Origin of the sequence: Burkholderia sp. MSMB0856 (assembly GCF_001524645.2) — a bacterium.
Classification (GTDB): domain Bacteria; phylum Pseudomonadota; class Gammaproteobacteria; order Burkholderiales; family Burkholderiaceae; genus Burkholderia; species Burkholderia diffusa.
In genome coordinates this window covers 571,558-628,305 of the sequence record NZ_CP013428.1, presented here as the reverse complement: position 1 = coordinate 628,305, position 56,748 = coordinate 571,558, and the positions used below count along the sequence as shown (strand labels likewise).

Here is a 56,748-nt window from a genome sequence, read left to right as displayed (position 1 = left end):
TGTACTGCTCGGCCAGCGCCTTGTTCGGCGAGCCCTTCGGAATCGCCCAGTAGTCGAGGTCGTAGATGCTGCCGTTCCACACGACCTTCAGGTTCTTGCCTTCCTTCTGCGCGGCATCGATACGGCCGTTGTACGCGGTCGACATCACGACGTCGCCGGCCACCAGGAACTGCGGCGGCTGCGCGCCCGCTTCCCACCACTGGATGTACGGCTTCAGCTCGTCGAGCTTCTTGAACGCGCGGTCCTGGCCGGCCTTCGTGCCGAGCACCTTGTACACGTCCTTCGTCGCGACGCCGTCGGCCATCAGCGCGAACTCGAGGTTGTAGCGCGCGCCCTTGCGCATGCCGCGCTTGCCGGGGAATTTCTTCACGTTCCAGAAATCGGCCCAGCCGGTCGGCGCGGTCTTCAGCTTGTCCGCGTTGTACGACAGCGCGGTCGACCACACGAAGAAGCCGACGCCGCACACCTGCGGCGATTCGGGAATCAGATCGGACTTCTTCGCGATCTTCGACCAGTCGAGCTTTTCGTACAGCCCTTCGTCGCAGCCGCGGTTCAGGTCGCCCGATTCGACTTCGACCACGTCCCAGTTGACGTGCTTCGCCTCGACCATCGCCTTCACTTTCGCCTGCTCGCCGTTGTACTCGACGGCCGTGACCTTGTTGCCGGTCGCCTTCTCGAACGGCTGGTTGAATGCGGCCTTTTGCGCGTCGCCATTCGCGCCGCCGAAGTTGACGACCGTGAGTTCGGTCGCCGAGGCCGATGCGCCGACGACGGCGAGCGCCAGTGCGAGCGCGGTGCGACGCGCGGTAGAGCTTGCTCCGTTCATGATGGTTCCTCTCCTCTCGTGGTGGAAGTGGGCAGTTGTTGTTGACGACGTGCTGCGATAAAAGCGGGAAAACCCTGCGTCAGGCGAATACGCGCAGATGCTCGGGCGCGAATGCGAGCGATACCGGCGCGCCGGGCGAGAACGCGTCGAGCGCGCCCGTGCCGAGCGGCACCTTCACGAAGCATTCGTCCTGGCCCGGCAGCGCGCAGCGCATGCGCACGTGATCGCCGAAATAGATGAGACTGCGCGCCTCGCCGTTCACGCGGTTGGCGGTGCCGTTCGCGTGGCCGTTCGCGAGGCTCATGCGTTCGGGCCGGATGCATGCGACGGCCGGCGCGCCTTCGGCCGCGTCGCCGATGCGGCGACCGACGAGCTGCGTGCCGTCGTCGAGGCGGAATTCGCAGAATTCGCCGTCGACGCGCGCGATGGTGCCGCGCAGCCGGTTGCTGTCGCCGATGAAGTTCGCGACGAATTCGTTGCACGGCGATTCGTACAGGCGGTCGACGGTATCGAGCTGCTGCACGATGCCCTTGTCGAACACCGCGACGCGATCGGACATCGTCAGCGCCTCGCCCTGGTCGTGCGTCACGTAGACGAAGGTCACGCCGAGCTTCTCGTGCAGCGCCTTCAATTCGTACTGCATGTGTTCGCGCAACTGCTTGTCGAGCGCGCCGAGCGGCTCGTCCATCAGCACGAGCTTGGGCTCGAACACGAGCGCCCGCGCGAGCGCGATGCGCTGCTGCTGGCCGCCCGACAACTGCGCCGGATAGCGTTTCGCGAAACGCTCCATCTGCACCATCTTCAACGCATGCGCGACGCGCTCCGCGCGCTCGGCCGGCGGCAGCTTGCGCACCGACAGCGGATACGCGACGTTCTGCTCGACCGTCAGGTGCGGAAACAGCGCGTAGTTCTGGAACACCATGCCGATGTTGCGCTTGTGCGGCGGCACGGTGTTCAGCAGTTCGCCGTCGAGGCGGATCTCGCCGCCCGTCGGAAACTCGAAGCCCGCCAGCATCATCAGGCAGGTGGTCTTGCCCGAGCCGGACGGCCCGAGCAGCGTCAGGAATTCCCCTCGGTGGATGTCGAGGTCGAGCGATTTGACGACCAGCGTCTCGCCGTCATAGGTCTTCCGCACGCCGCGAAAGCTGACGATCACATCATCGGACTTCATCGTGGCTGTCCCCTTGCTGCGCGACAAACGTTTTTGAGATGGGCCCACTATACGGTGCGTACGGTTCTACAATAGGGAACCATTTCAATATTCCTAGTAGGACCACTTTGGATACCGTGATCCTGGCCGACTGGCTCTCCGCCCGTCTCGACCGCAGCTCGTCCGAGCCGATGTATCGGCAGTTGCTGCAACTGATGCAGCAAGCCATTCTTACCGGGGAATTAGGGCCAGGGACGAAGCTACCCAGTTCGCGCACCCTCGCGGCAGATCTGTCGATCGCGCGCAATACCGTGCTGCACGTGTACGACCAGTTGACGGCCGAAGGCTATGTGCTGACGACGACCGGCAGCGGCACCTATGTGGCTGACACGCGCCCGGACGCGGCCGCGATCCGCGTGCCGGGCGCCGCGCCGCCGCCGTCCGACGCCGGTGCGGCGGCGCAGCAGGACGCACAAGGCGACCTGTCGATGCGTGGCCGGCAGTTGATCGAGCACGCGGGCGTGTCGCGGCGCCAGTGGGGCGCGTTCATGCCGGGCGTGCCGGATGTGTCGGAATTCCCGAGCCGGACATGGAGCCGCCTGCAGGCGCGCCTCTGGAAAGAGGCGAATCCCGAGTTGCTGACCTATTCGCCGGGTGGTGGCTACCGGCCGCTGCGCCGTGCGCTCGCCGACTATCTGCGCGTCGCGCGCTCGGTCAAATGCTCGCCGGACCAGGTGATAATCACGACCGGCATCCACCAGTCGATCGACCTCGCGGTGCGGCTGCTGTCCGACATCGGCGATCGCGCGTGGGTCGAGGAGCCGTGCTACTGGGGCGTGCGCAGCGTGCTGCAGGCAACCGGCCTCGCGCTCACACCGGTGCCGGTCGATCAGGAAGGCATCGATCCGAGCGCGAACGACATGCAGCATCCGCCGCGACTCGTGCTCGTCACGCCGTCGCACCAATATCCGCTCGGAATGGTGATGAGCCTTGCACGGCGCCGGATGCTGCTCGAGTACGCGCGCCAGCACCGCTGCTGGATCATCGAGGACGACTACGACAGCGAATTCCGCTACGGCAGCCGCCCGCTTGCGTCGCTGCAGGGGCTCGACGACGGCGGCCGCGTGATCTACGTCGGCAGCCTCGGCAAGATGCTGTTCCCGGGCCTGCGGATGGGCTACATGGTCGTGCCGGAGCATCTTGTCGACACGTTCCGCACCGGGTTGTCGGAACTGTATCGCGAGGGCCAGCTGATGCAGCAGGCCGTGCTCGCCGAATTCATCATGGACGGGCACCTGACTTCACACGTCAGGCGAATGCGCACGCTGTACGGCGAGCGCCGGCAATTGCTGATCGATGCGATCCATGCGCGCTTCGGCGACGCGCTGCCCGTGATGGGCGACGAGGCCGGCCTGCATCTGGTGCTCGGCCTGCCCGACACGTGCGACGATCGCGCGGTCACGCAAAGCGCATTCGACGCGGGGGTGATCGTGCGTCCGCTGACCAGCTACTACAGCAACCTCGACACCGCGCGGCGCGGGCTGCTGCTCGGCTATGCGTGCGTCGCGCACGAAGGCATCGGCCCCGCGTTCGACACGCTCGCGGCCACCATCGAACAGCATCTGCCGCGGCACGTCACGCGCGCGGCATGACCGTGTGCGTCACTGCGCGGCAGCCGTGCCGCGGTCGAGCGACGCCGCGCGCATCGCTTCGCCGGGCCTCGTGAACATCCGCTGCCGCAGCGCAGCGATCTGCGCGTCGCGATCCTGCGGCGACAATCCGGCCGCGCCGATCTGCGCACGCTGCGCCGCATAGTCGGCGTAGCGGCTCTGCCACGATGCGTCGTCCTGCTGCATCTGCGCGACGCGCGCGGCGGCTTCCGGGCCAAGTGTCTGCGTCAATTGCGCGCGCATGGCGTCCGACGTCGCCCCGCTCTTCTGCAACTGTGCGATCAGGTCGATCGCGGCCTGCTGCCGGTCGGCCTTCTGCCGTGCCGCGCGTTCGTCGGCGGGCATCTGCTGCGCGAGCGCTGCGAGCCGCTCCGCCTTCTGTGCATCCGTCAGCGTGCGGTCCTGCGCAATCTTCAGCCGCGCGAGATCGTAGCGCTGCCGCCACTGCTCCGAGCCGAAGAACGGCTGGCTCCAGTCGCCGAGCGTGCGCGACGCGATCGACGCGCGCCGATCGAGCGCGAGCTGCAGCGCACCGAGATCGGACTTGTCGACCGCGCCCGCCTCAGGCAGCTTCGCCAGCGCGTCGAGATACGCGCGATATCGATGCCAGACGTCGAGCGCCTCGGGTTGCGCGACCGTGCCGTCGAGCTGTGCGGCGATCTCGCGTACGACGAGTGCGTCGAGCGCGGCCGCGTTCAGGTCGCTGCGCGCGGTCAGGCAGTAGTCGAAGAAATCGCGCACCGCGCGCGACTTCGCGAGATGGCCGCCGGCATCGAGCGGCAGCCTCGGCGCACTGGAACCGGCGAGCGGCGGCGGCAGGTCCGCGCTCGCGGGCAATGCGGCCTGCGGCGGGGCGGCGCTCGCCCCGCCGAGCATTGCCGCGTCGGCCGACGCATGCGTCGCGTCCGCGCCGCGATGCGATGCCGTGCCGCTCCAGATCGCGACGCCGGCAATCGCCGCCAGCCCCACCGCGCCATAGACCGCTACGCGCCGCGCCAGCGGCGCGCGTCCTTCACGTGCCGTCATCGATCACGCGCCCGCGAGCTTCAGCCGGTTCGCATGCGTGCGGATCACCGCGACCGGATCTTCCGCATTCGCGCCGCGCACGCCGAGCAACTGGTTGATCTCGTCGAGATGGTTCCACTTGTAGCTCGTGCTCAGCACCTTCCCGTACAGCGCACTGCACTTCGACACAAGCCCGTCGTTCTGGCCCGAGGCGCGATTGATCATCACCGTGCCCGTGCCGAACAACGCAAGCGTCGACAGGTCCAGCGCGTTTGCCGGGTCGATCAACGGAATCGTGCTGGTGTCCGTCGCGCCCGTCACGCCGAACGCGGAGACGGTCGGCTGGATCGCCGTGCCGGCCCACGAATACAGCAGGTGCGTATTGCCACCGACGGTTTCCGTCGGCGCACCCGTCTGGCAGCTGCCCGGCGCGCCGAGGCCCGCGCTCGGGTAATTCTGGTTGTACGTGGCGGCCTGGGAAGTCGTCAGCGTCTTCAGTGCGGCGAGCGCGTCCTGGTTGGTGTTGTTGCTGCTGCTCGTCAGGATACCGAACACATTGGCGAACGCCGCGATCACCGACGACGACAATCCGGTCGGATCGTAGGCAAGCACGCTCTGCACGAAGTCGGCGAACTCCGAGCCGCGATGCGGCGTGCCGATCGTCGTCACCGACGCGACAAGATCGGGCGCGACGGCCGCGACATAGCGCGACGTGAGGCCGCCCTGGCTGTGACCAACCAGGTTCACCTTGGTCGCACCGGTCGCTGCGAGCACCGTCTTTACGTAAGCGAGCAGTTGTTCGCCGCGCCCGTTCGGCCCGTCGTCGCTCTGGAACCCCGACAGGTTCGCGACGTAGACGGTCGCGCCATGCTGCTGCAGGTCCTCCTGGATGCCGTACCAGTACTCGAGCACGCCCGCGTACTTGTCGGTGCCGGTGAGCCCGTGCACGAGGATGATCGGATAACGCGTCGCCGCGTAGTCGTCCGCCGGCGCGGTTGCCGCCATCGCCGCGTGCGTCGTTGCGAGCGTCATCAGCGCGGTCGTCCCCGCGAACGGCGCGACGCTCATCGCGCAAGCCACTGGCCCTGCCACCACCCTGGAACGCATCGATCTGGCCATGTATGTTCTCCTGATTATTGTGCTGCCGGTGCGAATGAGATCGGATCGACGCGCACGGCGGGTCGCGAACGGGACGGTCGCGGGCAACGTGTGCGTCGAGTACAGGAGTGAATCACGAGTCGCGAACGTTTGCGCCCTGACTAGATACGGTTCTCTAATCGGTTGACGCGCCCCGCCCATTCGGGCGGGGCTGCGTTCACGCGTACGCATGCTGCATCGCACACGCGCGCCGCGCGTTACAGCTTCGCACTCACACGCACCCATGCCGTGCGCCCCGGCTCCATCACCGGCGCGTTCGCCGGATAGCCGAAGCCCGCATTGCCGGCGAGGTTCAGATGCTCGGTGTAGGCCTTGTTCAGTACGTTGTCGATGCCGACCGAGATCTGCACCTTCTTGCTGACGTTGTACTGCGCATGCAACGACAGCACGCCGAATCCAGCGCTCGGACCGAAGTCCTTGCCGACCACGTTGCCTTCGTTCAGGGCATAGCGATGCTGCGGTGCAACGACCCGCCACAGGCCGCCGGCCGACCATGCGCCGTGCGTGTATTCGAGCCCGAAGCGCGCCTCGAGCGGCGGCATCTGCGGCAGCGGATCGCCGCTCGTCGCGTTGCGCCCCCACGCATACGCGAGCGACGTCTCGACGCGCAGCGGTGCGACCGGCCGCCACGACACGCCGGCTTCGCCGCCCATGATCTGCGCGTTGACGTTGGTCGCCTGCGTGGTCGGACCCATCATCCCGGCCGCGTAGTTGAACAGGATGTAGTCCTGCACAGATCCCGCGTAGGCCGACACCCACGCATCGAACCGGTCGCTCTTGTACTGCGCGCCGATGTCGAGCTGCGTGGTCTTCTCCGGCTGCATCGCCGAGAACGCGTTGATCGAGCCGGCCGGCCCGCGCTTCGCGGAGAACAGCTCCCAGTAGTCCGGATAGCGTTCCGCGTGACCGATCCCCGCGTACCATGTGACCGGCAGCGCGGCGAGATCGCGCTCGTACCGCACGAAGCCGCTCGGCAGCACGCGCGCGCGATCGTCGTCGAAGGTCGGGTTCGGCTTGCTCGACATCATCCCGCGCGTCGTCGCACGCTTGTCGCGCGCGCTCGCGTAGTCGACCCGCGCGCCGCCGATCACGCGCGACGCATCGCTCGCATACCACGTCAGCTCGCCGAACGCGCCGGCGTTCCACATCGTCGCCTGCGCATCCCACGGCTGGTCGCCGTAGTTCTGTCGCCCCATCGCCGAGCGGGCATCGAGCCGGTTCGACTGCGCATCGACGCCGGTCACGAGCTTGAAATCGTCGCCGAATCGGAACGTCGCGGCCGCCCGCGCACCAAGCGTGCGGCGCCGCACCTCGGATGCCATTCGCATCGGCATGCTGCTGGTCGGGTCGGGTTGCCGCAGCGTGTAGTTGTCCATCACGTGGTCGGCTTCGTTGTAGTACACGCGCGCTTCGATCCGGTCGAGCACGTCGCCGAGATGCCGCTTGTCGAACGACAGGCCGAACGTCTCGCGGCGGAAATGCGCGCCGTCCATCCCGCGCCCCGCGTAGCGCGCATAACCGTCACCGGTGCCCGCCGTCAGTTCGACGCGCGTGTGATCGTCGGGCGTCCAGCCCAGCGCCGCGTCAGCGTTCCACTTGTCCCATTGCGACGGCACGGTGTTGCCGTTGCCGTCCTCGTAGTCCTGCGCATGCGCATGGTTCGCGGTCACGCGGCCGTAGACGTCCGGCGTACCGGCCGTCACGTCGACGTTCTGATCGTTGCGGCCGAACGATCCGCCGACCACGCTGCCGTCGAAGCGCATGCCGGGCCGCTCGAAGCGCGGCGTCACGCGTTCGAACAGCACGGTGCCGGCCGACGCGCCGGGGCCGTACAGCACCGTCTGCGGGCCCTTCACGACGGTAACCTTGTCGTAGCTTTCCGGCGCGATGTACGAAGTCGGCGCATCCATCCGGTTCGGGCACGCGCCGAGCGTCGGCATCCCGTTCGCGAGGATGTTCAGCCGCGACCCGAACATCCCGCGCAGCACGGGGTCGCCGTTGGTCCCGCCGCTGCGGATCGACGTGAAGCCGGGAATCGTCTTCAGGTAGTCGGCACCGTCGCTCGCCGGCAGCGGCTGGCGCGGCGTCTTCGGATCCGTGACGACGACGAGCGGCGTCGTCAGCGGCGACGCTACGACTTCGACGGGCGGCAGCAGCACGGCCGCGTCGTCCGTCGGCGCACCGGCGGCCTGCGCGGATTCGGTCGCGGCCGCGGCGGCGGCCATCGCGCCGACGGCCAGCGCGGGAACGGTGAGTTTCAACATGCGCGGCACGCGCCGCGCACGGGAATGGCGCGCCGCCCTCGGCGCGCGCAAGGAAAGAATGGTCATGATCGACAGCCCGAGTGACGCCCTCCACGCGGCCTCGACGGACCGCACGGATATCGGCGATGAATGGAACGGAAGACAGCGCGTCAGGCGCGCTCGGGCGGTGCGCGTGGGTACGCGCGCGGATAGCGGTCGGCGCGTGCCGCGACCGCATGCGGCGCGGCGGCGGAAACGGCATCAGGGGGGACGAAGACGAACGATGCGGCGGCCGCGCCGCCGATCGCGGGACTGTGCGCGAAGAAGCCGCAATAGCCGCACGCATCGAGATGCAGTGCATGGTCGTGCGCGCGGCCCGCATCGGGCGCGCGGTGTGCGCCATGCTCTGCACTACAGACGATTGAGTCGGGGGTGGCCGCCTGCGCGATGCGCCACTGCGACACCAGCGGCGCCGCGATCGCGAGCCAGATCGCGAACACGCCGAGCCAGGCGGTCAGGTGACGATGTCGGTGCAGCATGCGCGGCGATGCGTAAGCGGAATGTAAAAGCAGCCGAGATGTTACAGAATGTTCGCCGAGATGGCCAGTCGCGCATCGCGGTAAACGAACCGGGGCGCATGGTTGTCGATACAACCATGCGCCCCCGGCTACTGCGCGGCTTCAGCGCGCTGCCATCACGGTGCCATGCGTCGCAGCACGTCGTCGCGCCGGATGAAGTGATGGTAAAGCGCGGCCAGCGCATGCAGGCCAATCACGAAGTAGAACGCGTTACCGATCAGTTCGTGCGCTTCCTTGATCGTCGGCCGCAGCGCCTTGTCCGGGCCGAACAGCGTGAACGAAACGCCGATCCAGTCGAGCGACACGGGCTTGCCGCCCATGTTGACGAGCATGATCCCAAGCAGCGGCTGCGCGATGATGAATACATACAGCGCGAAATGCGCGAGCTTCGACAGCCACTTGAGCAGCGTCGTCTGCGGAATGGCGTCCGGCACGCGGCTGATCATGCGCCACAGCACGCGCAGCACCGACAGCACGAGCACGAAGGTACCTGCCAGCAAGTGCACGTTCATCCAGAACACGCGACTGTCGCTGCCTTTCGGGCCGCGAATCTCGATGGCCAGGTAGGCCAGCGCCACCAGCAGGAAGATGGCCCAGTGGAAGAAGATCGCGGGTGAGCTGTAACGCGTCTGTTTCGCGAGGATGTTTTTCATGCTGCGTCTCGTAATTTCTCGTGTGGTATGCGGGGCCGCCACATGCCGCGGCTGACGGCGCCCCGGCGGTTGCCCCGATTGTAGCCTCACGCGCGGCCGGCGTTGTCCGGCCGGATCAAATATCCGAGGAATCCGTGCGGCCCGTCCACTGGTCCGCCATATGGAAAGTCCGAATCGCGCGTGCCCGCCGCTGTGGCAGGATGAAGCTTTGGTGCGACGTTGCGCGGGCATCATGAGCAAAGCGTTCTTCGTTGCGGCCTACCGGCTGATCGCCGCGTTGCTCGCGGTGTCGACCACGCTGCACAGCGTCGCCGGCTACTGGGGCATGCCTGCCTTCCATCTCGGCAACTACTTCAGCTACTTCACGCAACTGAGCAGCCTCTATGCCGCGGCCATGCTGGTCGTGGGGCTGTCGCGTGTCACGCGTCCCGGCTCGGCGCGCTACGAATCGATGCGCGGCGCCGCCGTGCTCTACGTGCTGATCACCGCGATCGTCTACGAACTGCTGCTCGCGCGGCTCGATGCGTTGCGCCACGTCACGCCGGCCCTCAACAACTGGGTCCTGCACCGGATCGTGCCGCTCGTGGTGCTGTGCGACTGGCTATACGTGGAACCGCGCTCGCCGATCGCGTGGCGCAGCGCGCTCGCGTGGCTCGGCTTTCCGGTCGTCTATCTTGGCTATACGCTCGTGCGCGGCGCGCTGGAGAACTGGTATCCCTATCCGTTCGTCGATCCGCGGCCGCACGGGTACGTGCCGGTCGCGATCCAGTGTTCGCTCATCGCGCTCGGCGCGGCGGGACTCGCGCTGGGCATTCGCTGGCTCGGCAATCATGCGAGGCAGTCCGGCACCGCGGAGCTCAAGGAAGGGTGAAGACGGGAACGTGTGCGCCGCGCGGCGCACACGCCGTGACGCAGCGCGTCAGCCGCCGTTGCGCGGCAGGAAGTTCATCGGATCGACGACCTTGCCGTTCTGCCGGACTTCGAAGTCGAACGTCGCGCGACCGCTCGCGTCGGTGCCCATTTCGGCGACCGGCTGGCCCGCGCGCACCGCATCGCCTTCGTTGACGAGCAGCTTGCCGTTGTGCCCGTAGGCCGTGATGAGCCCGTTGTCGTGCTTCAGGATCACCAGCGGGCCGTATGCCTTGACGCCGGACCCGGCGTAGACCACTCGCCCGTTTGCCGCGGCCCGCACCGAACGGTCGGGCCCGGTCGCGGCGATCACGATGCCGCGCGTCTTGCCGGCCAGGAATGGCGCGGCGACCATGCCCGTGGCCGGCCAGGCCAGCGAGCCCGGTTGCGCGGCCGCGGCGGGCGCCTGCCCGAGCGAGGTCGCGGCAGGCGGCGGCGCGACGCGCAGCACCTGGCCGGGCGACACGGCGTCATTCGGCGACATGTGGTTCCAGCTGGCCACGTCCTGCACGCGCTGCCCGTAGGCGGCGGCGACGCCGGCAAGCGTGTCGCCCGGATTCACGCGGTAATAGCCGGCGATCACGCCCGGCGTGGCGACCGACGCCGGCGTCGACGGTCGTGCCGGCTGCCAGCTGTCGGTCCACGGCGTCATCGTACAGCCCGTCAGCGCGGCGGCCGCGACGACGAGCGCCGCCTGAGGCAACCAGCGCGCAAGCGCATCGTGGATCGGAATCGTTTTTCTCAAGGGTCCTCCCGGATTTGCGTCGTTGCGCCGCCCACCGCCCTCCGGCGTGCGACGCACGATGTCCGGCCAGAGGCCGGACCAACCAGTATCCGACCGCTCTCGCGGCCGTCAGTTTCCACAGCGGGACGTCGGCGCGAACGGGCTCACCGGCCCCTTTTTCGCGCCATTTTCGCGTCGTCCCGGCCGTCAAAGATACCATCTGTCGTGGTCAGGACCGCGACAGGCGCCCGATCCGGCAACAATCTTGCGGTCTCGCAGATGCGTGTCGGCGGGCCGCGAGCCGCATCGCGCGGGGCGTCCGGAGCGGCGTCAGGCCGCCGTTCCGCAGTCGCCAGCCGTGTCGGACCGACAACCTCCACCGCGCCTCCGGCTGCCTCCTATACTCGGAGGTGCACCGCACGACCCAGCGATAACGAGGAGAAAAACCATGAACAATGCGACGTTTCTGTCCGTGCAGCTCAACGCCGAGGATTTTGCAGGTTCCAGCGGCCTCGTCGAATTGCTCAACCGGCACCTGCTGTTCGCGACGGACGTCGCCGAAGCGGCGGACGCACTCGTCCAGCTGGCGAGCGTCGCACACCTGAGCGGCGCCACGCGGCACAGCGTCGAGCTGCCGGTACTCGCGATCGAGCGGCTGCGCGACGCGCTCGACACGCTGAGCGGCTACGACGAGGCCTGGCTCCAGGCGCTGGAACCGGCCGACGCGCTGTTCCGGGACATCGGCCGCGGGCCGCGGCCGCTGCATTGACGCGGCGGCCGCCGCCAATGAAAACAGCCCGTCGTTCCGTGATGCGGAACGACGGGCTGCGGGTACTGCGTGGGGTCACATCAGGCCGCACGTGCGGCCCGGTCATCGATGCCGATTAACGACCCTTGTAGACCGGTGCGCCATCCGACACGCGCTTGACCTGCCAGCCGGTCTTGGCGGCCGCCGGAGCGCCCGATTCCTGCTGGGCGACCGGTTGCGCACCGTAGCCGCTCGTATCGGCAGCGGCCACGTTTTGTTGCGGGTTCACGCGGGCTTCGGCTGCCTGGATGCCTGCCGGGTAGTCGGTACGGTCGCTGCCCAGTTTGTAGCCGGCCTGTTGCAGCTGGGCCAGTTCGGCCTTCACCTGCGCGCGGGTGACGGGGGCGTTCTGTTGGGCGAACGAGACGGCGGGAACGGCGAGGACAGCAGCAGCAGCGAACGTTGCGATCAGCGATTTCATGATTACCTCCGGGATTTTTTTGCTCCGCCGCACACACCATGTCTGCAGCGATGGAACAAAGTTTAGTCCCGAGATCACCTAGGGAAAACCATGAAAGAACGAAAACACTGTTTCCTCGAAGCCAACAATTCCGGCATCCGGGAACGAAAAACCCTACTCAAAGAATAGAATTTCGCAACAATGCCATCCTCGCCCGCCGGTTACGACCAGTTCGCGTGGAAGCTGCCCGGCTTGTCGGTACGCTCGAACGTATGCGCGCCGAAGAAGTCGCGCTGCGCCTGCACAAGGTTCGCCGGCAGCCGCTCGGAACGGTAGCTGTCGAAGTACGCGACCGCCGACGCGAACGCCGGCACCGGCACGCCTGCCTTCACCGCGGCCACCACGACGTCGCGCAGCGCCGTCTGGTAATTCGCGGCGATGTCCTTGAAGTACGGGTCGAGCAGCAGGTTCGCGAGCGCGGGATCCTTCGCGTACGCGTCCGTGATCTTCTGCAGGAAGCGCGCGCGGATGATGCAGCCCGCGCGGAAGATCTTCGCGATCGTTCCGAGATCGAGGTTCCAGCCATACTCTTCGGACGCCGTGCGCAGTTGCGCGAAGCCCTGCGCGTACGAGATCACCTTGCTCAGGTACAGCGCGCGGCGCACCGCTTCGACGAACGCGGCGCGATCGCCGTCGAACGGCGCGGCGGCCGGGCCCGACAGGATCTTGCTGGCCGCGACGCGCTCGGTCTTCAGCGACGACAGCACGCGTGCGAACACCGACTCGGTGATCAGCGGCAGCGGCACACCCAGATCCAGCGCGTTCTGGCTCGTCCACTTGCCGGTGCCCTTCTGCGCGGCGCGATCGAGGATCACGTCGACGAGGTGCTTGCCGGTTTCTTCGTCTTTCTTGCCGAAGATCTTCGACGTGATCTCGATCAGGTAGCTGTCGAGCTCGCCCTGGTTCCACTCGGTGTACACCGCACCGAGTTCGTCGTTGGTCAGGCCCGCGACGTCCTTCAGCACGGCGTAGCTTTCGGCGATCAGCTGCATGTCGCCGTATTCGATGCCGTTGTGGACCATCTTCACGTAATGGCCCGCACCGTCCGGCCCCATGTATGCGACACACGGCTCGCCGTCCGACGGCGCCTTCGCGGCGATCTGCTTGAGGATCGGCTCGACCAGGTCGTACGCGTCGCGCTGGCCGCCGGGCATGATCGACGGGCCGCGCAGCGCGCCCTCTTCGCCGCCCGACACGCCGGTGCCGATGAAATGCAGGCCCGATTGCGCGAGTTCCTGGTTGCGGCGGATCGTGTCCGTGAAATGCGTATTCCCGCCGTCGATCAGCACGTCGCCCTTCTCGAGCAGCGGCTTGAGCGATGCGATCGTCGCATCGGTCGCTTCGCCGGCCTTCACCATCATCAGGATCCGGCGCGGCGTTTCGAGCGACGCGACGAACTCTTCGAGCGTATAGGTCGGTACCAGATTACGGCCGGGGAATTCGGCGATCAGTTCGTCGGTTTTCTCGCGGCTGCGGTTGTACACCGACACCGCGTAACCGCGGCTCTCGATATTGAGTGCGAGATTGCGGCCCATCACCGCGAGCCCGATCACACCGATTGCTTGTTTGCCCATTAGTCAATTCTCCGGAAAAAACAGGGCGCGACCCGAACCGGGCCGCGCGCACAGGCGAAAGGATAGTGGAAACCCGGCTGCGATGCGCAGTTGCGTGTCATTGCTCCGCGTGCGGCAGGCGCCGGAACACGACGCTCAGGTTGTTCGCCGGCATCTCGACGACCTCGATGCAGTCGAGCCCGCGGTCGAGGCCGAGCGCGACGACCGCCTCGAGATCGCGCACGCCCCACGACGAGTCGCGGCTGCGCAACTGCTGGTCGAACGCTTCGTTGGACGGCGCGGTGTGCCGGCCTTCGCGACGATACGGGCCGTACAGAAACAGCACGCCGCCCGGACGCAGCACGCGCGACGCGCCGGCGAACAGTGCGTCGGTGCAGGCCCACGGCGAGATGTGGACCATGTTGATGCAGACGATCGCGTCGAATGCCGCGGCCGGCCACGACGCGTCGCGCACGTCGAACGCCAGCGGCTCGGCCAGGTTCGCGAGGCCGGCATGCGCGACCCACGCGGCGATCGAGCGGCGCGCGTGCGCGTCGGGATCGCTCGGCTGCCAGCGCAGCGCCGGCAGCGCCCGCGCGAAATGGACCGCATGCTGCCCGGTGCCGCTCGCGATCTCGAGCACGTCGCCGCTGGCCGGCAGCACGCGACGCAGCACCTCGAGGATCGGCTCGCGATTACGCTCGGCCGCCGGCGCCGACAGCCGCGCGGACGGATCGGGCGAGGACGTCGGCCCGGTCACGATGCGTGCTCCGGCGCGTCGCCGGCGACGCCCAGCCGCGCGTTCAGCGCGTCGAGCGCGGGCGCGCAACGCGCCTCGACCTTCAGCGTCAGCATCGGATCGGCGCGCGTATGGCCGAGGTTCAGCGCGGCAACGGGCTTGTTCTGCGCCTGGGCCCACACGCAGAACCGGTAGCCGGAATACACCATCAGCGACGAGCCGACGACGAGCAGCGCATCGGCCGCATCGAGCGCCTGCGACGCCAGCGCGACGCGTTCGCGCGGCACGTTCTCGCCAAAGAACACCACCGCCGGCTTCAGCAACCCGCCGCAGGCCGGGCAGGCCGGAATACGGAACGTGTCGAGCGCGGCCCATTCGAGGTGCGCGTCACCGTCGGCGGCGGGTTCCGCCTGCGCACCGAGCAGCTCGGGGTTGTCCGTTTCGAGCAAGGTCTGGATCGTCGCGCGCGCGTGATGCGCGCCGCAATCGAGGCATGTGACGCCGTTGATGCCGCCGTGCAGTTCGATCACGTCGCCGCTGCCGGCACGCTGGTGCAGCCCGTCGACGTTCTGCGTGACGAGGCGCTCGATCCGGCCGCTGCCGCCGAGCCGCGCGAGCGCGACGTGCGAGCGGTTCGGCTGCGCACGGCCCACCACGGGCCAGCCGATCATGCTGCGCGCCCAGTAGCGGCGGCGCGCGGTGTCGGAACCGAGGAATTCGTGGAGCTGGATCGGCGGCGAGCGCATCCATTGACCGTTGCGGTCGCGATAGCCGGGAATGCCGGAATCCGTGCTGATGCCCGCACCGGTCAGCACGAGCAGCCGCGGATGGCGCTCGACGAACGCGTGCAGCGCATCGAGCGCGGCCGGATCGATGCTGGCGGATGAGGGGGTGGGCAAGGCGATGTCGTTCATGTTGGCGGCGCGTGATCGGGCGCGGTGGCAAACCGTGCTGCCAGCGCGCCAGCACATGATACAGAACGCCGCGCGATCGGGCCGGCGATCCGCACGACACCGGCGCGGCAAAAAAAGACGCCCATCGACCACATGGCGATGGGCGCTCCAACAATTGATCCATCGGGGTAGTGGATCAACTGACAGCACAATGTCGTCAGATCCACCGCGGCGCTGCCGGCGGACCTTTCCCCTGGACTACACCTTCGATTTCCTGATGTCGGGCGGATCGCCACGCGGCACCGCGTGCGGCAGGCACACGCATGCGTCGCGCTCGGCACGCGTGCATTTCGCGCGCCGGCATGACGATCCGGAACTCATGATTGCCCATCTGCGTGCACGGGCGGTTCATCCCCGACGGCCGACCGGCACCGGTCGGCCTCGTGCGTCATGCATGCACGTCGTCGTTCGGAACGAACCCGAATTGTTCGGATGGAACGAAAGGCCGCACGCTCATGTCACCGCGATTAGCGGCGAAGCGAATTCACGGGCAGGTCGGCGATTCAAGTTTGCAACACGACACGTTGCGATTCGGTCTGTTCTCATTCTCTTGTCCCCGTCTTCGATGCGTCCGACCCACTGAAGCGATGGCCGGCCCTCTACCGCGCCGGCGATCGCGCTCACGGCGCACACAGACATGCAAGGAGCGCACCATGCTTCGCGGCGCAAGGCCGCGCGGCCGGTGAAGTGACCCCGATGCAGATCGTGCGGCGACAGAAATACGTGAACGTTTCGAAAGTGAAACGACGGGAAGCGGCGTGCGCGACCGGCGGATGGACACGACGCCGATGTTGCAGGAATGTGACGTGTGCGCCGGCGAGGCGTTTGCACGTGAACGACGCCGACGATCTGCTTACAATCGCCTGCTCCCGACCACGCATGCGGGATCGAACGCGCAGATCGAACATGCGTGCGTTCCGGCTGCCGACGCGCCCCGGGCGTCGTCCGCAGTGCGTTCGTGCAGATTGACTGCCCGATGACCGAAGGCGCCGATCATGCCGGAACCGCCGATGCCGCCGTGCATCGCTCGCGGCGCGTCGCAAGCGTCGCGCAAACACGTTAGCATGCGAACACCGTACGGTGCGCCCGCTTCGCCCCGTCTTCAAGGAATGGACATGCCCCTGCCCGCCTCCGGCCGCGCCGACGTCGCGCAACGCGTCTTCTCGCCCGAGCGGCTGTCGATCGGCCTGACGCTGCCGCTGCTGCGTGGCGGCCGGACCGTCGCCGATTTCAACGAGCAGCTCGAACTCGCGGCGCTGGCCGATTCGCTCGGCTTTCGCGCACTGTGGATTCGCGACGTACCGCTGAACAGCGCCGACTATCCCGACCCGGTCGGGCACCTCGATCCGTGGGTGCTGCTCGGCGCGCTCGCGTCGCGCACGCGCCGGATCGTGCTCGCCAGCGGCGCGATCGTGCTGCCGCTGCGTCATCCGCTGCATATCGCGAAGGGCGCGCTGTCGGTCGCGACGCTGTCCGGCGGACGCTTCGTCCTCGGCCTCGGTTCCGGCGACCGGCCGCCCGAATATGCGGCGTTCGGCGTCGATGCGGAAACGCGGCGCGACCGGTATCGCCGGCATTGGGACATCGTCGCGGCCGCGCTCGGCGTGCCGTCCCGCGTGCTGCCCGACGAAACACCGCCCGACGCGCCCGACTTCACGCTGCTGCCGCGCGGCGACGCCGCGGTGCCGATGCTCGCGGTCGGCTCGGGCGGACAGAGCGTCGACTGGATCGCACGGAATGCGATCGGCTGGATGACGTACCACCGCGATCCGGACACGCAGCGTTCTCGTTATTCGATGTGGCGCGCGGCCGTCGACAGGCTCGCGCAACCGGGCTTCCGCGCGTTCGGCGTGTCGATGCGGCTCGATCTCGATGCGAATCGCGATGCGCCGGCCCGCGCGCTGTCGCTCGGCTACGCGACCGGACGGAACGCGTTGATCGGCATCTTGCGGGACATGCGCGCAGCCGGCACGCACCACGTCACGCTGAATCCCGGCTCCGACCGGCCCGTGCGCGAGGTCATCGAGGAAATCGCCGAGCACGTGCTGCCGATCTTTCACGACGAGCAGGGTTGATTCATCAGGAATCCGGAGTTCGCTGCAGGTAGCCGCAGTCGTGGTTTGCACCGAATCGATGTGCCCGGGAGCACGTTTCGTTCCTGGCCTGACCGTCACAAGAGTCGACGTGCGCGAACAAGGGCTCGCGAACACTGCCTGCACGCGAAAACAAGCCGCGCCGCCTGCCGCATGCCCGATTCGAATATTCGTCGACGGAACTATTCGGGTCCGTTCGCGATCATGTTAACTTCCGTCCATCGTCCAGACCGGCGGGCCACATTTCGATGTGCGCCCGCATGCCAACCCATGCGACATTTCCTGCTCGGCTGGCTGCTCGCCGCCGTCGTATCGATCGCTCACGCGACTACCCCTGCACCAGCCGCCGCGTCGGCCGCCTCCGGCGCGGCGCCGACACTGACGCCGCAACAGGCGCAGCGCGCCCTCTCCGTCCTGCAAAATCCGCGCGAGCGCGAACAGGTCGAAACGACGTTGCGCGCGATCGCGGCCGTCGGCGTGCTGAGCACGCCCGTGCTTCCGGCGAGCGCCGCGGCACCGGCCAGCGCGGCATCGGCCGCCACCGCCGCGCTCACGACGAACGGCCTCGCGTCGATGCTCGTCCGGCAGGGAGCACGCTGGGCCGGCGAAATCGGCGGCGCGCTGAACGAATCGCTGCACTCGCTGCTCGATGTCGGCTCCGTCGGCAGCTGGTGGCACGAGCGGCTGGTGCGCGCCGACGAACGTGCGGACCTCACGCGCGCGCTCCTGGTCATCCTCGCCGTGCTCGTGCCCGCGTTCGTCGTCGAATGGTTCGCGAAGCGGCTGCTGCGGCGCGCGCTGGCCGCCCTGGGCACGCGTCGGGCCGAATCGTCGCGTCGAGCCGAGCCCGAACCCGCCGAGGCGGACGATTCCAGGGCGTCAGCGCCGGCCGACGCCGACGCCAGCGCCAGCGCCGAAGGCACCACCGCGCCCGATACGTCGTCGCAAGGCCGCGGCCATGCACGGCGCCACACCACGCTGCTGCGCCGGATGCCGCGCGCGCTGGTCAGCCTCGCGCTGCGCGTGGTGCCGCTGCTGGTGTTCGTCGGCGTCGCGAGCCTGACGATGTCGGTGCTCGACGGCGCCGGCACGCCAACCGAAACCGCACTCGAATCGTTGATTGACATCTATGTGATCTGCCGCCTCGTGACGATCGTCAGCCGGCTGTTCTTCCAGCCCGATGCGCGGCAATTGCGGCTGCTGCACGTCAGCGATGCATGGGCCGCGATCGCGCAGCGCTCGATCGCGCGGATCGTGATCGTCGTCGGCGTCTGCACGGCCGCGGTCGAGATCGCCGCGAGCTTCGGCCTCAGCGACGCCGGTCACGTCGCGCTGCTGAAAGCCGTCGCGCTCGTCGGCCACTTGATGATCTCGGCGCTGATTCTCCGGTGCCGACAGCCGGTCGCCGCCCGCATCCGCGCGGCCGGCGACGATCGGCCGGCCTTCGCGATGATCGGCAACGCGCTCGCCGACGCGTGGGCGCCCGTGTCGGTGTTCGTCGTGATGGCGCTGTGGTTCGTGTGGGCGCTCGACGTCCACAACGGCTACCGCGTGCTGATCGCGCTCGGCGGCCGCTCGATCGCCGCGATGATCGGCATGCGGATCGTATCGATCGTCGTGTTCGGCGCGCTCGCGCGACTGTTCCAGCGCCGCGATGACGATCGCACGCTGGTCCACGTGCACGCCTACCGCTACTACCCGCTGGTGCGCCAGATCGTGTCGGCGGCGATCGCCATCGTGACCGTCGTGCTGCTGCTGCAGATCTGGGGCGTGCCGATCTTCCACGCGTTCCAGACCGGCACGATCGGCCATCGGCTCGCGTCGGCGCTGATCACGATCGCGATCGCGGCCGTCATCGCGCTGATCGTGTGGGAAGCCGCGAACATCGCGATCGAGCGCCGCCTGCAGCAGTGGACGCGCGAGAACAACCTCGTGCGCGCGGCGCGGTTGCGCACGCTGCTGCCGATGCTGCGTTCGCTGCTGTTCATCATGATCGCGCTCGTCGTCGTGCTGACGGGCCTCAGCGAAATCGGCGTGAACATCGGGCCGCTGCTCGCCGGCGCCAGCATCTTCGGCGTCGCGCTCGGCTTCGGCTCGCAGAAGCTCGTGCAGGATTTCATCACCGGGATCTTCCTGCTGATGGAGAACGCGATGCAGGTGGGCGACTGGGTCACGCTTGCCGGCGTGTCCGGCACGGTCGAATACCTGTCGATCCGCACGGTGCGACTGCGCGCGGGCGACGGGTCGCTGTATACGATCCCGTTCAGCTCGGTGACGACCGTCAACAACACGAATCGCGGGCTCGGCAACGCAGCCGTCAAGGTCAGCATCGCATACGGCCAGGACATCGATCGGGCGATCGCGACACTGAAGGAGATCGGCGCCGCGTTGCGCGACGATCCGAATTACAAGGACGGCATCCTGTCGGATTTCAGCTACTGGGGTATCGACCAGGTCGACGGCGCGACGATTGCGCTGGCCGGACAGATCCAGTGCAAGGACTCGGCACGCTGGGGCGTGCAGCGCGAATTCAACCGGCGTATCGCGGTGCTGTTCCACGAACGCGGAATCCGGATCGCGAATCCGCAGCGCAGCCTCGTCGCGTATGACGACGGTTCGCGGCCCGTGGCGCCCGAGAACGATGCAAACGGCGCCCCTACCGCCGGCACGCCGGCCGCGGAGCAACCGCCGCCGCCCGCTTCATCAGACCGCAAGCCGGACTGATCGTGCGGATGCCGCAGGCCCGGCCACCGCGTGTCGTGCCTGCGCAATTGAACTACCTATAGCCGCGCGCTGAACGCGCTTCGCCGCGTTCGCCAGCGCTGCCCAGTTCGCGTCGGCCACCCGCTCGCCAACTTCACGGTCACAACTATCCCAATCGAAGACGACCGCGGGAGATTCGAATGATTTCTCGAATACCGTTCGTTCATTACGAATCGAATCGCGAATTATTCGGCCGACAGATCTGAAATTGCATCCGGTTTCGGGTTTGAAAATTACAAAACACCCCCTGACTTTTCAAAAACATTTCAACTTATTCCATTTAACTTTGTTTCATATAATCAGAAAAAGTTTGACATCGAACTTTCGTTCTTGATACCGTCCGATTCAAGCAATCCGACGAATTGCAAACCACGCAATCGTTCCCGCTCGACGCATCTCGTTTCCGCCGCACCGAAGTTCTCGCCGCCGACCGTCGCTTCTTCCGTTGGCGCATGCAACATCCCGATGCACTCATTGGGCAGCCGCCATCCGGCAGCAGTCCGAAGGACCGAACCAGATGAGCAGGACACCGAAACTGTTGCTCTAGCCATCCCGCCTGCATCAGGCCTGCTGGCGCGGCCGGTCCTCATCGCGGCCCAGCGCCTTCGTTACCAAGCTTTCAAGCATTTCGCCCCCGGAGGATCACCACCCGTCCGGGTCGGGCGAAAGGCCCCGTCGCGTCCGCGCTATCCGCGCGAGCGCGACGGATATCGGCGGCGCACGATCCGCGCCGCTGTCGACCGTTGTTGTTCGTGCAGTTCGATGTTCAACCGGAGGGGTAATTCAAAATGAACCAGGTTGCAAACAAGAAACAAAAGCACATCCGCATCGTCAAGCTCGCCTTCGCCGCCGCAGCAGCCGCTTCGTTCGGCATGACGGCCGTCCATGCCGCACCGGCCGCCGGCTGGACGGAAACGCGCACCAAGGGATTCCTGCCGCTCGTCCAGCAAGGTGAAAGCAGCAGTACCGCCGGTGCGCCGGCGGCCAGCACCGCCGCCGCTGCCGCGGCTGCCACCGAGATGGCGCCCGGCGAATCCGTCGACATCGTGCTCGGACTGAACCTGCGCAACGAGGCGCAACTCGATCAATACCTGCACGACCTGCATACGCCCGGCTCACCGCACTACAAGCAGTTCCTCACGTCGGCACAGTTCGCCGCGCAATACGCGCCGACCGACCAGCAGGTCGCCTCCGTCGTCGCGCACCTGCGCCAGGCCGGCTTCGTCAACATCGTGGTCGCGCCGAACCGCCTGCTCGTGTCCGCATCGGGCACCGCGGCAACGGTCAAATCAGCGTTCCGCACGACACTCAAGCGCTTCACGCGCAACGGCCGCAACGTCTACGCGAACACCGATGCCGCACAGGTGCCGAATGCAATCTCCGGCATCGTCGGTGCCGTGCTGGGCCTGCAGAACGTTGAGCTCATGCATACCGGCGCGGGCAGCAAGCCGCAAGGCAACACCAGCAACCTGACGATTCCGGCAGGCGCATCCGCGGTGCCGCACTACCCGACGGAATTCTCGTCGCTCTACGGCGGCGACGGCACGCCGACGGCCTCGCAAACCACCGTCGGCATCATCTCCGAAGGCGATCTGTCGCAGACGGTCAGCGACCTCAATACGTTCGCCGCCAACAACGGCCTCGGCACGATCAGCAGCAGTGTCGTGCCGACGGGCCCGTCAGGCAGTTCGTACACCGATACATCCGGCACCGTCGAATGGAACCTCGACAGCCAGTCGATCGTCGGCGCAGCCGGCGGCAGCGTGAAGCAGGTCGTGTTCTACGTGGCGCCGTCGATGACGCTCACCGCGATCACCGCCGCGTACAACAAGGCGGTGAGCGACAACGTCGCGAAGGTCATCAACGTGTCGCTCGGCGTGTGCGAATCGTCCGCGTACAGCACCGGCTCGCAGGCGACCGACGACACCATCTTCAAGCAGGCCGTCGCGCAAGGTCAGACCTTCTCCGTATCGGCCGGCGACCACGGTGCGTACGAATGCGCGAGCGGCACGCCGTCGCGCTCGACCTACACGGTGAGCGAGCCCGCGACGTCGCCGTACGTGATCGCTGTGGGCGGCACGACGCTGTTCACCAACACGTCGACCAACGCATACAACAGTGAAATCGTGTGGAACGATCCGAGCTGGCAGCCGGGCACCGTATGGTCCACGGGCGGTGGCTACAGCAAGTACGAAGCCGCGCCGTCGTGGCAATCGTCGAGCCTCACCGGGTCGACCAAGCGCGCACTGCCGGACGTCGGCTTCGACGCCGACCTGCGCACCGGCGCGATCCTCGTGGTGAACGGCCAGACGTCCGACACGCTGTGGGGCTCGGGCTACCTGAACAACGAAGGCGGCACGAGCCTCGCCGCGCCGATCTTCACCGGCATCTGGGCGCGGCTGCAATCGGCCAACAACAACGCGCTCGGCTTCCCGGCGTCGAGCATCTACAAATACTTCCCGAGCAATGCGGCGCTGGTGCACGACGTGACGTCCGGCAACAACGGCAGCGGCACGTACGGCTACAAGGCGAAGGCTGGCTGGGACGCGACGACGGGCTTCGGCAGCGTGAACATCTCGAAGCTGAACACGTTCATCCAGAGCACGTCGGATTTCGCGCGCTGATCGATCGTGCAATGAGCGGTGCGGTTCCGGGCGCGGGTCGTTTCGCGCGCCCGGAGCCGTATCTGCACCGCTGCGCGCGGCGCCTCCAGATTGACGCTGCGCGTCGGCACACACCGCCCGCGGTCGTCGCGGGCCAGCGAAATCACAGCTGCGATTCGATCGGAAACAAGCCGAGAAACCACACTTCCATGCGCCGCGCCGCCGACACTTCCGGTTCGTGATCGAGCTCGGTCACCGTCCCGTCCGCGTCGGTCTGAATCCACTTGAGCCGCCCCTTCCCGGCCGGATCGGTCCGCGATTCGACTCGCCACGCGATTCGATCGAGCCGCGGCTCCAGGTCCGTCGCGACCTCCGACGCAATTGCCGGGCTCTCGCAGTAAACGCCGATCTCGGTATTGAGGTTCAGCGAGCGCGGATCAAGATTCATCGAACCGATGAAGATGCTCTTGCGATCGAACACATAGGTCTTCGCATGCAGCGAAGCACGCGACGAGCCGATGATGACCTGCTTCGCGATGCTCTTGTCGCCGGACGGCCGCCGTTCGTAAAGCCGCACGCCGGCTTCCAGCAACGCACTCCGATAGCGCCGATAGCCGGCATGCACGGCCGCGACGTCGGTCGATGCGAGCGAGTTGGTCAGGATCGTCACGCGCACGCCGCGTGCCGTGAGCGCGCGCAGCCGTTCGATCATGTCCTTGCCCGGCACGAAATACGGCGACACGATCAGCAGTTCCTGCTCCGGCCGCAACGCAAGTGCGCGCAGTTGCGGCATCAGGTGGCCGTCGCTGTCCTTCGGCGAGCGTGAAATCTTCGCCGGATCGTCGTACAGGACCGTCGCCTGCCCCCAGGACAACTCGGTACCCTGCCCGTGCACGATCTGGTCGAGCCTGTGTCGCGCCTCGAGCACGTACGGATTGTCCTCCATCGCGCGCAAGTAATCGCGCAACCGTTCGCGCTCCCGGTCGAGACCTCCCGGCGCTGCATCGTGCCCGACCAGCGCATCGATCGGATACGCATACGGCGAATTCCAGAACGTATCGAATTCGGTCGAGATGTCGTTCACGACGGGGCCGTGCACGACCACATCGAGATCGCCGAACTCCAGCATCGACGACGCGCCGAAATACTCGTCGCCGATGTTGCGGCCGCCGACGATCGCCGCCTGGTTGTCCGCGATCATCGCCTTGTTGTGCATGCGCCGGTTGACGCGCGAGAACTCGAGCACCGTGCCGATCTTCTTGAAGTGGCGCGTGGCGACCGGGTTGAAGAGCCGGATCTCGATGTTCGGATGCGAACTGATCTCGAGCAGCTTGCGATCGTCCGCGTTCGTCCCGAGATCGTCGAGCAGCGCACGCACGCGAACCCCGCGATCGGCCGCACGGATGATCGCATCCGCGAGTTCGTGTCCGGTCAGGTCGTCGTGCCAGATGTAGTACTGAAGGTCCAGCGAGCGGTCCGCGCGATCGGCGAGCAGCACGCGCGCATCGAGTGCATCGACGGGATCGCGCAGCAGGTGAAACGCGTCCTGCCCCGGATGGGTGGCGGCCTGCTGGCGGAACGCGATGCCGAGGCGCGTGGTTTCGGTATCGGTGAATGCGTGCGCTGGCGCGCGACCGGCCTGCGGCGGCAGGCTGGCGCACGCGGCAAGCATCAGCAACGACAGAATCGCACTCCACGAACGCAACATGATCATGATGGCCGCCCCCACTGTCGGGCGAAGTCTGTTTGTGTTTGTTCTGGCCGCCGGGCGGAACACGGCGCTGGCCTGCGGTTCGCGCGCGCGGCGATTCTCGATCGTGCGCGCCGACCGCGCTACAGCATACTTCGATTGATATCGGGACGGCACGCTCCGCGCGTTTCCCCGGTGGCGGCGATGCGACACGCGACGCCGGCGTGAACGCATTCAACACGCTCGACACATTCAGGCAGCGCGCAAAAGAAAAACCCGCGAGGCCTTGCGGCGTCGCGGGTTTCGAGACTTCCCCGGATAACCTGGGAAGCGAATCTGGTGGGCCCCCCGGGAGTCGAACCCGGCACCAACGAATTATGAGTTCGCTGCTCTAACCAAGCATGAGCTAGGGGCCCAGACGAGAAGCAACGTGTGCTACACGCCACGCCGGCAACGAAGCCGGGCCGGCATTGTAACAACAAAGACACCAAAGAGGACAAACGCCACCGGCATCACGCGGATGCCGGCGGCGTTCGCAAGTAAGACGCTGGAAATCAGTTCCCTTCGAGGAACGACTTCAGCTTGTCGGAACGGCTCGGGTGACGCAGCTTGCGCAGCGCCTTGGCCTCGATCTGACGGATCCGCTCGCGGGTAACGTCGAACTGCTTGCCGACTTCCTCGAGCGTGTGATCGGTGCTCATCTCGATACCGAAACGCATCCGCAACACCTTCGCCTCACGCGGCGTCAGCGAATCGAGCACGTCCTTCACGACGTCGCGCATGCTTGCATGCAGCGCGGCATCCGCCGGCGCGACCGTGTTGTTGTCCTCGATGAAGTCGCCGAGATGGGAATCGTCGTCGTCGCCGATCGGCGTTTCCATCGAGATCGGCTCCTTCGCGATCTTCATGATCTTGCGGATCTTGTCTTCCGGCATCTCCATCTTCTCGGCGAGCGTTGCCGGATCCGGCTCGAGACCGGTTTCCTGCAGGATCTGCCGCGAGATGCGGTTCATCTTGTTGATCGTTTCGATCATGTGAACCGGAATACGGATCGTGCGCGCCTGGTCCGCGATCGAACGCGTGATGGCCTGGCGGATCCACCACGTCGCGTAGGTCGAGAACTTGTAGCCGCGACGGTATTCGAACTTGTCCACCGCCTTCATCAGGCCGATGTTGCCTTCCTGGATCAGGTCGAGGAACTGCAGGCCGCGGTTCGTGTACTTCTTCGCGATCGAGATCACGAGACGCAGGTTCGCCTCGGTCATTTCACGCTTCGCCTGACGCGCCTTCAGTTCGCCGGCCGCCATCTGGCGGTTGGTTTCCTTCAGGTCCTTCAGCGGCAGCACGACGCGCGCCTGCAGGTCGATCAGACGCTGCTGCTGTTCGCGGATCGCCGGAACGTTACGCGACAGGACCGCACTGTACGGATGGCCTTCGGCCGTGATCTTCTCGGCCCAGTCGAGATCCGTCTCGCTGCCCGGGAAGCGCGCGATGAATTCCGAACGCGGCATGCCGCACTTGTCGACGACGATGTGCAGGATCTGACGCTCGACCTGACGCACTTCGTCCACTTGCGCACGCAGCGTGTCGCACAGACGCTCGACGGTACGCGCGGTGAAGCGGATCGTCATCAGCTCGGTCTGGATCGTTTCCTGCGCCTTCAGGTAGGACTTCGACTTGTAGCCTTCCTTCTCGAACGCGCGGCGCATCTTGTCGAACCACTCGCTGATCTGCGAGAACTTGTCGAGCGATGCACGCTTGAGGGCTTCGAGTTGAGCGGCGTTGGCCGACGCCTGAGCGGCACCGTCATCCTCCTCCTCTTCCTCTTCTTCCTCTTCCTCTTCGGCTTCCTCGTCCTCGTTCTCGATGGCTTCGGCTTCCTTCGCGGAGAAACCGTCCGTATCGGCGGAGTCCGAAGCATTCGGATCGAGCAGGCCGTCGACGAGTTCGTCGACGCGGATCTCTTCGTTCGCGACGCGCTCGGCCATCGCGAGGATGTCGGCGATCGTCGTCGGGCACGCGGAAATCGCCATCACCATGTGGCGCAGGCCGTCCTCGATCCGCTTCGCGATCTCGATTTCGCCTTCGCGCGTGAGCAGCTCGACCGTGCCCATCTCGCGCATGTACATCCGGACCGGATCGGTCGTGCGACCGAATTCCGAATCGACGGTCGACAGCGCGACTTCCGCTTCTTCCTCGACTTCATCGTCCGACGACGCGGCCGGCGCGTTGTCGTTCAGGAGCAGCGTTTCCGCGTCCGGAGCCTGCTCGTAAACCGCCACGCCCATGTCGTTGAACGTGCCGATGATGCCTTCGAGGGCTTCAGTTTCGGTGAAGTTGTCCGGCAGGTGGTCGTTGATTTCGGCATACGTGAGGAAGCCACGCTCCTTGCCGAGCTTGATCAGCGCGCGCAGCTTCACGCGGCGCTCTTCGAGCTCCTCGGCCGTGCCGGGCGTGCTCGTCGCGAACGCTTCCTTCAGCAGCGCCTTTTCCTTGGCGCGACGATCGCGCACCTTGGATTTGCCCGGGGCAGCCGCGGCTGCGGGCTGCTCGTCGCTCTGATTTGCGTCGTCATCGACGGATACTTCGTTCAGCTTTTTGGTCATGGAGTTCGCCGTACCGGCTATATCGACTCGCGGCTGCTGGACGACAGCCGGTTGAACCGTGGGTGCATGAGTAGTACGTACTGCCGTTTCGTCCGCGGCGGCAGTCGTGTCCCTTGCGCTTTTCGCACTTGCCCGCTTCGCCGCCGGCTTGGCCGGCCCGGAGTCGGGTCTGGCGGCAGCCCGTGTTCTGGCTGCCGGCGCCGGCGCAGCCTGAGCAGTGCCGGCCGCGGTTTTCTTTCCTGCAGGGGCTGACGTGGCTGAAGACGTTGTCCTGGTGGAAGAAGCAGACTTGGCCGCTGTGACCTTCGTGGTCGGCTCCGTCGAGCCCTTGCCTGTTGCTTTCTTTCCGCCTGTCGTCTTTGCCATCGCGATTCTCGCCTCTGCTTGGAAAACAAACCGCTGGAAACCTTATATTATAGCACGCTGGGGCGCCCTCTCTTGGCGCCCCGACCGCCTACAGCCCGAGCCGACGCTTCATGTCGGTTCGCTGCTGGTTCAATTCCGTCAATTCCGCCAGTTCCTCGGGTGTGAAGGTGGACTGCCGCGCAAGCCGGTCGAGCCGGTCGCAGCAGGCGTCATAGCGCATCTTGAGCACCGCGGCCTGCAGTTCCTCCCCCGCGATCCGTTCCTGTTCACGCTGCCGCTCGGGCACCGTCTCGTCTTCCGGATTCTGTAACAGCAAATCGCGGACGTTTTCATCATAGTCCAGAATTTCGCGGAAGATTTCCTCGTAAGTCGCCCCGTTCGAGGACGTCCGCAGGACATCCGACAGCAGCCGGAACTCCGCGCCGTCGCCCAGCGCACGCGCATGCTCGACGACTTCGGCGAACAGCTCGCCGATCCGCGGCAGCGCGCGCAGGGTCGCAAGCTGTTCGTCGTCGAGCTGCGACGCGATCCGCGGATGCATCACGAGCGTACGCAACGCGCGCTTTTCGCTGTCGGTCACACGCCGCCGTTCGCTGCGCGGGGGCGCCTGGCGCGCCGGCGCCGCGATGCGCGCATCGACGTCCGACAGCCCCGCGACTTCCTCGAACGGGATATCGAGCCGGTCGGCGAACATGTGCATGATCTGCGCGCGCAACGCGTTCGCCGGCAGCGCCTGCAGCAGCGGCTTCGCGTCGAACAGCGCCTTCGCTCGACCTTCCGGCTGGTCGAGCGCCTTGCCGGCAATTGCTTCGTTCAACAGAAATTGTGACAGCGGCATTGCGCGCTCGACCTGCTCGGAAAACGCTTCCGCGCCGAATTCGCGTACGTAGCTGTCCGGATCGTGCTCGGACGGCAGGAAAAGGAATCGGATCGTCCGGTTGTCCGCCGCATGCGGCAGGCACGCCTCGAGCGCGCGGCGCGCCGCACGCCGGCCGGCCGAGTCGCCGTCGAAGCTGAAAATAACCGTGTCGGTCTGACGCAGCAACTTCTGCACGTGAATCGGCGTGCACGCCGTGCCGAGCGTCGCGACCGCGTTCGGGAAGCCGAGCTGCGCGAGCGCGACGACGTCCATGTAGCCTTCGACAACCAGCACGTACTTGCGCTCGCGGATCGCGAGACGCGCCTCGAACAGCCCGTACAGCTCACTGCCCTTATTGAACAGTGGCGTTTCGGGCGAATTCAGATACTTCGGCTCGCCGCTGCCGAGCACGCGGCCGCCGAACCCGATCACCTGCCCCTTCACGTTGCGGATCGGGAACATGATTCGCTCGCGGAACCGGTCGTAGCGGCGCGCGACGCCCTGTGCATCGGTTTTCTCGCTGACGATCACGAGGCCCGATTCGACGAGCGAGTCGTCGCGGTAGTCCGGGAACGCTGTTTCGAGGTTTTGCCAGCCGTCCGGCGCATAACCGAGCCCGAAGCGCGCGGCGATCTCGCCGGTCAGGCCCCGGTTCTTCAGATACTGGATCGCGACCGTCGCGCCGCGCAACTGCTTGCGGTAGTAGTCGCACGCGGCGGACATCACGTCGGACAGCGCGGTCGCGACCGATTTCGACACGGGCGCCGGATAGTCGCCGCCACCCGCACCGCCCCCGCCACCCCCGCGCATCGACGGTTCGTGCGGCACGGTCAGCCCGACCGATTGCGCGAGCTCCTGCACGGCTTCCGGGAACGTGAGCCCCGCGTGTTCCATCAGGAAACCGATCGCCGTGCCGTGCGCGCCGCAGCCGAAGCAATGATAGAACTGCTTGGTCGGGCTGACGGTAAACGACGGGCTCTTCTCGTTGTGGAACGGGCACAACCCCATGAAGTTGGCGCCGCCCTTCTTGAGCTGCACGTACCGGCCCACCACGTCGACGATATCGACGCGGTTCAGCAAATCCTGCAGGAACGAATGCGGAATCACCGTGGGATCGAGCGAAAAAAAGACAATACGACGCCCCGGCGCACGCGAATGCGGCGCGCCGGGAAGCGGGTTTTACTTCGACAGCGCGGCCTTGACCTGCGCGGAAACGGCCGTCATGTCGGCGCGGCCGGCGAGCTTGCCCTTCAGCACGCCCATCACCTTGCCCATGTCCTGCGGGCCAGCCGCGCCCGTTGCCGCGACCGCGGCCTGGACTTCAGCAGCCACTTCGGCGTCCGACAGCTGCGCGGGCATGTATGCGCCCAGCACGGTCAGTTCGGCTTGTTCCTTCGCGACGAGATCGTCGCGGCCGGCGGCTTCGAACTGGCTGATCGAGTCCTTGCGCTGCTTGATCATCTTGTCGATCACCGCGGTGATGCCCGCGTCGTCGAGGGTGACCCGATCGTCGACCTCGCGCTGCTTGATCGCGGCCATCAGCAGGCGAATCGTCGCCAGACGCTCGCTTTCCTTCGCGCGCATCGCGGCCTTCATGTCTTCGCTGATCTGCTCTTTCAAACTCATCTTGCACCCGGGATGGAAACGTGACTTCGACGCCCGCGAACGGGCGTCAACACAAAAACCCGCTTGGGACTAAGTCTCAAGCGGGTTGCTCGAATCCGGCATCGGCGACTCGCGGCCCCGGATCGAGGCCGATCGCGCGGAGGTCGCCGGTGCGCCGCTCAGTGAATCGTGCGGCGCTCAATCGTTCAGTACAGCTTCTTCGGCAGCGTCTGGCTGCGGATCCGCTTGTAATGACGCTTCACCGCGGCAGCCTTCTTGCGCTTGCGCTCGGCGGTCGGCTTCTCGTAGAACTCCCGCGCACGAAGCTCGGTCAGCAGACCGTTCTTCTCGATCGTGCGCTTGAAGCGGCGCATGGCGACTTCGAACGGCTCGTTTTCTTTAACGCGAATGATCGTCATGATCCGACACGAATAAAGGTTTGCAGGGAAGATTTACGAGTATAGCAGAGCGCCAGGCAAAGACATAAGGGCCGGGTCCCGTCAATGGCGGGCCCGCGCAGCCGTGTCAGGCGCTCCGCGCAAACTCCGCCGCCGCCTGCCCGGCCGCCGTGCCGGATGCCCACGCCCACTGGAAGTTGTAGCCGCCGAGCCAGCCCGTCACGTCCACCGCCTCGCCGACGAAGAACAGCCCCGGCACCCGCGCGCTCATCATCGTCGCCGACGACAGTTCGCGCGTATCGACGCCGCCCTTCGTCACTTCGGCCTTCTTGTAGCCCTCGGTGCCGTTCGGCGTCAGCGTCCAGCCGGACAGCGCTTCGCCGATCTGTCGCAACGTCTTGTCGGGCAGGTCCGCGAGCCGCGCATCGGCCGCGACACGGTGCGTGTCGAGCCAGACGTGAGCGAGGCGCGACGGCACCCAGTCCGCGAGCAGCGAGCCGATCTGGCGCTTCGACGTGCGTTTCGCGTCGAGCAGGTCGGCCACCGCGTCGCGCTGCGGCAGCAGGTCGATGCGGATCGGATCGCCGGACTGCCAGTAGCTGGAGATCTGCAGGATGCCGGGGCCCGACAGGCCCCGATGGGTCAGCAGCAGGTCCTCGACGAATTCGCCGCCGCGCTTCTTGTCGCCGGTCGACACACGCACTTCGAGCGACACGCCTGACAGCGCCGCGAACGGCTCCCAGTCCTGCTGCGCGAAGGTGAGCGGCACGAGCGCGGGCCGCGTATCGACGAGCTTGTGGCCGAACTGCTTCGCGAGCCGGTAGCCGAAGTCGGTCGCACCGATCTTCGGGATCGACAGGCCGCCAGTGGCAACGATCAGCGCGCGTGCGCGGATCGGCCCCGCCTGCTGCGTGTCGAGCGTGAAGCCATCGGCCGACGCGTGGCGCACCGCGTCGACGACCACCGGCCGGCGCCAGGCAATGCCGCCCGCGTCGCATTCGTGCTTCAGCATGTCGATGACCGCGTCGCTGCCGTGATCGCAAAAGAGCTGCCCCTTGTGCTTTTCGTGCCAGGTGACGTGATGACGCTTGAGCAGTCCGAGAAAGTCGCGCGGCGTATAGCGCGCAAGCGCCGAGCGCGCGAAATGCGGATTCGACGACAGGTAGTTGTCGGGGCCCGCGTAGAGATTCGTGAAGTTGCAGCGGCCGCCGCCCGAGATGCGGATTTTCTCGGCAAGCCGCGGCGCGTGGTCGATCAGCACCACGCGGCGGCCGAGTTGCCCGGCGACCGCGGCGCTCATCATCCCGGCGGCGCCCGCGCCGATCACGGCGATGTCATATGTTTCCATGGCGCGGATTGTACCTGCCCGGCCGCGCACCCGGGCCGCGCCCCGGCGGCGGCAGGCCCTCGCCTGCTATAATTTGCGGTTACGTTTACCTTCCTGCGGCGCGCTCGACGCAGCTCGCCCCGCCTCTACCATGCTCGTTCTCGGCATCGAAAGCTCCTGCGACGAAACCGGCCTCGCGCTCTACGACACGCAGCGCGGCCTGCTCGCGCACGCGCTTCATTCGCAGATCGCGATGCACCGCGAATACGGCGGCGTCGTGCCCGAGCTCGCATCGCGCGACCACATCCGCCGCGCGCTGCCGCTGCTGGAGGAAGTCATGGCGCAAAGCGGCACGCGCCGCGAGGACATCGACGCGATCGCATTCACGCAAGGCCCCGGCCTCGCCGGCGCGCTGCTGGTCGGCGCGAGCATCGCGAACGCGCTCGCGCTGGCATGGAACAAGCCGACCGTCGGCATCCATCACCTCGAAGGCCATCTGCTGTCCCCATTGCTCGTCGACGAGCCGCCACCGTTCCCATTCATCGCGCTGCTGGTGTCGGGCGGCCACACGCAGCTGATGCGCGTGACCGATGTCGGCGTGTACGAGACGCTCGGCGAGACGCTCGACGACGCGGCCGGCGAAGCCTTCGACAAAACGGCGAAGCTGATCGGCCTCGGCTACCCGGGCGGCCCGGAAGTGTCGAAGCTCGCGGAAACGGGCACGCCGGGCGCCGTCGTGCTGCCGCGTCCGATGCTCCATTCGGGCGACCTCGACTTCAGCTTCAGCGGCCTGAAGACGGCCGTGCTCACGCAGATGAAGAAGTTCGAGGCGGCAAAACTCGAAGGCGAAGCGCTCGAACGCGCGAAGGCCGATCTCGCGCGCGGCTTCGTCGACGCGGCCGTCGACGTGCTCGTCGCGAAGTCGCTCGCCGCACTCAAGAAGACGAAGCTCAAGCGCCTCGTCGTCGCGGGCGGCGTCGGCGCGAACCGCCAGTTGCGCGCGGCGCTGTCGGCCGCCGCGGCCAAGCGCGGCTTCGACGTGCACTATCCGGATCTCGCGCTCTGCACCGACAACGGCGCGATGATCGCGCTCGCCGGCGCGTTGCGGCTCGGCCGCTGGCCCGAGCAGGCGAACGCCGACTACGCGTTCACGGTGAAACCGCGCTGGGATCTCGCGTCGCTCGCACGCTGATTCGCACGACGCACTGGCACGTTTCGGAATACGCCAGCCAAAACACAAAGGCCGCTCGATCGAGCGGCCTTCTCCGTTGCAGCGGCAAAACGCCGCAGCGACACAACGTTACGCGGCGTGCCGCTTGTCGCGCTCGATCAGCGCATACGCGCTGTGATTGTGGATCGACTCGAAGTTCTCGGCTTCGAGCACGTAGGCGACCACGCGCTCGTCCGCATCGAGACGCTGCGCGACGTCGCGCACCAGATCCTCGACGAACTTCGGGTTTTCGTACGCACGCTCCGTGACGAACTTCTCGTCCGGACGCTTCAGCAAGCCCCACAGCTCGCACGACGCCTCTTCTTCCGCGATGCGGATCAGCGCCTCGACCGGCAGGTCGGCCGCGAGCTCGGCGTCGATCGTCACGTGCGAGCGCTGGTTGTGCGCGCCGTACTGCGAAATTTTCTTCGAGCACGGGCACAGGCTCGTCACCGGCACGAGCACCTTCAGGAACAGGCGCGCTTCGCCGTTGCGGCTCTCGCCCGCGAGCGTCACTTCATAGTCGAGCAGGCTCTGCACGCCCGACACCGGCGCCGTCTTGTTCACGAAGTACGGGAACGTGACCTCGATGCGGCCGGCCTCAGCTTCCAGCTTCTCGAGCATCGACGCGAGCATCGCACGGAAGCGCTCGACCGTCAGCGGCGCACGATTCTCCTCGAGCAGCGCGACGAAGCGCGACATGTGCGTGCCCTTCTGATCGGCAGGCAGGCGCACGTCGAGATTCCAGACGCCGACGGTCGGCTGCACGTCGCCGCTCTCGGTGCACACCGTCAACGGATGCCGGACCGCCTTCACGCCCACGCGCTGAATCGGAATCTGGCGGGTATCCACCGTGCTCTGCACGTCGGGCATCACGAAGGCGGGATTCATCTGGTTCATCTTGTTCAATCCTTGTAAGCCGCGCGTCCGACGACGCGCACGCCGCGTCATGCGGCAGCCGGAAAAGCAACATGGGCCCGCAGGCCCATGTTTTCCGCATCAATGTAGACCGGTTGCACCAGTCGCACCGACGCCGCCCGCAGGCGGCGCCAGCTTATGCGACGCGCTTCGCCTGACCGGCGACATCGGCCGCCGGGCTCAGGAAGCGTTCGCGAATCGACTTCGCGATGCCCGCGCCGTCGAGGCCGCATTGCGACAGCAGCTTCGCCGGATCGCCGTGATCGATGAACTGGTCAGGGAGGCCCAATTGTATTACGGGTCGGATAACCCCACTGTCCATCAGGGCTTCGACGCAGGCCGAGCCCGCACCGCCCATCACGCAGCCTTCCTCGACCGTGACGAGGTAATCGTGCGTCTCGGCGAGTTCACGCACAAGCGCCGCATCGACCGGCTTCACGAAGCGCATGTTCGCGACCGTTGCATCGAGCTCCTCGCCCGCCACGAGCGACGGTGCGACCATCGTGCCGAACGCGAGAATCGCAACGCGCTTGCCTTCCGGCTGCGACGTGCGGCGACGCACTTCGCCCTTGCCGAGCGGGATTTCGGTGAACTCCTTCACCGTCGCCACGCCCGTGCCCGCGCCGCGCGGATAACGCACCGCGGTCGGGTTCGGTTGCTGAAGCGCCGTGTGCAGCATCTGGCGGCACTCGTTCTCGTCGGACGCTGCCATGATCGTCATGTTCGGAATGCAGCGCATGAATGCGAGATCGTACGCGCCCGCGTGCGTCGCACCGTCCGCGCCGACGAGGCCCGCGCGGTCGATCGCGAACACGACCGGCAGGTTCTGCAGCGCGACGTCGTGGATCAACTGGTCGTACGCACGCTGCAGGAACGTCGAGTAGATCGCGACGACGGGCTTCAGCCCTTCGGTCGCGAGGCCGCCCGCGAACGTCACCGCGTGCTGCTCGGCGATGCCGACGTCGTAATAGCGATCCTTGAAGCGCTTCTCGAACTCGACCATGCCCGAGCCTTCGCGCATCGCGGGCGTGATGCCGACGACGCGCGAATCGCGCTCGGCTTCATCGCACAGCCATTCGCCGAACACCTGCGTGTACGTCTTCTTCGCGGGCGTGGTCGACGGCTTGATGCCTTCTGCCGGGTTGAACTTGCCGGGGCCGTGGTAGAGCACGGGATCGGCTTCGGCGAGCTTGTAGCCCTGGCCTTTCTTCGTCACCACGTGCAGGAATTGCGGGCCGCGCAGTTCGCGGATGTTCTGCAGCGTCGGGATCAGCGAATCGAGATCGTGACCGTCGATCGGGCCGATGTAGTTGAAGCCGAACTCTTCGAACAACGTGGCCGGCACGACCATACCCTTCGCGTGCTCCTCGAGCTTGCGCGCGAGTTCGAGCACCGGCGGCGCGACGCTCAGCACGCGCTCGACGCCTGCGCGCGCGGCCGCGTAAAAGCGGCCCGACATCAGGCGTGCGAGATGGCGGTTCAGCGCGCCGACCGGCGGCGAAATCGACATGTCGTTGTCGTTGAGGATCACGAGCAGCTTCGCATCCTCCGACACGCCCGCGTTGTTCATCGCCTCGAACGCCATGCCGGCCGTCATCGCGCCGTCGCCGATCACCGCGATCGAGAAGCGGTCGTCGCCGTTCAGCTGGCTGCCGATCGCCATCCCGAGCGCCGCCGAGATCGACGTGCTCGAGTGCGCGGTGCCGAACGTGTCGTATTCGGACTCGCTGCGGCGCGGGAAACCCGAGATGCCGTCGTACTGGCGCAGCGAATGCATCTGGTCGCGGCGGCCCGTCAGGATCTTGTGCGGGTAGGTCTGATGACCCACGTCCCAGACGATCCGGTCGTTCGGCGTGTTGAACACGTAGTGCAACGCGATCGTCAGCTCGACCGTCCCGAGGTTGGACGACAGATGGCCGCCCGTCTTCGACACGCTGTCGAGCACGAACGCGCGCAGTTCATCCGCGAGCGGTTGGAGTTGGCGACGATCGAGGCGGCGCAGATCCGCCGGGTCGTCGATGGTTTTCAGCAAGTCGTACATCGTCGTTCCATTGTAGGAAATCAAACGCGCCCGCATTCTATTGCACGCACCGTAGCGTGTGCGCAGCGGCGGGCTTCGCGTCAGCTGACCCGGTTCACCACCAGGTCGGCAAGTTCGGCGAGACGCTGTGCGCGTGCGCCGAACGGTTTCAGCGCATCGTGCGCTTCGGCGCGCAGCTGGGCCGCGAGCTCACGCGATGCGTCGAGGCCGAGGATCGATACGTACGTCGGCTTGTCGTTCGCCGCATCCTTGCCGGCCGTCTTGCCGAGCGTCGCCGAATCGGTCGTGACGTCGAGAATGTCGTCGACGACCTGGAAGGCCAGGCCCACGGCACCCGCGTAAACGTCGAGCGCGGCCATCGCCTCCGCCGACGGCGTGTCGCCGGCCAGCGCGCCCATCCGCACGGCGGCACGCAGCAGCGCGCCCGTCTTCATCCGGTGCATCGTCTCGAGCTGTTCGCGCGTCAGCTTGAGGCCGACGCTCGCCAGGTCGATCGCTTGCCCGCCGGCCATGCCGATCGAGCCGCTCGCCAGCGCCAGCTCGCGCACGAGCGCAGCCTGCTGCACCGGAGTCAGTGCCGCGGCGTCGGTCAGCGCGACGAATGCCTGCGACTGCAGCGCATCGCCGACCAGCAGGGCCGTCGGCTCGTCGTACTGCACGTGCACGGTCGGCTTGCCGCGTCGCAGCGCGTCGTCGTCCATGCACGGCATGTCGTCGTGCACGAGCGAGTAAACGTGGATCATCTCCAGCGCCGCCGCCGCTGCGTTGCGTGCCGCTTCGGTCGCGCCGGTCAGTTCGCCTGCTGCATGGCACAGCAGCGGGCGAACGCGTTTGCCGCCGCCGAGGACCGCGTAGCGCATCGCCTCGTGAAGTTGCGTGGGCACTACATTATCAGCCGGCAAATAGTGGCCGAGTGCGTCCTCGACACGGTCGAGCACGGACCGCATCCATTGTTCGAATGTCATAGATCGTCGTCTTCGCCGTCCGTGGCGGCCGTTCCGGACGAAAGCGGCTTCAGCGTCGCGCCGTCGAGCACGCGAACCTGCTGCTCCACTTTCTCGAGCTGCTGTTGGCAAAACGCAACGAGGGTCGCACCGCGGCGATACGCCGCCAGTGAATCCTCGAGGCTCAACGCGCCGCCTTCCATCCGGGCAACCAGCGTCTCGAGTTCCGCGAGCGCCATCTCATAATTGTCCGGCAACGGTTCGGTGCCATTGCCGGGCGGCGTGGCGCCTGGGGATGCGGTTTTCGCCATGGACGAGGGTGTCAAATTTCAAAACAAGTCGGACATTCTACGGCAAAAGAGAATTCTCCGATCTGCCGACGTGGGCAGCCCGGCACATCTTCCGGCCCCATCTTCGACACACGGGGTGCGCACCCGGATTGCCTGCCGACAAAAAATTGACACAAATCAGGCACTTAATCCTAGCCTTGCGAGGCGAACCGGGTATAATTCCGCGTTTCCCTAAATCGATTTTTCGATGGTTGGGTTGTTCACTGCTTTCACGCTAACACCGGGAGTGGGAATGTCCAATCTGAGCGATGCGCTTCAGTTGAAGTCGGCTCACAGCCAGCTTCCAGTCACTGCATATTTCGATGAGGCGCTCCTTGAGCGCGAGATCGAAACCCTCTTCAAGAAAGGACCTCGTTACGTCGGGCACGAATTGATGGTGCCCGAGGCGGGGGATTATTTTGCGCTGCCGTCCGAAAAGGAAGGCCGCGTGCTGGTCCGCAACCCGGCGAACCAGATCGAACTGCTGTCGAACGTGTGCCGTCACCGGCAGGCGATCATGCTGAACGGGCGCGGCCATACGCAGAACATCGTGTGTCCGCTGCACCGCTGGACGTACGATCTGGAAGGCCAGCTGCTCGGCGCGCCGCACTTCCCCGACAAGCCGTGCCTGAACCTCGGCAAGAGCCCGCTGCAGAACTGGCAGGGGTTGCTGTTCGAGGCCGAAGGCCGCAACGTCGCGCGCGATCTCGCGAACCTCGGCACGAAGCATCACTTCGACTTCTCCGAGTATCACTTCGATCACGTCGAAGTGCACGAGTGCGACTACAACTGGAAGACGTTCATCGAGGTCTACCTCGAGGATTATCACGTCGTTCCGTTCCACCCGGGCCTCGGCAGCTTCGTGTCGTGCGACGATCTCAAATGGGAGTTCGGCGACTGGTACAGCGTGCAGACGGTCGGCGTGCACAACGCTCTCGCGAAACCGGGCAGCGCGACCTACCAGAAGTGGCACGAGCAGGTGCTCAAGTTCCGCAACGGCGTGCCGCCGGAGTTCGGCGCGATCTGGATGGTCTACTACCCGGGCCTGATGATCGAGTGGTATCCGCACGTGCTCGTCGTGTCGTGGCTGATTCCGCGCGGCCCGCAGAAGACGACCAACATCGTCGAGTTCTATTACCCCGAGGAAATCGCACTGTTCGAGCGCGAGTTCGTCGAGGCCGAGCGCGCCGCCTATATGGAGACGGCCGTCGAAGACGACGAAATCGCGATGCGGATGGACGCAGGCCGTCGCGCACTGATGGCGCGCGGCGAATCGCAGGTCGGCCCGTACCAGAGCCCGATGGAAGACGGCATGCAGCACTTCCACGAGTTCCTGCGCCGCCACCTCGGCGACATCTGACCGCGCGCGGCGCGCCGGCGCCGCATGGCATTCGGCATATGAAAAGACGGGTTTCGGCCCGTCTTTTTTTGTTTAGACTTGGAGTATCAGGCCGTTTGCACTCCAGGGAGCCGTCATGCCACATACCCACTACACCACGCTCATCTCCGCAGCCAATCTCGCCGAGCGGCTGGCCGCGGCGCCGGGCAGCGTCGCCGTGTTCGACTGCCGCTTCGATCTCGTCGATCCGGGCGCGGGCGAAGCCGCCTATGCGACCGGCCATATTCCCGGCGCGCAGTATCTCCATCTCGACCGCGACCTGTCCGGCCGCAAGACCGGCACCAACGGCCGCCATCCGCTGCCGACCCGCGACGCATTCGCGACGCTGATCGCCAGCCGCGGCGTCAAGCAGGGCCAGCAGGTCATCGCCTATGACGCACAAGGCGGCGCCTATGCGGCGCGGCTATGGTGGCTGCTGCGCTGGCTCGGGCACGATTCCGTCGCGGTGCTCGACGGCGACCTGCAGGCATGGGAAGCGGCCGGCCAGCCGCTGACCGCCGACGTGCCGCACCCGGCCGCCGGCGACTTCCGCGCGACGACCCCGCTCGAATCGACAGTCGACGCGGCGGCCGTGCTCGCGAACGTGACGTCGGCCAAGCGCGTCGTGATCGATGCGCGCGCACCGGATCGCTATCGCGGCGAAAACGAAACGATCGATCGTGTCGGCGGCCACATTCCCGGCGCACGCAACCGGTTCTTCAAGGACAACCTGGCCGCCGACGGCCGCTTCAAGACCGGTCATGAGCTGCGCGAGACGTTCACCACGCTGCTCGCCGGCACCGAACCGAACAGCGTGATTCTGCAATGCGGGTCCGGCGTGACCGCATGCCACAACGCGCTCGCGCTCGAAATCGCGGGGTTGCATGGCGCGTCGCTGTATCCGGGCTCGTGGAGCGAATGGAGCGCCGATCCGTCGCGACCGATCGCGACCGGCCCGAACCCATAAGCACCTGCGTGGCGCGACGACAAGGCGGCGGCATCTGCCGCCGCTGCTTCGTTTACATCACGCCGTACTTGTGGAACCACTCGATCGCGCGCTTCCAGCCGTCCTCGGCATCGCCCTTCACGTAACTCGGCCGATAATCGGCGAAGAACGCGTGACCCGCATCCGGATACACGACGATCTCCGATTGGCGCGCGAGCTTCGAGTCGCTCGTCTGGATCGCCTTGCGCATGTCCGCGAGCGATGCCTGCGTGATGTTCGTGTCCTTCTCGCCGTACAGCCCGAGCACGGGCACCTTCAGCAACGACGCATGATCGACCGGATTGAACGGCGTCATCTCGTCGGTCGTGCCCTCGACGAACCCGTACCATGCGACGGCCGCCCGCACGTGCGGATTGTGCTCCGCGTACAGCCACGCCTGGCGGCCGCCCCAGCAGAACCCCGTCACGCCGAGACGCGACAGGTCGCCGCCGTTCTTGCCGGCCCATGCGACGGTCGCATCGAGATCCTCGGTGACCTGCCGGTCGGGCACCTTGCTGATGATGTTGTCGAACAGTTCCTTCATCGTCGGATACTTCGATGCATTGCCCTGGCGCGCGAACAGGTCGGCCGCGATCGCCAGATAGCCGAGCTTCGCGAAGCGACGGCAGACGTCGGCGATATGCGCATGCACGCCGAAGATCTCGTGGATCACGATGACGACCGGCAGGTTCGTCTTGTCGACCGGCTGCGCGCGATACGCAGGGATGCTCGCGTCGCCCGAGCGGATCTCGATGGTGTCGACGTCCAGCCCGCTGCTGTCGGTCGTGATGGTCTGCGCCGACACGGGCAACACGGCCGCCGCGAAGGTGCCGCCCAGCGCGGCCTGCATGAACTTGCGGCGCGAGAACGGAACGTGGGGAACCAGGCTGTCGACTTCGGGTTTCAACATGAATGCACTCCTCGATTGGGCGCCGCCGTCACGGCCAGGGACTCGCCCCGGCACCACGCCGGCGGACGGCGCGGATGTCGCGGCGGTTGGCACCCCGCCGCAAGCGGAAACCCGGACAAGATGCCCAATAATCCGTTGTCGCGTCAACTGTCAGATGTGTAAGACTCGATTACGACGACGCAATGCCGTAGCACCCAACGGTATCGATAACCGCGGCAACCCGGCCCGGCAAGTCCATGCGCGGCACGATGCGGCGAGCGCCGGCGCGCGCGCGAATCTCCGTGGATTGAGTCGAAATGACGCGCAATGAACAGGCCCGGTGCGCAAATCCGCGGTCAACCGCACCTGAAACGACAACGGGCAGGAATCCCCGCCCGTCGGTGCACGAACCGTGCGGTCAGTGCAGCTTGACGCGCGGCAGCGTCGTGCGACGCAGCCAGTGCGCGAACGTATCGAGCACCATGCGCGGATAGCCGTGCAGCGCCGCGATGTGCAGGCGGTACAGCGACATATACATGAAGCGTGCGAACAGCCCTTCGATCAGCATGTTGCCGCCGATCAGCCCGCCCATCAGGTTGCCGACCGCGCTGAAATGGCCGAGCGACACGAGCGAACCGAAATCGCGATACGTGAACTCGGGCAGCTGACGTCCGTCGAGCCGGCAGCCGATCGCCTTCAGCAGAAAGCTCGCCTGCTGGTGCGCGGCCTGCGCGCGCGGCGGCACGTTGCGCTCGTTGCCGGGCCATACGCATGCCGCGCAATCGCCGAGTGCGAAGACGTTGTCGTCGGTGAAGGTCTGCAGTGTGCGGCGCACGTCGAGCTGGCCGAGCTTGTTGACCTGCAGGCCGTCAAGATTCGACAGCACGGACGGTGCCTTGATGCCGGCCGCCCAGACCGTGAGATCCGCGCGCACCGACTTGCCGCTCGCCGTATGCACGAAACCCGGCGCGACCTCGGTCACGCGCTCGGCAAGCATCAAGCGCACGCCGAGCTTTTCGAGCAGCTCGGCCGTTGCGGTCGAGACGCGCTCCTGCAGCGCAGGCAGAATCCGCGGCCCCGATTCGATCAGCACGATGCCGACGTCGTGCTGCGGGTCGAGCTTGTGCAGCCCATAGACGGACAGCACCTGCGCAGTGTTGCGCAGCTCGGCGGACAGCTCGACGCCCGTCGCGCCGCCGCCGACGATCACCACCTGGATGCGCGGCTCGTCCGCCGCTCCCGGCGCGGGCTGCGCCGGCGCCTGGTGCTCGGCGCGCATGCACGCGGCGATCAGGCGCTTGCGGAAGCGCTCGGCCTCGCCGACCGTATCGAGCGCAATCGCGTTTTCAGCCGCGCCCTGCACGCCGAAGAAATGCGTCGTGCTGCCGATCGCGATCACGAGCGTGTCATATTCCAGGTCGCGCGCAGGCAGCAGTTCCGCGCCGTCGCTGTCGTTGACGGGCGACAGCGTGATGCGCTTCGCCGCGCGATCGAGCGCGGTCAGTTCGCCCTGCTGAAACTCGAAGCCATGCCAGCGCGCCTGGGCCGCGTATTCGAGTTCCTGCGTGAACGGGTCCATACTGCCGGCCGCGACCTCGTGCAGTAATGGCTTCCAGATGTGGGTCGGATTGCGGTCGACGAGCGTGACGAGCGCACGCGCGGGACGATTGCCGCGCGCGCCGTAACGGTCGCCGAGCCGCGTCGCCAGTTCCAGGCCGCCCGCGCCTCCGCCTACGATGATGATCCGATGCATCCGATTCCCCCTTTGCGATTCGAAACTGCTGCCGCCGAACGATGCAGACGCGATACGTTCGCGCCGCCCGTTGGATTAACCGGTTCGGACATCATCGATGTGCAGTTCGAAACACTTCGACGCACCGATCCCGGAACGCGGGGCGCGCTGCCCCCGCGACAATGACCTGACTGACATGCATTGTCCGGGAGCTTGCGCGTTGACCACAAGCAAACCATCTCGATATTCAGCATCCCTGCAACAATATGCCGCGGGACGCGGGAATCACGCGGGGGTGCGTCAGTGTGCCTCTTCCCAGTTCGCGCCGGCACCCACTTCAGCGACCAGCGGCACCTTCAGCTTCGCCACACCGCACATCATTTCCGGCAGTTTCTCGCGCACGAGCGACAGTTCGTCGTCGGGCACCTCGAGCACCAGTTCGTCGTGCACCTGCATGATCATCCGCGATGCGAGCTGGTCGCGCGTGAGCCAGTCGTCCACCGCGATCATCGACAGCTTGATCAGGTCGGCCGCCGTGCCCTGCATCGGTGCATTGATGGCCGCACGTTCAGCGGCCTGGCGGCGCGGGCCGTTGCCGCCGTTGATCTCCGGCAGCCACAGGCGGCGGCCGAAAACGGTTTCGACGTAGCCCCTTTCCTTCGCCGCCGCGCGCGTGTCCTCCATGTACTGCGCGACGCCCGGGTAGCGCGCGAAATAGCGGTCGATATACAACTTCGCCGCATCGCGCGTGATGCCGAGGTTCGACGCGAGGCCGAACGCGCTCATCCCGTAGATCAGCCCGAAGTTGATCACCTTCGCGATCCGGCGCTGATCGGAGTTGACCTCCAGCGGCGTCACGCCGAACACCTCGGCGGCCGTTGCGCGGTGGATGTCCTCGCCCTGCGCGAACGCGCGCAGCAGCGACGCGTCGCCGGAAATGTGCGCCATGATCCGCAGTTCGATCTGCGAATAGTCGGCCGACACGATGCAGTGACCCGGCGACGCGATGAACGCTTCGCGGATCCGCCGGCCCTCGGCCGTGCGCACCGGAATGTTCTGAAGATTGGGATCGTTCGACGCGAGGCGGCCCGTGACCGCGACGGCCTGCGCATAGTTCGTGTGCACGCGGCCCGTTGCGGGATTCACCATGCGCGGCAGCTTGTCGGTGTAGGTCGACTTCAGCTTCGACAGCCCGCGATGCTCGAGCAGCAGCTTCGGCAGCGGGTAATCCTCGGCCAGCTTCTGCAGCACTTCTTCGTCGGTCGACGGGGCGCCGCTCGGCGTCTTCTTCACGACCGGCAACTGCAGCTTCTCGAAGAAGATCTGCCCGATCTGCTTCGGCGAGCCGAGATTGAATTCGCCGCCGGCCAGTTCGTACGCTTGGCCCTCGAGTTCGATGAGCCGCGTCGCGATCTCGCTGCTTTGCGCCTGCAGGCGTGCGTCGTCGATCAGCACGCCGGTGCGCTCCATCTTGCGCAGCACGAGCGACACCGGCATCTCGATCTCGCGATACACGCGCTCGAGGCCCGGTTCGCGCGCAACCTGCGGGTACAGCGCATGATGAAGCTGCAACGTGATGTCTGCATCTTCGGCGGCGTACGCCGCGGCCTGCTCGAGCGCCACTTCGTCGAAGCCGATCTGCTTCGCGCCCTTGCCGGCCACGTCTTCATACTTGATCGTCTTGACACCCAGATGGCGCAGCGCGAGGCTGTCCATGTCGTGCGTGCGGTGCGATTCGAGCACGTACGATTCGAGCAGCGTGTCGTGCTCGATGCCGTTCAGCGCGATGTCGTAGTTCGCGAGCACCTGCGCGTCGTACTTCAGATGCTGGCCCACCTTCTTGCGGTCGGCCGATTCGAGCCACGGCTTCAGGCGCGCGAGCACGTCGTCGATCGGCAACTGCTCGGGCAGGTCGGGGCCGCGGTGCGCGACCGGAAGATACGCGGCCTTGCCCGGCTCAACCGAGAACGACAGGCCGACGAGCCGCGCGGTCATCGGATCGAGCGAGGTGGTCTCGGTATCGAATGCGGTCAGTGCGGCCGCATCGATCTTCGCGAACCATGCGTCGAACTGTTCCCAGGTCTGGATCGTGTCGTATTCGCGGACGATGTCCGCCGCAACCACTTGCGCCGGCTCGCCTTCCGGCGCATCGGCGCCGCCGCCTTCGGCGGGCGCGCTGTCGACTTCGCGCAGCCACGTCTTGAAGCCGTATCGCGCGAAGATGTCGCGCAGCAGGTCGCGTGCTTCGCCGTCGCTCTTCAGCGACGCTTCGATCGATTCGAGATGCGGTGCGAGATCGCAGGCCGTGTCGACGGTCACGAGCTTGCGGCCGAGCGGCAGGAAGTCGAGCGCGCGGCGCAGGTTGTCGCCGACCACGCCCTTGATCTCGCCCGCGTGTTCGATCACGCCGTCGAGGCTGTCGTATTGCGACAGCCATTTCACGGCCGTCTTCGGCCCGCACTTCTCGACGCCGGGCACGTTGTCGACGGTGTCGCCGATCAGCGCGAGGTAGTCGATGATCCGCTCGGGCGGCACGCCGAACTTCTCGATCACGCCGCCGCGATCGAGCGTCTCGTTGGTCATCGTGTTGACGAGCGTGACGTGATCGGTGACGAGCTGTGCGAGGTCCTTGTCGCCGGTCGACACGATCACGTTCATCCCGTGCCGCTCGGCTTCGCGCGCGAGCGTGCCGATCACGTCGTCGGCCTCGACGCCCTCGACCATGAGCAGCGGCCAGCCGAGCGCACGGACCGCACCGTGAATCGGCTCGACCTGCAGTGCAAGATCGGGCGGCATCGACGGACGGTTTGCCTTATAGTCGGCATAAAGGTCGTCGCGGAACGTCTTGCCCTTTGCATCGAACACGCAAGCGCTATACTCTGCACTGACTTCCTTGCGCATACGGCGCAGCATGTTGATGATTCCGTAGAGCGCTCCGGTCGGCTCCCCGCCAGGGCCACGCAAATCAGGCATCGCATGGTAAGCCCGATACAGATAGCTCGAACCGTCAACCAATAGCAGGGTCTTACCTTCCAGATTTCGTTCTTCAGGCATTATGAACAAGAGAAAAGTGATTCCGAGTCTGCGTTCGCTCGCAGATCAAGAACGCGCGACGGCCAAGAAGGCGCGCGCATCGTGGCAGATGTTCACGATTATGGCAGAGTTTATCGAGGCGACCGAGTACCTGTCGGAGATCCGCCCGGCCGTCAGCATCTACGGTTCTGCCCGTCTCAAACCGGACACGCCGCACTACAAGCTGGCCGTGCAGATTGCGCGCAAGCTGTCCGACGCCGGCTTCGCGGTGATCTCAGGCGGCGGCCCCGGCATCATGGAAGCCGCGAACAAGGGTGCGCACGCCGGCAAGGCGCCGTCGGTCGGCCTGAACATCGAGTTGCCGCACGAGCAGGCGGGCAACCACTACCAGGACATCTCGCTGCGCTTCCGCCACTTCTTCACGCGCAAGGTCACGTTCGTGAAGAACTCCGACGCAGTGATCGTGATGCCGGGCGGCTTCGGCACGCTCGACGAGTTGTCCGAGGTGCTCACGCTGATCCAGACGAAGAAGTCGCGCCTCGTGCCGATCATTCTCGTCGGTAGCGCGTTCTGGCAGGGGCTGCTGCAATGGTTCCGCGACCAGCTGATTCCGATGGGCCTCATCAATCCGGAAGACATGAATCTGATGCAGGTGATCGACGATCCCGACCAGGTGCTCGACGCCGTGCTCGCGTTCTACGAGGACAGCGGCGAGGAAGAAGGTGCGGACGGCGAAGACCATCCGCCGCGGCCCGAAGAAGACCGCATGTTCTATCTGTAATTCGATCGGTGCGATGGCCTGCCTCACGGCCGGCATCCCGTCTCCCGCGCGGCAGGCACGGAAATTCCGCCACCTGCCGCGCGTCATTTTGTAACGCCGTATTAATCCCGCCGTGCGGCCGAGCGCCGCCGAATGTCAAATCCGGGCAGCCTGCATCGCGCAATGCCGTCGACGCTTCCCATGCCCGGCCCGTCATTGTCAAATCATGCAGCCTGTCGTCGATCCGGCCGGCGTGCCTGGCGTCAATCCACCGTAACAAACCCGTCTCGCCTTTTTCGCGCCGCGCCTGCACACTGCATCTCGTCGGCGTGGCGTCCCCCCGGTGGAACGATCCCCCTCGCGTCCATCGCGTCGCGCCGGCCTTTGACAACGACATCACGGAAAACAACATGAAACGCTCACTGATCGCCCTCGCCTTCGCCGGCCTCGGTCTTTCGCTGTCCGGCCTCGCCCATGCCGTCAACGTCGACGTCAACATCGGCACGCCCGCGCCTGTCGTCGTCGCGCCCGCGCCTGTCGTGGTCGCACCGGCGCCGGCGGTCGTGATCGGCTGGCACGGCGATCGTTACTGGGACGGCCGCCGCTACTGGGAGCGTCGTGAGTGGGAAGATCATGAGCGCCATCGCGGTCACGGCGGCTACCATTGCCCGCCGGGACACGCGAAGAAGGGCGAGTGCTGAGCGTCTAGGTGTGGGGTCGATCGGGCCCGCGCACTGCAGGACAAAAAACAAGGCCGCACGTGAACGAAAGTTCGCGTGCGGCCTTTGTCGTTACGCCCGCGGCTTGCGCGGCGTTCACCTCACTGAAACGCCACTTCCGCGAAGCTCCGAAGTTTCCGGCTATGAAGCTTGTCGAGCCCGTTCGTGCGCAGAATCTCCATCGCCTTCACGCCGATCTGCAGATGCTGGTCGACCTGGCCGCGATAGAACGTGTCGGCCATGCCCGGCAGCTTCAGCTCGCCGTGCAGCGGCTTGTCCGATACGCACAGCAGCGTTCCGTACGGTACGCGGAAACGGAAACCGTTAGCGGCGATCGTCGCGCTTTCCATGTCGAGCGCAATCGCGCGGCTCTGCGACAGCCGCTGCACGGGCTCGCGGTGATCGCGCAGTTCCCAGTTGCGGTTGTCGACGCTTGCGACCGTGCCCGTGCGCATCACGCGCTTCAGTTCGGCTCCCTCCAGACGCGTGACCTCGGCCACGCCGCGCTCGAGCGCGAGCTGCACTTCGGCGAGCGCCGGGATCGGCACCCACAGCGGCAGGTCCGCATCCAGCACGTGATCCTCGCGCACGTAACCGTGCGCGAGCACGTAGTCGCCGAGGCGCTGCGTGTTGCGCAGGCCCGCGCAGTGGCCGAGCATCACCCAGGCATGCGGACGCAGCACCGCGATGTGATCGGTGATCGTCTTCGCGTTCGACGGACCGACACCGATGTTGACCATCGTGATCCCGCTGCCGTCCGCGCGCTTCAGGTGATACGCGGGCATCTGCGGCAGCCGCGGCGGCGCGGCGCCCTCGGCCGGCTCGCTGCCGAGGTTCGCGTTGTACGTGATGACGTCGCCCGGCTCGACGAACGAACTGTACTGGCTGCGGTACGCGCGCACGTCCGGATCGGTGCTTTCCGTCATCATCGCGCGGCCGAGCTTCACGAACTCGTCGATGTAGAACTGATAGTTCGTGTAGAGCACGTAATTCTGGAAGTGCGTGGGCGACGTCGCCGTGTAGTGACGCAGCCGATGCAGCGAGAAGTCGACGCGCGCGGCGGTGAACAGCGCGAGCGGATGCGGCTCGCCGGGTGCCGGCTCGAACGTGCCGTTGACGATGCGGTCGTCGAGGTACGACAGGTCGGGCGTATCGAAGATGTCGCGCATCGCGAGCAGGCGGTCGCGATCGAGCTCGCCTTCGAGGTGGATGCCTTCGGGAAACGCGAAGTGAACCGGAATCGGCTGCGACGACACGCCGATCTCGATCTTCACATGGTGGTTCTTCGACAGCAGGCGCAGTTGCTCGCGATAGTAGTTCGCGAACAGGTCGGGACGCGTGACGGTCGTCTCGAACACGCCGGGGCCCGCGACGAAACCGTATGAACGGCGCGAATCGACGTGCGTGTTGACGTCGGTGCGAATCCGCACGAACGGATAGCACGCGCGCACGTGCTCGGTGATCGATTCATGGCGGCGATAACGCGCGAAGGCGTCGCGCAGGAAGCCCGTATTGGTGTCGTAGATGGCCGACAGCCGCGCGACGGCGGCAACGGAATCGTCGAATGCTTCGACGGGCGGGCTCTCGGGCGTCAGCACCCGATGCCGGCGGCTCAAATCGTTCTTCATTTTCATCACCTCGTCTGATCAAACGACATTACCACGGAACCCGGTCACGCTCATGGCCGCCCGCTTGCACGCGAGGGCCGGGCCGCGCGCAGTATTTGCTAAAATCGGAAGGTTCACTGGAGACTCATCATGAAGCCGCTCATTCTCGTCGCCGCTGCCGCCGTGCTCGCTGGCACGTTTGCCGCCGCCGGCGCCGCCTACGCCGCCGGCGGCACGCCCGACGCCGACGCGCAGGCCCGGGCCGAGGCCAACGAAGCCGCCGGCCTGCCCGATCTCCGCAAGATCAACCGGCCGGGCGCCGAAGTCACGTCGAAAGTCGACTTCGCCGACATTCGCCGCACGCCGAGCTTCCATGAAAAGAGCAAGAACGGCACCGAGGTCACCGAGTATCGCGATCGCGGCAAGCCGGTCGAGATCGACGTGAAGTCGAACTTCGGCACGCGCTACCAGATGAGCTCGACGCTCGACACGTCGCCGAAGCCGCACGACGCGGGCGTCCCGATCACGCGCCTGCCGTCGGTGAACCTCCGCTACTGATTTCCCCCCGCGCCGCGTCGATCCCGACGCGGCGCGCCGGCTTTCCCTTCACCTCCTGTCGCGCCGCACGCCGCGCGCGTGCCGACAACTGACCAGACGCATCTCGCATGGCCGTTTTCACCGCTGTTTCCGACTCCGATCTCGCGCAATGGATGCGCCACTACGAACTGGGCGACGTGCTGGCGTTCCGCGGCATTCCGTCCGGCATCGAAAACAGCAACTTCTTCCTGACGACGACGCGCGGCGAATACGTCCTGACGATCTTCGAAAAGCTGACGGCGGAACAGCTGCCGTTCTACCTCGATCTGATGCGCCATCTGGCCAGCCACGGCGTGCCGGTGCCGGATCCGGTCCCGCGCGACGACGGCGCGCTGTTCGGCGAACTGCACGGCAAGCCGGCCGCGATCGTCACGAAGCTCGACGGCGCGGCCGAACTCGCACCGGGGGTCGAACACTGCATCGAGGTCGGGCAGATGCTCGCGCGCCTGCACCTGGCGGGGCGCGACTATGCGCGCCACCAGCCGAACCTGCGCAGCCTGCCGTGGTGGCAGGAAAACGTGCCGGCGATCGTCCCGTTCATTTCCGACGCGCAGCGCACGCTGCTCGAAGACGAACTCGCGCATCAGGCCGCGTTCTTCTCGTCGGACGACTACGCGGCGCTGCCGAGCGGCCCGTGTCACTGCGACCTGTTCCGCGACAACGTGCTGTTCGCGCACGCGGCGCCCGGCACCGGTCATGACGTCCGGCTCGGCGGCTTCTTCGATTTCTATTTCGCGGGCTGCGACAAATGGCTGTTCGACGTCGCGGTGACCGTCAACGACTGGTGCGTCGACCTCGCGACGGGCGTGCTCGACGTCGCGCGCGCGGATGCGCTGCTGCGCGCGTACCAGACGGTCCGGCCGTTCACGGCCGAGGAGCGCCGCCACTGGAGCAACATGCTGCGCGCGGGCGCGTACCGCTTCTGGGTGTCGCGCCTGTACGATTTCTACCTGCCGCGCGCGGCTGAAATGCTCAAACCGCACGACCCCGGTCATTTCGAACGCATCCTGCGTGAGCGTATCGCCCACACGCCCGCGCTTCCTGAGACCCATACCGCATGCAACTGATCGAAGTGCCCGCGAAAGCGGGCTATGTCTGGTTCCGTCAAGGCATCTGGCTGTTCCGCCGGAACCCGCTCGCGTTCATCACGCTGTTTTTCACGTACCTGCTGGCGATCACGCTGGTGTCGATGGTGCCGGTCATCGGCGCGGCGCTGCCGCTGCTGTTCATCCCCGGCATCGCCGTCGGCTTCATGGCCGCGTGCCGCGACACGGTGGCCGGCAAGCCGGTGATGCCGACGATCCTCATCGACGGCTTCCGCTCGTACGGCACCGTGACGACGCAGCGGCTGCTCGTGCTCGGCGTGGTCTACGTCGCGCTGATGGTGCTGGTGTTCGCCGCATCGTCCGTCGTGGACGGCGGCGGGCTGCTCACCATGATGCTGGGCGCGACGAGCGAAACGAGTCCGACGCCGGAAGCGCTTGCCGCGCAAGGCACGCTCGGCGCGCTGCTGCTGGCGACGCTGCTCTACGCGCCGGTCGCGATGCTGTTCTGGTTCGCGCCGGTGCTCACCGCATGGCACGACATCCCGCCCGCCAAGGCGCTGTTCTTCAGCATCGTCAGTTGCTGGCGCAATCGCGGCGCATTCGTGGTGTACGGGCTGCTGTGGTTCGGCGTCGCGCTCGGCACGTCGTTCGGCCTGTCGCTGCTGCTGCAGGCGCTCGGCGCCGGCGCCTACGTGCTGACGATCATGATGCCGGTGACGATCATCATCGTCACGATGATGTACTGCTCGTTCTACGCGACCTATCGCGGCTGCTTCGGCGTGCAGGAACCGGGAGCCGCGACGCCCGCGTCGGGCCGTTGAGTCGGGCCGCTGACGCAGACTCGGCCGGCGCACGCCGCCGGCCGCCCATCTCCCCTCCCAGCCGACCCGGCGCCCCAACCTTCGCGCCGCCCCTGTTCAATCGAATCCGTTGCGCGCAAAATAATTTGCATGCAAATCGTTAGCGCGTCCGCCGCGCCCCCGAATCATGGACCGCCTGCCCCCGCTGCCCCAGACGCTCGACGAGCAACTGTGCTTCGCACTCTATTCGACTTCGCATGCGATGACGAAGGCGTACAAGCCGCTGCTCGACAAGCTGTCGCTGACCTATCCCCAATATCTTGCAATGCTCGTGTTGTGGGAGCGCGACGACATCGCCGTGAAGGACATCGCCGCCCGCCTCGACCTTGACCCGGCTACCGTCACGCCGCTGCTGAAGCGGCTCGAGGCGCTCGGCTACGTCGAACGCGTGCGCAGCGCGACCGACGAGCGTGTCGTCAACGTGCGCGTGACCGCGGAAGGCCGTGCGCTGAAGCTCAAGGCGCGCTCGGTGCCCGCCGATCTCTTCTGCGCGATGCAGCAAACGCCCGAGTTCCTGGTCAGGCTGCGCGCGGATCTCCAGCAATTGCGCAACGCGCTGTCGACCGCCAACGAAGGCTGACGGCACGTCGATCTCAAACAAGCCCGGCACCGCCGGGCTTTTTCTTCAAAATTTCATTTGCACACAAATCATTTGTGCTCTATATTTCGTTCGTGGCCGGCGACACCCCGTCCGACCGGACCGCTTCCTACCACTCTTCCGACAGGAGCTGCACCATGAACATTCTGTACAAGACCAGCGCCACGAGCACGGGCGGCCGCGACGGCCGCGCGGTATCCGCCGACAACAAGCTGGAAGTGAAGCTGGCCGCGCCGCGCGAGCTCGGCGGTACGGGCGCGGAAGGCACGAACCCGGAGCAGCTGTTTGCCGCAGGTTACTCGGCTTGTTTCCTGAGCGCGATGAAGTTCGTCGCCGGCCAGAACAAGCAGGCGCTGCCGGCCGACACGCAAGTGACCGCGGAAGTGGGCATCGGCCCGAACGATGCGGGTGGCTTCGGGCTCGACATCGAACTGCGCGTGTCGCTGCCGGGGCTCGACAAGGCCGACGCTCAAGCGCTGGTCGACAAGGCGCACCACGTGTGCCCGTATTCGAACGCGACCCGCAACAACGTGCCGGTGCGCCTGACGGTCGTCTGACGCAACGCGCGGCGCCGAATGCAAAAAGGGCGTGTGCGGCTGCTTGCCACACACGCCCTTTTGCGTGATTCGCCGGACCGGCTGGTAAGCCGGCCCGCGCTGCGCTGCTTAACGCGAGCCGAACGAGAACGGACGGTTCATCGCCGCTTCGCGATCGATCTTGCGCATGCGGAATTCGAGATCGTAGATGTCGGTTGCTTCGGACAGGTACGCATCGGCGCGCTCTTTCGCGGCCTTTTCAGCGTTCTTGGTCAGCATCAGGAAGAGGTGGCTCAGCAGGTACATGGTCGATCTCGCAATCCAAAGGTTCTTTGACTAGGGTTTTCCCGAATTATAGGGAAAACCCTAGCCTTTGGCCAGCGTCGATCAGACGGTGCGTCGTTCGGTCGCCACAGTGCGCCGATTCTCTTCGAAAAAGGACCAGATCATCGCGCTCGCATCGGGGCCGACCGCCGCATGAAACGGCACCGCTTCGTCGCCCCCCGCCCATGCATGATCGAGCCCTTTCACGTGACAGAGCCGCACGATCGACTCGCCGTCGCGACGCACATCGGTGATCTGCGCGCCTGCCTCGCGCGTTTCCACGCGCTCGCCGCCGCGCAGTGCGCCGCGGCTGTCCGCGAGCCCGTTCAGGCGCATGAACTGCACCATCAACTGGTCCGCATTCTTCGGCGCGACGACATGGTCCCGGTCGCCCTGCACGATCAGCACGGGCATGCCCGGATACGCGCCCGCATCGACCACCGTGTCGACCACCGCGGCCGGATTCTGCCGGAGGCCGCGCCGCATCACGTCCATCGCACTGATCCCGGAATTCGCCTCGCCGAGCGCGGGGCCGGAGTGCAGCGCCACCGCCGCGAAGCGATCCGGGTGGTGCAGCGCGAGCAGTGCCGCCAGGCCCGCGCCGGCCGACAGCCCGGCGACGTAGACGCGCGACGCGTCGAAGCCGTGCTCGTCGACGAGCGCGTCGACGAGCGATGCGACCGCATCCGCCTCGCCGCGGCCCGCGCGGTCGGTGTCTTCGTACCAGTGCCAGCAGCCGTGCGCATGCGCGCGGACCGACTGCTCCGGATACAGCACGGCGAAGCCGTACTTGTCGGCCAGCAGGTTCATCCGGGTGCCCTGCGCGAACTCGTCGACCGATTGCTGGCAACCGTGCAGCATCACAACGAGCGGTATCGCACCGCGCCGCCGGCCAGGCGGAACGTACAGCCCGTAGGCGAGCTGCTGGACCAGGCGGCCGAGCGCGGGCGCCATCGGGTGTTCGCCGCGCGTCCACTCGCCGGCCGCCCATGCAGCCGCGCGCGGCCGCACGCGCGACTCACGCGGTGGGGACAGATCGGTCACGGCGGGCGACGCCGCAGCCTCGAGCGTATCGCGCGCGATACGCTGTGCATCGCGCGCCGCACGTTTGGCGGCCGGAGACAGCATACGTTTCATGCCGCCCAGCCATACCTTCGTCAGACTTTTGGTCATCGATCGGGCTCGCAGTCAGGAAAAATAGGGGGACAACACCCGGTGCATCGTTTGACTTTGTGCAATGCACCATAACATTGTTTCTGGGATTTTTCCTGCACGCGGATAGTTCCGCCGCGGCGCAAAAAACGGGCCTCGAGCATACGCGGCGCTATACTGGGGTTTAGCCGCTTGTATCCGTTGTAGTCGTTCTTCCCGGCTCGCGCGTTGATTTAAGCATTCGTCCCGCCTCTGCTCGTTCCCCTCCCGATGTTCGACCTGCCCTCTCACCTGTGGATCATGATCACCGCGTTCGGTGGCGCCGGCCTGACCTTGCCGCTCGCGATCACGATCGCCGTGTGGCTCGCGCTCGGCTACTCGTGGCAGCGCGCGGCCGCGTGGCTCGGCGTGCTCGCCGTCGCGATCGGGGTCGTCGCGCTCACGAAGATCGCGTTCCTCGGCTGGGGCGTCGGCATCCGCGCATGGGACTTCACGGGATTCAGCGGCCACGCGATGCTGTCGACGTCGGTCTATCCCGTCGCGATCTTCCTCGCGCTGATCCGCACGCGCACGCCGGTGCGGATCGCCGGCATCGCGCTCGGGCTCGCGGCCGGCATCGCGGTCGGCGTGTCGCGCGTCGCGCTCGACGCGCATTCGCCGTCCGAATCGATCACCGGCTGCATCGTCGGCGCGATCGCCGCGCTGGCATTCATCGCCGGCTCGTGGCACGCGGTGCCGCACCGCTGGTCGGTGCCGGCGGTCGTCGTGAGCCTCGCGCTCGTCACCGTCGCGCTGCACGGCATCACGGTGCCATCGCACCGCTGGGTCACCCGGGTCGCGCTGGAACTGTCGGGGCACGAGCGGCCGTTCGTCCGTGCCCGCTGGAAAGCCAATCCCAACTACCGGCCGGCATCGCAGCCGTCGTCGCTGCACCGCACCGGCTCGCCGCCGCCGTCGATGCACGCGTGACGGGGCGCCCGCACATCCTTCCCGTCGCCTTCCAGATCTGAAGATTTCATGCGCGCCGGCGCATGAACGGTATGTCGAGCGTTATAACCCGCCCTATATTACGATTACGGTTTCAACCATTCCATTCGAACGACCAGACCATGCGCCCAACCGTCCGCCCGTTTCGCCGCACCCTGCTCCGCCTGCTGCCGCTCGCCGCGCTTGCCGCGGGCATCGCGTTCAGCGGGCCGGCTTCCGCTGCCGATGAGCTGGTCGTGTCGGCGGCCGCAAGCCTGACGAATGCGTTCAAGGCCGTCGGCGATGCTTATCAGAAGCAGCATCCGGACACCAAGGTGCTGTTCAACTTCGGCGCGTCGGACGTGCTGATGCAGCAGATCGCCAAGGGCGCGCCGGCCGACGTGTTCGCATCGGCCGACCAGAAGGCGATGGATCGTGCGATCAGCGAAAAAGTCATCGTGCCGGGCACACGCCGCGATTTCGCGGCGAACTCGCTGGTGCTGATCGTGCCGGCCGACAGCCACGCGGCCGCGCCGACGTCGCTGAAAGACCTGACGGCGCCCGGCGTGAAGCGCATCGCGTACGGCGACCCGGCGTCGGTGCCGGTCGGCCGCTACACGGAAGGCGCGCTGCGCGCGGCCGGCGTGTGGGACGCCGTCAGCGCGAAGGGCGTGCTGGCCGCCAACGTGCGCCAGAGCCTCGATTACGTCGCGCGCGGCGAAGTCGACGCGGGCTTCGTGTTCGGCACCGACGCGGCGATCATGCCGGGCCGCGTGAAGGTCGCGCTGACCGTGCCGACGCAGACGGCCATCACCTATCCGATCGCGGTGGTCAAGGACAGCCGCCATGCCGCACAGGCGCAGTCGTTCATCGACTTCGTCGCGTCGCCGCAGGGCCAGGCCGTGCTGGCGACGTTCGGCTTCAAGCCCGCGGGCAAGTGAGCGCAGCATGATGCAGGACGCCTGGGTGCCGCTGCTGTTGTCGCTGAAGGTCGCCGGCTGGGCGACCGCGCTCGACATCGTGCTCGGCGTCACCGCCGCCTTCATGCTCGCGCGCTGGCGCTCGCCGATGCGCGACGTGGTCGATTCGCTGCTGACGCTGCCGCTCGTGCTGCCGCCGACGGTGCTCGGCTATTACCTGCTCGTGCTGCTCGGCCGACGCGGCGTGTTCGGCGCGTGGCTCGACAAGCTCGGCATCGAACTCGTCTTCACGTGGCAGGGCGCGGTGATCGCATCGATGGTCGTCGCGTTTCCGCTGATCCTGAAATCGGCGCGCACGGCGTTCGAAAGCGTCGATCCGCATCTCGAGCGCGCGGCACGCACGCTCGGGCTCGGCGAAGCCGCGGTGTTCTTCCGCGTGACGCTGCCGCTCGCCACGCGCGGCATCCTGGCCGGCGCGCTGCTCGCCTTCGCGCGCGCACTCGGCGAATTCGGCGCGACGCTGATGATCGCCGGCAACCTGCCCGGCCGCACGCAGACGCTGTCGGTCGCGATCTATGCGGCGGTGCAGGCCGGCGACGACAGCACGGCCAACTTCCTCGTGCTGGTGACCTCGATCACCTGCGTGCTCGTGCTGCTCGCGACCGGCTGGCTCGTGCCGTCGCGCGCCGGGCGGAGCCAGCTGACATGACGCGCCGGCCGCCTCCGCATCGCCGCGCCTCACGGGTCGCGGCAGAACGCCTTCCCGTCGCGCAAGCGGCTTCCCGCACGCACGGCGCGGCACGACGGAGGCCCGCATGAGCGTTGCCGTCGACATCCGCAAGACCTACGTGAACGCGGAGCGCCGCTTCACGCTCGACGTGTCGTTTACGGCCGCCACGCAGCGCGTCGTGCTGTTCGGGCCGTCCGGCGCGGGCAAGAGCATGACGCTGCAGGCGATCGCCGGCCTGCTGTCGCCCGACGAAGGCACGATCGCGCTGAACGGCGAACCGCTGTTCGATTCCGCGCGCGGCATCGACGTGCCGACCCGTGCGCGCCGCGTCGCGTATCTGTTCCAGGACTATGCGCTGTTTCCGCACCTTAACGTGCGCCAGAACATCGCGTTCGGGCTCACGTCGGGCCTGCGCAACCCGCGTGCGAAGACGGTGCCGCCTGAAGTCGCGTACTGGCTGCAGGCGTTCGAACTCGACACGCTCGCCGGGCAATTCCCGTCGCAGTTGTCGGGCGGACAGAAGCAGCGCGTCGCGCTTGCCCGCGCGCTGGTCGCGCAGCCGCGCATCCTGCTGCTCGACGAGCCGTTCGCGGCGCTCGACGGCGCGATGCGCCAGCGCATGCGCCACGAGCTCGCCGAACTGCAGGCGCGGCTCGATATCCCAATGGTGCTCATCACGCACGATCCCGACGACGTCGCCGCGTTCGGCGACCAGGTCGTGCAATTGAGCGAAGG

General features: G+C 66.4%; 50 protein-coding genes and 1 tRNA gene (2 of these 51 cut by a window edge). 21 read left to right on the top strand and 30 right to left on the bottom strand.

The annotated features are described in order from the left end of the window. Positions 1-826, bottom strand: partial view of an ABC transporter substrate-binding protein gene (locus WS87_RS20480; protein ID WP_059818784.1) — the 5' portion only. Its footprint begins 221 nt before the window's first position; only the first 826 of its 1,047 coding nucleotides appear in the window; its start codon is at positions 824-826; the stop codon falls past the left edge of the window. 79 nt (positions 827-905) lie between these two features. Then, positions 906-1,997, bottom strand: coding sequence for an ABC transporter ATP-binding protein (locus WS87_RS20475; RefSeq protein WP_059818783.1), 1,092 nt, complete (start codon positions 1,995-1,997; stop codon positions 906-908). Positions 1,998-2,104: 107 nt separating this feature from the next. On the opposite strand from WS87_RS20475, the gene pdxR reads away from it, so the two are divergent. Continuing rightward, positions 2,105-3,628 carry a MocR-like pyridoxine biosynthesis transcription factor PdxR gene (pdxR, locus tag WS87_RS20470; protein WP_059818782.1) on the top strand — a complete coding sequence of 508 codons (1,524 nt, stop codon included), beginning with the start codon at positions 2,105-2,107 and terminating at the stop codon, positions 3,626-3,628. Between the two features lie 9 nt (positions 3,629-3,637). Here pdxR and WS87_RS20465 read toward each other — a convergent pair whose 3' ends face one another. From WS87_RS20465 to WS87_RS20440, 5 genes are all read right to left on the bottom strand, one after another. Beyond that, positions 3,638-4,672, bottom strand: coding sequence for a lipase secretion chaperone (locus WS87_RS20465; RefSeq protein WP_059818781.1), 1,035 nt, complete (start codon positions 4,670-4,672; stop codon positions 3,638-3,640). Between the two features lie 3 nt (positions 4,673-4,675). After that, on the bottom strand, positions 4,676-5,770 hold the full coding sequence (locus WS87_RS20460) for a triacylglycerol lipase (protein ID WP_059818780.1): 1,095 nt from the start codon (positions 5,768-5,770) through the stop codon (positions 4,676-4,678). 236 nt (positions 5,771-6,006) lie between these two features. Further along, positions 6,007-8,139, bottom strand: coding sequence for a TonB-dependent copper receptor (locus WS87_RS20455; RefSeq protein ID WP_059819620.1), 2,133 nt, complete (start codon positions 8,137-8,139; stop codon positions 6,007-6,009). An 83-nt stretch (positions 8,140-8,222) separates the two neighbouring features. Continuing rightward, the gene (locus WS87_RS20445) at positions 8,223-8,591 is read right to left on the bottom strand and encodes a DUF2946 domain-containing protein (protein ID WP_059818779.1); all 369 of its coding nucleotides are present in this window, start codon (positions 8,589-8,591) and stop codon (positions 8,223-8,225) included. Between the two features lie 155 nt (positions 8,592-8,746). After that, a complete protein-coding gene (locus WS87_RS20440; protein ID WP_059818778.1) occupies positions 8,747-9,283 on the bottom strand; it encodes a cytochrome b in 537 nt (178 codons plus the stop codon). 232 nt (positions 9,284-9,515) lie between these two features. On the opposite strand from WS87_RS20440, the gene WS87_RS20435 reads away from it, so the two are divergent. Next, entirely contained in the window at positions 9,516-10,154 is a 639-nt protein-coding gene (locus WS87_RS20435) for a Pr6Pr family membrane protein (protein WP_059525630.1), read from the top strand. 48 nt (positions 10,155-10,202) lie between these two features. On the opposite strand, the gene WS87_RS20430 is transcribed toward WS87_RS20435, so the two are convergent. Further along, positions 10,203-10,937 carry a peptidoglycan DD-metalloendopeptidase family protein gene (locus WS87_RS20430; protein ID WP_059818777.1) on the bottom strand — a complete coding sequence of 245 codons (735 nt, stop codon included), beginning with the start codon at positions 10,935-10,937 and terminating at the stop codon, positions 10,203-10,205. Between the two features lie 427 nt (positions 10,938-11,364). Here WS87_RS20430 and WS87_RS20425 point away from each other — a divergent pair, with 427 nt between their 5' ends. Then, positions 11,365-11,685: a hypothetical protein gene (locus WS87_RS20425; RefSeq protein WP_006760526.1), complete on the top strand. Its 321-nt coding sequence runs from the start codon at positions 11,365-11,367 to the stop codon at positions 11,683-11,685. Between the two features lie 115 nt (positions 11,686-11,800). Here the strand turns inward: WS87_RS20425 and WS87_RS20420 are convergent, their stop codons facing one another. The 4 genes from WS87_RS20420 to WS87_RS20405 all read right to left on the bottom strand — a co-directional run bounded on the left by WS87_RS20420 (position 11,801) and on the right by WS87_RS20405 (position 15,390). Continuing rightward, positions 11,801-12,145: a DUF4148 domain-containing protein gene (locus tag WS87_RS20420; protein ID WP_059818776.1), complete on the bottom strand. Its 345-nt coding sequence runs from the start codon at positions 12,143-12,145 to the stop codon at positions 11,801-11,803. A gap of 200 nt (positions 12,146-12,345) precedes the next feature. Continuing rightward, complete coding sequence (gndA, locus tag WS87_RS20415) at positions 12,346-13,758, bottom strand: NADP-dependent phosphogluconate dehydrogenase (protein WP_059524672.1); 1,413 nt, start codon at positions 13,756-13,758, stop codon at positions 12,346-12,348. 97 nt (positions 13,759-13,855) lie between these two features. Then, the gene (locus tag WS87_RS20410; RefSeq protein ID WP_059818775.1) at positions 13,856-14,497 is read right to left on the bottom strand and encodes a DUF938 domain-containing protein; all 642 of its coding nucleotides are present in this window, start codon (positions 14,495-14,497) and stop codon (positions 13,856-13,858) included. Then, positions 14,494-15,390: an NAD-dependent protein deacetylase gene (locus tag WS87_RS20405; RefSeq protein WP_059818774.1), complete on the bottom strand. Its 897-nt coding sequence runs from the start codon at positions 15,388-15,390 to the stop codon at positions 14,494-14,496. The genes WS87_RS20410 and WS87_RS20405 overlap by 4 nt, the downstream gene beginning before the upstream one ends. Positions 15,391-16,544: 1,154 nt before the next feature. On the opposite strand from WS87_RS20405, the gene WS87_RS20395 reads away from it, so the two are divergent. Together WS87_RS20395 and WS87_RS20390 are read left to right on the top strand one after the other, a co-directional pair. Then, a complete protein-coding gene (locus tag WS87_RS20395) occupies positions 16,545-17,504 on the top strand; it encodes an LLM class oxidoreductase (protein ID WP_059819619.1) in 960 nt (319 codons plus the stop codon). A 288-nt stretch (positions 17,505-17,792) separates the two neighbouring features. Next, the gene (locus tag WS87_RS20390) at positions 17,793-20,246 is read left to right on the top strand and encodes a mechanosensitive ion channel domain-containing protein (RefSeq protein ID WP_059818773.1); all 2,454 of its coding nucleotides are present in this window, start codon (positions 17,793-17,795) and stop codon (positions 20,244-20,246) included. A 338-nt stretch (positions 20,247-20,584) separates the two neighbouring features. On the opposite strand, the gene WS87_RS33695 is transcribed toward WS87_RS20390, so the two are convergent. Beyond that, positions 20,585-20,746 (bottom strand): hypothetical protein, encoded by a 162-nt coding sequence (locus WS87_RS33695; RefSeq protein ID WP_159085696.1) that lies wholly within the window; start codon positions 20,744-20,746, stop codon positions 20,585-20,587. A 327-nt stretch (positions 20,747-21,073) separates the two neighbouring features. On the opposite strand from WS87_RS33695, the gene WS87_RS20385 reads away from it, so the two are divergent. After that, entirely contained in the window at positions 21,074-22,909 is a 1,836-nt protein-coding gene (locus WS87_RS20385; RefSeq protein ID WP_059818772.1) for a S53 family peptidase, read from the top strand. A gap of 142 nt (positions 22,910-23,051) precedes the next feature. Here WS87_RS20385 and WS87_RS20380 read toward each other — a convergent pair whose 3' ends face one another. Next, positions 23,052-24,602 (bottom strand): phospholipase D family protein, encoded by a 1,551-nt coding sequence (locus WS87_RS20380; protein ID WP_059818771.1) that lies wholly within the window; start codon positions 24,600-24,602, stop codon positions 23,052-23,054. On the opposite strand from WS87_RS20380, the gene WS87_RS33690 reads away from it, so the two are divergent. Beyond that, complete coding sequence (locus tag WS87_RS33690; RefSeq protein ID WP_159085695.1) at positions 24,595-24,741, top strand: hypothetical protein; 147 nt, start codon at positions 24,595-24,597, stop codon at positions 24,739-24,741. The genes WS87_RS20380 and WS87_RS33690 overlap by 8 nt on opposite strands. 174 nt (positions 24,742-24,915) lie before the next feature. On the opposite strand, the gene WS87_RS20370 is transcribed toward WS87_RS33690, so the two are convergent. The 6 genes from WS87_RS20370 to WS87_RS20345 all read right to left on the bottom strand — a co-directional run bounded on the left by WS87_RS20370 (position 24,916) and on the right by WS87_RS20345 (position 31,760). Further along, positions 24,916-24,994: transfer RNA gene (locus WS87_RS20370), tRNA-Ile, on the bottom strand. A 138-nt stretch (positions 24,995-25,132) separates the two neighbouring features. Further along, a complete protein-coding gene (rpoD, locus tag WS87_RS20365; protein ID WP_082721897.1) occupies positions 25,133-27,550 on the bottom strand; it encodes an RNA polymerase sigma factor RpoD in 2,418 nt (805 codons plus the stop codon). 88 nt (positions 27,551-27,638) lie between these two features. Continuing rightward, positions 27,639-29,516 carry a DNA primase gene (gene dnaG, locus WS87_RS20360; RefSeq protein ID WP_059818770.1) on the bottom strand — a complete coding sequence of 626 codons (1,878 nt, stop codon included), beginning with the start codon at positions 29,514-29,516 and terminating at the stop codon, positions 27,639-27,641. 72 nt (positions 29,517-29,588) lie between these two features. After that, complete coding sequence (locus WS87_RS20355; protein WP_059524656.1) at positions 29,589-30,035, bottom strand: GatB/YqeY domain-containing protein; 447 nt, start codon at positions 30,033-30,035, stop codon at positions 29,589-29,591. Between the two features lie 185 nt (positions 30,036-30,220). Beyond that, positions 30,221-30,433 carry a 30S ribosomal protein S21 gene (gene rpsU, locus WS87_RS20350; protein WP_006479415.1) on the bottom strand — a complete coding sequence of 71 codons (213 nt, stop codon included), beginning with the start codon at positions 30,431-30,433 and terminating at the stop codon, positions 30,221-30,223. 106 nt (positions 30,434-30,539) lie between these two features. Continuing rightward, positions 30,540-31,760 carry an NAD(P)/FAD-dependent oxidoreductase gene (locus tag WS87_RS20345; protein ID WP_059818769.1) on the bottom strand — a complete coding sequence of 407 codons (1,221 nt, stop codon included), beginning with the start codon at positions 31,758-31,760 and terminating at the stop codon, positions 30,540-30,542. A 130-nt stretch (positions 31,761-31,890) separates the two neighbouring features. Here WS87_RS20345 and tsaD point away from each other — a divergent pair, with 130 nt between their 5' ends. Further along, positions 31,891-32,931: a tRNA (adenosine(37)-N6)-threonylcarbamoyltransferase complex transferase subunit TsaD gene (gene tsaD / locus WS87_RS20340; RefSeq protein ID WP_059503574.1), complete on the top strand. Its 1,041-nt coding sequence runs from the start codon at positions 31,891-31,893 to the stop codon at positions 32,929-32,931. A 108-nt stretch (positions 32,932-33,039) separates the two neighbouring features. Here tsaD and folE2 read toward each other — a convergent pair whose 3' ends face one another. The 4 genes from folE2 to WS87_RS20320 form a co-directional block, all read right to left on the bottom strand. Then, complete coding sequence (gene folE2 / locus WS87_RS20335; RefSeq protein ID WP_059819618.1) at positions 33,040-33,849, bottom strand: GTP cyclohydrolase FolE2; 810 nt, start codon at positions 33,847-33,849, stop codon at positions 33,040-33,042. 154 nt (positions 33,850-34,003) lie between these two features. Continuing rightward, complete coding sequence (gene dxs, locus WS87_RS20330; RefSeq protein ID WP_059531480.1) at positions 34,004-35,908, bottom strand: 1-deoxy-D-xylulose-5-phosphate synthase; 1,905 nt, start codon at positions 35,906-35,908, stop codon at positions 34,004-34,006. Positions 35,909-35,988: 80 nt separating this feature from the next. Next, on the bottom strand, positions 35,989-36,873 hold the full coding sequence (locus WS87_RS20325) for a polyprenyl synthetase family protein (protein WP_059678806.1): 885 nt from the start codon (positions 36,871-36,873) through the stop codon (positions 35,989-35,991). After that, positions 36,870-37,163, bottom strand: coding sequence for an exodeoxyribonuclease VII small subunit (locus tag WS87_RS20320; protein WP_006479428.1), 294 nt, complete (start codon positions 37,161-37,163; stop codon positions 36,870-36,872). The genes WS87_RS20325 and WS87_RS20320 overlap by 4 nt, the downstream gene beginning before the upstream one ends. A gap of 271 nt (positions 37,164-37,434) precedes the next feature. Here WS87_RS20320 and WS87_RS20315 point away from each other — a divergent pair, with 271 nt between their 5' ends. Continuing rightward, entirely contained in the window at positions 37,435-38,541 is a 1,107-nt protein-coding gene (locus WS87_RS20315; protein WP_059689628.1) for an aromatic ring-hydroxylating oxygenase subunit alpha, read from the top strand. A gap of 115 nt (positions 38,542-38,656) precedes the next feature. Then, positions 38,657-39,526, top strand: coding sequence for a sulfurtransferase (locus WS87_RS20310; protein WP_059818768.1), 870 nt, complete (start codon positions 38,657-38,659; stop codon positions 39,524-39,526). A gap of 52 nt (positions 39,527-39,578) precedes the next feature. Here the strand turns inward: WS87_RS20310 and WS87_RS20305 are convergent, their stop codons facing one another. From WS87_RS20305 to polA, 3 genes are all read right to left on the bottom strand, one after another. Next, positions 39,579-40,454 (bottom strand): dienelactone hydrolase family protein, encoded by an 876-nt coding sequence (locus WS87_RS20305; RefSeq protein WP_059818767.1) that lies wholly within the window; start codon positions 40,452-40,454, stop codon positions 39,579-39,581. A 397-nt stretch (positions 40,455-40,851) separates the two neighbouring features. Continuing rightward, positions 40,852-42,186 (bottom strand): NAD(P)/FAD-dependent oxidoreductase, encoded by a 1,335-nt coding sequence (locus WS87_RS20300; RefSeq protein WP_059531493.1) that lies wholly within the window; start codon positions 42,184-42,186, stop codon positions 40,852-40,854. 279 nt (positions 42,187-42,465) lie between these two features. Next, the gene (polA, locus tag WS87_RS20295; protein WP_059818766.1) at positions 42,466-45,219 is read right to left on the bottom strand and encodes a DNA polymerase I; all 2,754 of its coding nucleotides are present in this window, start codon (positions 45,217-45,219) and stop codon (positions 42,466-42,468) included. Between the two features lies 1 nt (position 45,220). On the opposite strand from polA, the gene WS87_RS20290 reads away from it, so the two are divergent. Together WS87_RS20290 and WS87_RS20285 are read left to right on the top strand one after the other, a co-directional pair. Beyond that, positions 45,221-45,979 carry a TIGR00730 family Rossman fold protein gene (locus WS87_RS20290; RefSeq protein ID WP_059818765.1) on the top strand — a complete coding sequence of 253 codons (759 nt, stop codon included), beginning with the start codon at positions 45,221-45,223 and terminating at the stop codon, positions 45,977-45,979. A 389-nt stretch (positions 45,980-46,368) separates the two neighbouring features. Then, positions 46,369-46,659 carry a hypothetical protein gene (locus WS87_RS20285; RefSeq protein WP_059531502.1) on the top strand — a complete coding sequence of 97 codons (291 nt, stop codon included), beginning with the start codon at positions 46,369-46,371 and terminating at the stop codon, positions 46,657-46,659. A gap of 119 nt (positions 46,660-46,778) precedes the next feature. Here the strand turns inward: WS87_RS20285 and WS87_RS20280 are convergent, their stop codons facing one another. Further along, the gene (locus WS87_RS20280) at positions 46,779-48,305 is read right to left on the bottom strand and encodes an AMP nucleosidase (protein ID WP_059690185.1); all 1,527 of its coding nucleotides are present in this window, start codon (positions 48,303-48,305) and stop codon (positions 46,779-46,781) included. 129 nt (positions 48,306-48,434) lie between these two features. Here WS87_RS20280 and WS87_RS20275 point away from each other — a divergent pair, with 129 nt between their 5' ends. The 5 genes from WS87_RS20275 to WS87_RS20255 all read left to right on the top strand — a co-directional run bounded on the left by WS87_RS20275 (position 48,435) and on the right by WS87_RS20255 (position 51,942). Next, on the top strand, positions 48,435-48,842 hold the full coding sequence (locus WS87_RS20275) for a hypothetical protein (protein WP_059466512.1): 408 nt from the start codon (positions 48,435-48,437) through the stop codon (positions 48,840-48,842). A gap of 107 nt (positions 48,843-48,949) precedes the next feature. Then, positions 48,950-49,948 (top strand): homoserine kinase, encoded by a 999-nt coding sequence (locus WS87_RS20270; RefSeq protein WP_059818764.1) that lies wholly within the window; start codon positions 48,950-48,952, stop codon positions 49,946-49,948. Beyond that, entirely contained in the window at positions 49,939-50,748 is an 810-nt protein-coding gene (locus WS87_RS20265) for a BPSS1780 family membrane protein (RefSeq protein WP_059531507.1), read from the top strand. The genes WS87_RS20270 and WS87_RS20265 overlap by 10 nt, the downstream gene beginning before the upstream one ends. A 166-nt stretch (positions 50,749-50,914) precedes the next feature. Beyond that, complete coding sequence (locus tag WS87_RS20260; protein WP_059818763.1) at positions 50,915-51,367, top strand: MarR family winged helix-turn-helix transcriptional regulator; 453 nt, start codon at positions 50,915-50,917, stop codon at positions 51,365-51,367. 155 nt (positions 51,368-51,522) lie between these two features. Continuing rightward, complete coding sequence (locus WS87_RS20255) at positions 51,523-51,942, top strand: organic hydroperoxide resistance protein (protein ID WP_031399791.1); 420 nt, start codon at positions 51,523-51,525, stop codon at positions 51,940-51,942. Between the two features lie 108 nt (positions 51,943-52,050). Here the strand turns inward: WS87_RS20255 and WS87_RS20250 are convergent, their stop codons facing one another. Further along, entirely contained in the window at positions 52,051-52,227 is a 177-nt protein-coding gene (locus WS87_RS20250) for a DUF3563 family protein (RefSeq protein WP_006753395.1), read from the bottom strand. 81 nt (positions 52,228-52,308) lie between these two features. Further along, positions 52,309-53,418 (bottom strand): extracellular catalytic domain type 1 short-chain-length polyhydroxyalkanoate depolymerase, encoded by a 1,110-nt coding sequence (locus WS87_RS20245; RefSeq protein WP_059818762.1) that lies wholly within the window; start codon positions 53,416-53,418, stop codon positions 52,309-52,311. 249 nt (positions 53,419-53,667) lie between these two features. Here WS87_RS20245 and WS87_RS20240 point away from each other — a divergent pair, with 249 nt between their 5' ends. The 4 genes from WS87_RS20240 to WS87_RS20225 form a co-directional block, all read left to right on the top strand. Beyond that, the gene (locus tag WS87_RS20240; protein ID WP_059818761.1) at positions 53,668-54,366 is read left to right on the top strand and encodes a phosphatase PAP2 family protein; all 699 of its coding nucleotides are present in this window, start codon (positions 53,668-53,670) and stop codon (positions 54,364-54,366) included. A 140-nt stretch (positions 54,367-54,506) separates the two neighbouring features. Further along, positions 54,507-55,304, top strand: coding sequence for a molybdate ABC transporter substrate-binding protein (modA, locus tag WS87_RS20235; RefSeq protein WP_059818760.1), 798 nt, complete (start codon positions 54,507-54,509; stop codon positions 55,302-55,304). 10 nt (positions 55,305-55,314) lie between these two features. Further along, positions 55,315-55,992, top strand: coding sequence for a molybdate ABC transporter permease subunit (modB, locus tag WS87_RS20230; RefSeq protein WP_059819617.1), 678 nt, complete (start codon positions 55,315-55,317; stop codon positions 55,990-55,992). Positions 55,993-56,098: 106 nt separating this feature from the next. Beyond that, positions 56,099-56,748, top strand: partial view of a sulfate/molybdate ABC transporter ATP-binding protein gene (locus tag WS87_RS20225; RefSeq protein WP_059818759.1) — the 5' portion only. Its footprint extends 52 nt past the window's final position; the window shows 650 of its 702 coding nt (coding positions 1-650); it begins with the start codon at positions 56,099-56,101; the stop codon falls past the right edge of the window.

What these genes read in the sequence shown, in the direction of transcription:
- WS87_RS20475 (WP_059818783.1), bottom strand. Translation starts at nt 1,997, where the DNA reads ATGAAGTCCGATGATGTGATCGTCAGCTTTCGCGGCGTGCGGAAGACC.
- WS87_RS20465 (WP_059818781.1), bottom strand. Translation starts at nt 4,672, where the DNA reads ATGACGGCACGTGAAGGACGCGCGCCGCTGGCGCGGCGCGTAGCGGTC.
- WS87_RS20460 (WP_059818780.1), bottom strand. Translation starts at nt 5,770, where the DNA reads ATGGCCAGATCGATGCGTTCCAGGGTGGTGGCAGGGCCAGTGGCTTGC.
- WS87_RS20455 (WP_059819620.1), bottom strand. Translation starts at nt 8,139, where the DNA reads ATGACCATTCTTTCCTTGCGCGCGCCGAGGGCGGCGCGCCATTCCCGT.
- WS87_RS20445 (WP_059818779.1), bottom strand. Translation starts at nt 8,591, where the DNA reads ATGCTGCACCGACATCGTCACCTGACCGCCTGGCTCGGCGTGTTCGCG.
- WS87_RS20440 (WP_059818778.1), bottom strand. Translation starts at nt 9,283, where the DNA reads ATGAAAAACATCCTCGCGAAACAGACGCGTTACAGCTCACCCGCGATC.
- WS87_RS20435 (WP_059525630.1), top strand. Translation starts at nt 9,516, where the DNA reads ATGAGCAAAGCGTTCTTCGTTGCGGCCTACCGGCTGATCGCCGCGTTG.
- WS87_RS20425 (WP_006760526.1), top strand. Translation starts at nt 11,365, where the DNA reads ATGAACAATGCGACGTTTCTGTCCGTGCAGCTCAACGCCGAGGATTTT.
- WS87_RS20420 (WP_059818776.1), bottom strand. Translation starts at nt 12,145, where the DNA reads ATGAAATCGCTGATCGCAACGTTCGCTGCTGCTGCTGTCCTCGCCGTT.
- gndA (WP_059524672.1), bottom strand. Translation starts at nt 13,758, where the DNA reads ATGGGCAAACAAGCAATCGGTGTGATCGGGCTCGCGGTGATGGGCCGC.
- WS87_RS20405 (WP_059818774.1), bottom strand. Translation starts at nt 15,390, where the DNA reads ATGAACGACATCGCCTTGCCCACCCCCTCATCCGCCAGCATCGATCCG.
- WS87_RS20395 (WP_059819619.1), top strand. Translation starts at nt 16,545, where the DNA reads ATGCCCCTGCCCGCCTCCGGCCGCGCCGACGTCGCGCAACGCGTCTTC.
- WS87_RS20390 (WP_059818773.1), top strand. Translation starts at nt 17,793, where the DNA reads ATGCGACATTTCCTGCTCGGCTGGCTGCTCGCCGCCGTCGTATCGATC.
- WS87_RS33695 (WP_159085696.1), bottom strand. Translation starts at nt 20,746, where the DNA reads ATGTTGCATGCGCCAACGGAAGAAGCGACGGTCGGCGGCGAGAACTTC.
- WS87_RS20385 (WP_059818772.1), top strand. Translation starts at nt 21,074, where the DNA reads ATGAACCAGGTTGCAAACAAGAAACAAAAGCACATCCGCATCGTCAAG.
- WS87_RS33690 (WP_159085695.1), top strand. Translation starts at nt 24,595, where the DNA reads ATGATCATGATGGCCGCCCCCACTGTCGGGCGAAGTCTGTTTGTGTTT.
- WS87_RS20380 (WP_059818771.1), bottom strand. Translation starts at nt 24,602, where the DNA reads ATGATCATGTTGCGTTCGTGGAGTGCGATTCTGTCGTTGCTGATGCTT.
- rpoD (WP_082721897.1), bottom strand. Translation starts at nt 27,550, where the DNA reads ATGGCAAAGACGACAGGCGGAAAGAAAGCAACAGGCAAGGGCTCGACG.
- WS87_RS20355 (WP_059524656.1), bottom strand. Translation starts at nt 30,035, where the DNA reads ATGAGTTTGAAAGAGCAGATCAGCGAAGACATGAAGGCCGCGATGCGC.
- rpsU (WP_006479415.1), bottom strand. Translation starts at nt 30,433, where the DNA reads ATGACGATCATTCGCGTTAAAGAAAACGAGCCGTTCGAAGTCGCCATG.
- WS87_RS20345 (WP_059818769.1), bottom strand. Translation starts at nt 31,760, where the DNA reads ATGGAAACATATGACATCGCCGTGATCGGCGCGGGCGCCGCCGGGATG.
- tsaD (WP_059503574.1), top strand. Translation starts at nt 31,891, where the DNA reads ATGCTCGTTCTCGGCATCGAAAGCTCCTGCGACGAAACCGGCCTCGCG.
- folE2 (WP_059819618.1), bottom strand. Translation starts at nt 33,849, where the DNA reads ATGAACCAGATGAATCCCGCCTTCGTGATGCCCGACGTGCAGAGCACG.
- dxs (WP_059531480.1), bottom strand. Translation starts at nt 35,908, where the DNA reads ATGTACGACTTGCTGAAAACCATCGACGACCCGGCGGATCTGCGCCGC.
- WS87_RS20325 (WP_059678806.1), bottom strand. Translation starts at nt 36,873, where the DNA reads ATGACATTCGAACAATGGATGCGGTCCGTGCTCGACCGTGTCGAGGAC.
- WS87_RS20320 (WP_006479428.1), bottom strand. Translation starts at nt 37,163, where the DNA reads ATGGCGAAAACCGCATCCCCAGGCGCCACGCCGCCCGGCAATGGCACC.
- WS87_RS20315 (WP_059689628.1), top strand. Translation starts at nt 37,435, where the DNA reads ATGTCCAATCTGAGCGATGCGCTTCAGTTGAAGTCGGCTCACAGCCAG.
- WS87_RS20310 (WP_059818768.1), top strand. Translation starts at nt 38,657, where the DNA reads ATGCCACATACCCACTACACCACGCTCATCTCCGCAGCCAATCTCGCC.
- WS87_RS20305 (WP_059818767.1), bottom strand. Translation starts at nt 40,454, where the DNA reads ATGTTGAAACCCGAAGTCGACAGCCTGGTTCCCCACGTTCCGTTCTCG.
- WS87_RS20300 (WP_059531493.1), bottom strand. Translation starts at nt 42,186, where the DNA reads ATGCATCGGATCATCATCGTAGGCGGAGGCGCGGGCGGCCTGGAACTG.
- polA (WP_059818766.1), bottom strand. Translation starts at nt 45,219, where the DNA reads ATGCCTGAAGAACGAAATCTGGAAGGTAAGACCCTGCTATTGGTTGAC.
- WS87_RS20290 (WP_059818765.1), top strand. Translation starts at nt 45,221, where the DNA reads ATGAACAAGAGAAAAGTGATTCCGAGTCTGCGTTCGCTCGCAGATCAA.
- WS87_RS20285 (WP_059531502.1), top strand. Translation starts at nt 46,369, where the DNA reads ATGAAACGCTCACTGATCGCCCTCGCCTTCGCCGGCCTCGGTCTTTCG.
- WS87_RS20280 (WP_059690185.1), bottom strand. Translation starts at nt 48,305, where the DNA reads ATGAAGAACGATTTGAGCCGCCGGCATCGGGTGCTGACGCCCGAGAGC.
- WS87_RS20275 (WP_059466512.1), top strand. Translation starts at nt 48,435, where the DNA reads ATGAAGCCGCTCATTCTCGTCGCCGCTGCCGCCGTGCTCGCTGGCACG.
- WS87_RS20270 (WP_059818764.1), top strand. Translation starts at nt 48,950, where the DNA reads ATGGCCGTTTTCACCGCTGTTTCCGACTCCGATCTCGCGCAATGGATG.
- WS87_RS20265 (WP_059531507.1), top strand. Translation starts at nt 49,939, where the DNA reads ATGCAACTGATCGAAGTGCCCGCGAAAGCGGGCTATGTCTGGTTCCGT.
- WS87_RS20260 (WP_059818763.1), top strand. Translation starts at nt 50,915, where the DNA reads ATGGACCGCCTGCCCCCGCTGCCCCAGACGCTCGACGAGCAACTGTGC.
- WS87_RS20255 (WP_031399791.1), top strand. Translation starts at nt 51,523, where the DNA reads ATGAACATTCTGTACAAGACCAGCGCCACGAGCACGGGCGGCCGCGAC.
- WS87_RS20250 (WP_006753395.1), bottom strand. Translation starts at nt 52,227, where the DNA reads ATGTACCTGCTGAGCCACCTCTTCCTGATGCTGACCAAGAACGCTGAA.
- WS87_RS20245 (WP_059818762.1), bottom strand. Translation starts at nt 53,418, where the DNA reads ATGACCAAAAGTCTGACGAAGGTATGGCTGGGCGGCATGAAACGTATG.
- WS87_RS20240 (WP_059818761.1), top strand. Translation starts at nt 53,668, where the DNA reads ATGTTCGACCTGCCCTCTCACCTGTGGATCATGATCACCGCGTTCGGT.
- modA (WP_059818760.1), top strand. Translation starts at nt 54,507, where the DNA reads ATGCGCCCAACCGTCCGCCCGTTTCGCCGCACCCTGCTCCGCCTGCTG.
- modB (WP_059819617.1), top strand. Translation starts at nt 55,315, where the DNA reads ATGCAGGACGCCTGGGTGCCGCTGCTGTTGTCGCTGAAGGTCGCCGGC.